Source organism: Caloranaerobacter azorensis DSM 13643, from assembly GCF_900129995.1.
GTDB classification, from domain to species: Bacteria; Bacillota; Clostridia; order Tissierellales; family Thermohalobacteraceae; genus Caloranaerobacter; species Caloranaerobacter azorensis.
Genome location: NZ_FQXO01000006.1, coordinates 1 through 57,671 on the forward strand (window position 1 = coordinate 1; position 57,671 = coordinate 57,671).

56 protein-coding genes, 2 pseudogenes, 2 riboswitches and 1 other annotated feature (1 of these 61 running past the window's edge) are annotated in these 57,671 nt (G+C 29.6%); of the genes and pseudogenes, 45 read left to right on the forward strand and 13 right to left on the reverse strand.

The window, feature by feature from the left end:
- The first annotated feature begins 478 nt into the window (after positions 1–478).
- The 12 genes from speD (at position 479) to BUB51_RS00825 (ending at position 13,073) form a co-directional block, all read left to right on the forward strand.
- Positions 479–1,297, forward strand: coding sequence for an adenosylmethionine decarboxylase (speD, locus tag BUB51_RS00770; RefSeq protein WP_073194639.1), 819 nt, complete (start codon positions 479–481; stop codon positions 1,295–1,297).
- Positions 1,298–1,424: 127 nt separating this feature from the next.
- Complete coding sequence (locus BUB51_RS00775; RefSeq protein ID WP_035161625.1) at positions 1,425–2,066, forward strand: lactate utilization protein; 642 nt, start codon at positions 1,425–1,427, stop codon at positions 2,064–2,066.
- A 108-nt stretch (positions 2,067–2,174) separates the two neighbouring features.
- Entirely contained in the window at positions 2,175–3,830 is a 1,656-nt protein-coding gene (locus BUB51_RS00780) for a glutamine--tRNA ligase/YqeY domain fusion protein (protein ID WP_073194641.1), read from the forward strand.
- A 238-nt stretch (positions 3,831–4,068) separates the two neighbouring features.
- Positions 4,069–4,461 (forward strand): PqqD family protein, encoded by a 393-nt coding sequence (locus BUB51_RS00785; protein ID WP_242945529.1) that lies wholly within the window; start codon positions 4,069–4,071, stop codon positions 4,459–4,461.
- A 9-nt stretch (positions 4,462–4,470) separates the two neighbouring features.
- On the forward strand, positions 4,471–4,815 hold the full coding sequence (locus BUB51_RS00790; RefSeq protein ID WP_143153528.1) for a hypothetical protein: 345 nt from the start codon (positions 4,471–4,473) through the stop codon (positions 4,813–4,815).
- A gap of 14 nt (positions 4,816–4,829) precedes the next feature.
- On the forward strand, positions 4,830–6,284 hold the full coding sequence (locus BUB51_RS00795; protein ID WP_073194645.1) for an aminoacyl-histidine dipeptidase: 1,455 nt from the start codon (positions 4,830–4,832) through the stop codon (positions 6,282–6,284).
- Positions 6,285–6,719: 435 nt separating this feature from the next.
- The gene (gene arcA / locus BUB51_RS00800) at positions 6,720–7,955 is read left to right on the forward strand and encodes an arginine deiminase (protein ID WP_200791866.1); all 1,236 of its coding nucleotides are present in this window, start codon (positions 6,720–6,722) and stop codon (positions 7,953–7,955) included.
- A 92-nt stretch (positions 7,956–8,047) separates the two neighbouring features.
- Positions 8,048–9,043: an ornithine carbamoyltransferase gene (gene argF / locus BUB51_RS00805; protein WP_073194648.1), complete on the forward strand. Its 996-nt coding sequence runs from the start codon at positions 8,048–8,050 to the stop codon at positions 9,041–9,043.
- Positions 9,044–9,095: 52 nt separating this feature from the next.
- Positions 9,096–10,037, forward strand: coding sequence for a carbamate kinase (gene arcC / locus BUB51_RS00810; protein WP_073194651.1), 942 nt, complete (start codon positions 9,096–9,098; stop codon positions 10,035–10,037).
- Between the two features lie 20 nt (positions 10,038–10,057).
- The gene (locus tag BUB51_RS00815) at positions 10,058–10,855 is read left to right on the forward strand and encodes a TrmB family transcriptional regulator (protein ID WP_073194654.1); all 798 of its coding nucleotides are present in this window, start codon (positions 10,058–10,060) and stop codon (positions 10,853–10,855) included.
- A 64-nt stretch (positions 10,856–10,919) separates the two neighbouring features.
- On the forward strand, positions 10,920–12,338 hold the full coding sequence (locus tag BUB51_RS00820) for a YfcC family protein (RefSeq protein ID WP_073194656.1): 1,419 nt from the start codon (positions 10,920–10,922) through the stop codon (positions 12,336–12,338).
- 252 nt (positions 12,339–12,590) lie between these two features.
- Positions 12,591–13,073 (forward strand): hypothetical protein, encoded by a 483-nt coding sequence (locus BUB51_RS00825; RefSeq protein WP_073194659.1) that lies wholly within the window; start codon positions 12,591–12,593, stop codon positions 13,071–13,073.
- Between the two features lie 152 nt (positions 13,074–13,225).
- Here BUB51_RS00825 and BUB51_RS00830 read toward each other — a convergent pair whose 3' ends face one another.
- Entirely contained in the window at positions 13,226–13,843 is a 618-nt protein-coding gene (locus BUB51_RS00830; RefSeq protein WP_073194661.1) for a VanZ family protein, read from the reverse strand.
- A gap of 184 nt (positions 13,844–14,027) precedes the next feature.
- Between BUB51_RS00830 and BUB51_RS12955 the strand changes: the two genes are divergently transcribed.
- The 5 genes from BUB51_RS12955 to BUB51_RS00850 all read left to right on the forward strand — a co-directional run bounded on the left by BUB51_RS12955 (position 14,028) and on the right by BUB51_RS00850 (position 18,882).
- The gene (locus tag BUB51_RS12955; RefSeq protein WP_159430365.1) at positions 14,028–14,189 is read left to right on the forward strand and encodes a hypothetical protein; all 162 of its coding nucleotides are present in this window, start codon (positions 14,028–14,030) and stop codon (positions 14,187–14,189) included.
- 76 nt (positions 14,190–14,265) lie between these two features.
- Positions 14,266–14,823 carry a DNA-3-methyladenine glycosylase I gene (locus BUB51_RS00835; protein WP_073194664.1) on the forward strand — a complete coding sequence of 186 codons (558 nt, stop codon included), beginning with the start codon at positions 14,266–14,268 and terminating at the stop codon, positions 14,821–14,823.
- Between the two features lie 85 nt (positions 14,824–14,908).
- A riboswitch (cobalamin riboswitch) is annotated at positions 14,909–15,105 on the forward strand.
- Between the two features lie 138 nt (positions 15,106–15,243).
- The gene (locus BUB51_RS00840; protein ID WP_073194666.1) at positions 15,244–16,479 is read left to right on the forward strand and encodes an aspartate-alanine antiporter-like transporter; all 1,236 of its coding nucleotides are present in this window, start codon (positions 15,244–15,246) and stop codon (positions 16,477–16,479) included.
- A 29-nt stretch (positions 16,480–16,508) separates the two neighbouring features.
- Positions 16,509–18,011 carry an acetyl-CoA hydrolase/transferase family protein gene (locus BUB51_RS00845; RefSeq protein ID WP_073194668.1) on the forward strand — a complete coding sequence of 501 codons (1,503 nt, stop codon included), beginning with the start codon at positions 16,509–16,511 and terminating at the stop codon, positions 18,009–18,011.
- 22 nt (positions 18,012–18,033) lie between these two features.
- Positions 18,034–18,882, forward strand: a complete 849-nt coding sequence (locus BUB51_RS00850) for a YitT family protein (RefSeq protein ID WP_035161664.1) — start codon at positions 18,034–18,036, stop codon at positions 18,880–18,882.
- Positions 18,883–18,952: 70 nt separating this feature from the next.
- Here the strand turns inward: BUB51_RS00850 and BUB51_RS00855 are convergent.
- Positions 18,953–19,054: pseudogene (locus tag BUB51_RS00855) on the reverse strand (MetQ/NlpA family ABC transporter substrate-binding protein); the annotation flags it as partial.
- 122 nt (positions 19,055–19,176) lie between these two features.
- Positions 19,177–19,282: riboswitch (SAM riboswitch) on the reverse strand.
- Positions 19,283–19,497: 215 nt separating this feature from the next.
- On the opposite strand from BUB51_RS00855, the gene BUB51_RS00860 reads away from it, so the two are divergent.
- Genes BUB51_RS00860 through BUB51_RS00870 form a run of 3 tightly spaced genes read left to right on the forward strand, consistent with a single transcriptional unit; the run spans position 19,498 to position 21,793 of the window.
- On the forward strand, positions 19,498–20,085 hold the full coding sequence (locus BUB51_RS00860) for a metal-dependent hydrolase (protein WP_073194671.1): 588 nt from the start codon (positions 19,498–19,500) through the stop codon (positions 20,083–20,085).
- 15 nt (positions 20,086–20,100) lie between these two features.
- A complete protein-coding gene (locus BUB51_RS00865) occupies positions 20,101–20,754 on the forward strand; it encodes a regulatory protein RecX (RefSeq protein ID WP_035161675.1) in 654 nt (217 codons plus the stop codon).
- Between the two features lie 4 nt (positions 20,755–20,758).
- Positions 20,759–21,793, forward strand: a complete 1,035-nt coding sequence (locus tag BUB51_RS00870) for an FAD:protein FMN transferase (RefSeq protein ID WP_278293617.1) — start codon at positions 20,759–20,761, stop codon at positions 21,791–21,793.
- Positions 21,794–22,074: 281 nt separating this feature from the next.
- Here BUB51_RS00870 and BUB51_RS00875 read toward each other — a convergent pair whose 3' ends face one another.
- Positions 22,075–23,598, reverse strand: a complete 1,524-nt coding sequence (locus BUB51_RS00875; protein WP_073194672.1) for a phosphoenolpyruvate carboxykinase (ATP) — start codon at positions 23,596–23,598, stop codon at positions 22,075–22,077.
- Between the two features lie 410 nt (positions 23,599–24,008).
- Here BUB51_RS00875 and BUB51_RS00880 point away from each other — a divergent pair, with 410 nt between their 5' ends.
- From BUB51_RS00880 to BUB51_RS00900, 5 genes are all read left to right on the forward strand, one after another.
- The gene (locus tag BUB51_RS00880; protein ID WP_073194673.1) at positions 24,009–24,869 is read left to right on the forward strand and encodes a Rossmann-like and DUF2520 domain-containing protein; all 861 of its coding nucleotides are present in this window, start codon (positions 24,009–24,011) and stop codon (positions 24,867–24,869) included.
- Positions 24,870–24,871: 2 nt separating this feature from the next.
- Positions 24,872–25,708, forward strand: coding sequence for a 3-methyl-2-oxobutanoate hydroxymethyltransferase (gene panB, locus BUB51_RS00885; protein ID WP_073194674.1), 837 nt, complete (start codon positions 24,872–24,874; stop codon positions 25,706–25,708).
- Positions 25,709–25,726: 18 nt separating this feature from the next.
- A complete protein-coding gene (gene panC / locus BUB51_RS00890; protein ID WP_073194675.1) occupies positions 25,727–26,575 on the forward strand; it encodes a pantoate--beta-alanine ligase in 849 nt (282 codons plus the stop codon).
- 2 nt (positions 26,576–26,577) lie between these two features.
- Positions 26,578–26,961 carry an aspartate 1-decarboxylase gene (panD, locus tag BUB51_RS00895; protein ID WP_073194676.1) on the forward strand — a complete coding sequence of 128 codons (384 nt, stop codon included), beginning with the start codon at positions 26,578–26,580 and terminating at the stop codon, positions 26,959–26,961.
- Positions 26,962–27,175: 214 nt separating this feature from the next.
- A complete protein-coding gene (locus tag BUB51_RS00900) occupies positions 27,176–27,697 on the forward strand; it encodes a peroxiredoxin (protein WP_073194678.1) in 522 nt (173 codons plus the stop codon).
- Positions 27,698–27,742: 45 nt separating this feature from the next.
- On the opposite strand, the gene BUB51_RS00905 is transcribed toward BUB51_RS00900, so the two are convergent.
- The 3 genes from BUB51_RS00905 to tyrS all read right to left on the reverse strand — a co-directional run bounded on the left by BUB51_RS00905 (position 27,743) and on the right by tyrS (position 30,880).
- Positions 27,743–29,092 carry an MATE family efflux transporter gene (locus BUB51_RS00905; RefSeq protein ID WP_073194681.1) on the reverse strand — a complete coding sequence of 450 codons (1,350 nt, stop codon included), beginning with the start codon at positions 29,090–29,092 and terminating at the stop codon, positions 27,743–27,745.
- A 9-nt stretch (positions 29,093–29,101) separates the two neighbouring features.
- A complete protein-coding gene (locus tag BUB51_RS00910; RefSeq protein ID WP_073194683.1) occupies positions 29,102–29,545 on the reverse strand; it encodes a MarR family winged helix-turn-helix transcriptional regulator in 444 nt (147 codons plus the stop codon).
- Positions 29,546–29,653: 108 nt separating this feature from the next.
- Positions 29,654–30,880, reverse strand: a complete 1,227-nt coding sequence (tyrS, locus tag BUB51_RS00915; protein ID WP_073194686.1) for a tyrosine--tRNA ligase — start codon at positions 30,878–30,880, stop codon at positions 29,654–29,656.
- 116 nt (positions 30,881–30,996) lie between these two features.
- Positions 30,997–31,201, reverse strand: a binding site (T-box leader).
- A gap of 283 nt (positions 31,202–31,484) precedes the next feature.
- Between tyrS and BUB51_RS00920 the strand changes: the two genes are divergently transcribed.
- Positions 31,485–32,183, forward strand: coding sequence for an arginase family protein (locus BUB51_RS00920; protein ID WP_073194688.1), 699 nt, complete (start codon positions 31,485–31,487; stop codon positions 32,181–32,183).
- Positions 32,184–32,212: 29 nt separating this feature from the next.
- Here the strand turns inward: BUB51_RS00920 and BUB51_RS00925 are convergent, their stop codons facing one another.
- Positions 32,213–32,590 (reverse strand): class II SORL domain-containing protein, encoded by a 378-nt coding sequence (locus BUB51_RS00925; protein ID WP_073194690.1) that lies wholly within the window; start codon positions 32,588–32,590, stop codon positions 32,213–32,215.
- A 134-nt stretch (positions 32,591–32,724) separates the two neighbouring features.
- Between BUB51_RS00925 and BUB51_RS00930 the strand changes: the two genes are divergently transcribed.
- The 4 genes from BUB51_RS00930 to BUB51_RS00945 all read left to right on the forward strand — a co-directional run bounded on the left by BUB51_RS00930 (position 32,725) and on the right by BUB51_RS00945 (position 35,889).
- Entirely contained in the window at positions 32,725–33,864 is a 1,140-nt protein-coding gene (locus tag BUB51_RS00930; RefSeq protein WP_073194692.1) for a THUMP domain-containing class I SAM-dependent RNA methyltransferase, read from the forward strand.
- Positions 33,865–33,896: 32 nt separating this feature from the next.
- Complete coding sequence (locus tag BUB51_RS00935) at positions 33,897–34,607, forward strand: Crp/Fnr family transcriptional regulator (RefSeq protein WP_035164773.1); 711 nt, start codon at positions 33,897–33,899, stop codon at positions 34,605–34,607.
- A 99-nt stretch (positions 34,608–34,706) separates the two neighbouring features.
- Positions 34,707–35,441, forward strand: a complete 735-nt coding sequence (locus BUB51_RS00940) for an ATP-binding protein (protein WP_073194693.1) — start codon at positions 34,707–34,709, stop codon at positions 35,439–35,441.
- A gap of 100 nt (positions 35,442–35,541) precedes the next feature.
- Positions 35,542–35,889: a cupin domain-containing protein gene (locus BUB51_RS00945; RefSeq protein ID WP_035162852.1), complete on the forward strand. Its 348-nt coding sequence runs from the start codon at positions 35,542–35,544 to the stop codon at positions 35,887–35,889.
- Between the two features lie 1,448 nt (positions 35,890–37,337).
- On the opposite strand, the gene BUB51_RS00950 is transcribed toward BUB51_RS00945, so the two are convergent.
- From BUB51_RS00950 to BUB51_RS00965, 4 genes and pseudogenes are all read right to left on the reverse strand, one after another.
- The gene (locus BUB51_RS00950) at positions 37,338–38,375 is read right to left on the reverse strand and encodes an ISL3 family transposase (protein ID WP_143153530.1); all 1,038 of its coding nucleotides are present in this window, start codon (positions 38,373–38,375) and stop codon (positions 37,338–37,340) included.
- A gap of 716 nt (positions 38,376–39,091) precedes the next feature.
- Positions 39,092–39,529, reverse strand: a pseudogene (locus tag BUB51_RS13390) (ISL3 family transposase).
- Between the two features lie 216 nt (positions 39,530–39,745).
- Positions 39,746–40,201: a helix-turn-helix domain-containing protein gene (locus tag BUB51_RS00960; protein ID WP_143153532.1), complete on the reverse strand. Its 456-nt coding sequence runs from the start codon at positions 40,199–40,201 to the stop codon at positions 39,746–39,748.
- Positions 40,202–41,132: 931 nt separating this feature from the next.
- Positions 41,133–41,900, reverse strand: coding sequence for a transposase (locus tag BUB51_RS00965; RefSeq protein WP_073194698.1), 768 nt, complete (start codon positions 41,898–41,900; stop codon positions 41,133–41,135).
- A gap of 379 nt (positions 41,901–42,279) precedes the next feature.
- On the opposite strand from BUB51_RS00965, the gene BUB51_RS00970 reads away from it, so the two are divergent.
- Genes BUB51_RS00970 through BUB51_RS00995 form a run of 6 tightly spaced genes read left to right on the forward strand, consistent with a single transcriptional unit; the run spans position 42,280 to position 47,549 of the window.
- Positions 42,280–43,476 (forward strand): radical SAM/SPASM domain-containing protein, encoded by a 1,197-nt coding sequence (locus BUB51_RS00970; protein WP_073194701.1) that lies wholly within the window; start codon positions 42,280–42,282, stop codon positions 43,474–43,476.
- Complete coding sequence (locus tag BUB51_RS00975) at positions 43,469–44,656, forward strand: radical SAM/SPASM domain-containing protein (RefSeq protein WP_073194703.1); 1,188 nt, start codon at positions 43,469–43,471, stop codon at positions 44,654–44,656. The genes BUB51_RS00970 and BUB51_RS00975 overlap by 8 nt, the downstream gene beginning before the upstream one ends.
- Complete coding sequence (locus tag BUB51_RS00980; protein WP_073194705.1) at positions 44,656–44,919, forward strand: PqqD family protein; 264 nt, start codon at positions 44,656–44,658, stop codon at positions 44,917–44,919. The genes BUB51_RS00975 and BUB51_RS00980 overlap by 1 nt, the downstream gene beginning before the upstream one ends.
- A gap of 4 nt (positions 44,920–44,923) precedes the next feature.
- Positions 44,924–46,060 carry a radical SAM protein gene (locus BUB51_RS00985; protein ID WP_073194707.1) on the forward strand — a complete coding sequence of 379 codons (1,137 nt, stop codon included), beginning with the start codon at positions 44,924–44,926 and terminating at the stop codon, positions 46,058–46,060.
- A 2-nt stretch (positions 46,061–46,062) separates the two neighbouring features.
- On the forward strand, positions 46,063–46,329 hold the full coding sequence (locus BUB51_RS00990) for a hypothetical protein (RefSeq protein WP_073194709.1): 267 nt from the start codon (positions 46,063–46,065) through the stop codon (positions 46,327–46,329).
- Complete coding sequence (locus BUB51_RS00995; RefSeq protein WP_073194711.1) at positions 46,329–47,549, forward strand: MFS transporter; 1,221 nt, start codon at positions 46,329–46,331, stop codon at positions 47,547–47,549. The genes BUB51_RS00990 and BUB51_RS00995 overlap by 1 nt, the downstream gene beginning before the upstream one ends.
- 416 nt (positions 47,550–47,965) lie before the next feature.
- Here BUB51_RS00995 and BUB51_RS01000 read toward each other — a convergent pair whose 3' ends face one another.
- Positions 47,966–48,721: a hypothetical protein gene (locus BUB51_RS01000; RefSeq protein WP_083599455.1), complete on the reverse strand. Its 756-nt coding sequence runs from the start codon at positions 48,719–48,721 to the stop codon at positions 47,966–47,968.
- 251 nt (positions 48,722–48,972) lie between these two features.
- On the opposite strand from BUB51_RS01000, the gene BUB51_RS01005 reads away from it, so the two are divergent.
- The 3 genes from BUB51_RS01005 to BUB51_RS01015 are packed head-to-tail and all read left to right on the forward strand — an operon-like array spanning position 48,973 to position 51,538.
- Positions 48,973–49,920: a metal ABC transporter substrate-binding protein gene (locus BUB51_RS01005; protein ID WP_143153533.1), complete on the forward strand. Its 948-nt coding sequence runs from the start codon at positions 48,973–48,975 to the stop codon at positions 49,918–49,920.
- Positions 49,921–49,922: 2 nt separating this feature from the next.
- Positions 49,923–50,672, forward strand: a complete 750-nt coding sequence (locus BUB51_RS01010) for a metal ABC transporter ATP-binding protein (RefSeq protein WP_073194714.1) — start codon at positions 49,923–49,925, stop codon at positions 50,670–50,672.
- A gap of 29 nt (positions 50,673–50,701) precedes the next feature.
- Positions 50,702–51,538 carry a metal ABC transporter permease gene (locus tag BUB51_RS01015; protein WP_073194716.1) on the forward strand — a complete coding sequence of 279 codons (837 nt, stop codon included), beginning with the start codon at positions 50,702–50,704 and terminating at the stop codon, positions 51,536–51,538.
- A 477-nt stretch (positions 51,539–52,015) separates the two neighbouring features.
- Here BUB51_RS01015 and BUB51_RS01020 read toward each other — a convergent pair whose 3' ends face one another.
- A complete protein-coding gene (locus tag BUB51_RS01020; RefSeq protein ID WP_035162857.1) occupies positions 52,016–52,453 on the reverse strand; it encodes a Fur family transcriptional regulator in 438 nt (145 codons plus the stop codon).
- A gap of 163 nt (positions 52,454–52,616) precedes the next feature.
- Here BUB51_RS01020 and BUB51_RS01025 point away from each other — a divergent pair, with 163 nt between their 5' ends.
- From BUB51_RS01025 to BUB51_RS01050, 6 genes are all read left to right on the forward strand, one after another.
- Positions 52,617–53,735 carry a SpoIIE family protein phosphatase gene (locus BUB51_RS01025; protein WP_073194718.1) on the forward strand — a complete coding sequence of 373 codons (1,119 nt, stop codon included), beginning with the start codon at positions 52,617–52,619 and terminating at the stop codon, positions 53,733–53,735.
- 104 nt (positions 53,736–53,839) lie between these two features.
- Positions 53,840–54,385, forward strand: coding sequence for a hypothetical protein (locus tag BUB51_RS01030; protein ID WP_073194720.1), 546 nt, complete (start codon positions 53,840–53,842; stop codon positions 54,383–54,385).
- A 61-nt stretch (positions 54,386–54,446) separates the two neighbouring features.
- Entirely contained in the window at positions 54,447–55,124 is a 678-nt protein-coding gene (locus tag BUB51_RS01035; RefSeq protein ID WP_035162860.1) for a response regulator transcription factor, read from the forward strand.
- Position 55,125: 1 nt separating this feature from the next.
- Entirely contained in the window at positions 55,126–56,481 is a 1,356-nt protein-coding gene (locus tag BUB51_RS01040) for a sensor histidine kinase (RefSeq protein WP_159430367.1), read from the forward strand.
- Entirely contained in the window at positions 56,462–57,451 is a 990-nt protein-coding gene (nadA, locus tag BUB51_RS01045; protein WP_278293641.1) for a quinolinate synthase NadA, read from the forward strand. The genes BUB51_RS01040 and nadA overlap by 20 nt, the downstream gene beginning before the upstream one ends.
- 14 nt (positions 57,452–57,465) lie before the next feature.
- Positions 57,466–57,671 carry the beginning of an L-aspartate oxidase gene (locus BUB51_RS01050; protein WP_083599456.1) on the forward strand. The gene runs 1,291 nt beyond the window's last position, so the window shows 206 of its 1,497 coding nt (coding positions 1–206); it begins with the start codon at positions 57,466–57,468; its stop codon lies off the right edge, out of view.

Genomic DNA, 57,671 nt, shown 5'->3' on the forward strand with positions numbered 1-57,671 from the left:
AGACTGTACTAATGTTTATAATAATAGCATTTAATCTTATGCAATTATATTTCTTTAGGTGTATTAGAGGATTTAGAAAGAAAAGAATGTTGCAGATAGATATTATTGAAGATATAAGAGATGAAAGATTTACTATAGAAGCTGATTGGATAAATCCAATATTTGAAAAAACATAATTTAAAATAAAACTGGAAATTGATTATTAAAATTTCTTGGGGTAGGGGGAGGTGTAACTATTTTTAAGACCTATCGGTCTACAGGCTTCCCAGTTATTCAAGTAAATGTTAAAAAATAAAATTTTAGTAAAAACAAATTTTTTACTGGAAATTTGATGCGAAATCTCTGTTAAGATGAAATGGAAATTGACTATTATATTTTATTAGTTTATAATTTATAATTAGCTTAAACTTTGGGAGACTAAATTTAACTATATAAATTTTTTATATAGTCAAGAATTTGGTAGAAAAGGGGAATTAAGTTGATAAAGACTAATGAGAACAAGTTGAAACTATATGGCTTTAATAACCTAACAAAATCATTAAGTTTTAATATTTATGATATATGTTATACTAAAACAGAAGAAGATAGAAAAAGATATATTGAGTACATTGATGAACAGTATAATTCTGAAAGGTTAACCAAAATATTAACAACTGTTACAGATATTATAGGAGCTCATGTTTTAAATATTGCGAAGCAGGATTATGATCCACAAGGTGCAAGTGTTACACTATTGATTTCTGAAGAAGAAGTACCATTATACGTACTAGACCCATCCTGCAATAGAGGGATATTGACTCCTATAAGAGAGAACATAGTAGGACATCTAGATAAGAGTCATATAACGGTTCATACTTATCCAGAAACACATCCAGAAAATAATATAAGTACATTTAGAGTTGATATTGATGTTTCTACTTGCGGCCAAATTTCTCCTTTAAAAGCTTTAAATTATTTAATCGACAGCTTTGATTCTGATATTATAACTATAGATTACAGAGTTAGAGGCTTTACTAGAGATGTAGATGGCAGAAAACATTTTATAGACCATGATATTAACTCAATCCAAAATTTTATATCAAAAGAGACAATAGCTAGATATAACCTAATAGATATGAATATTTATCAATCTAATATATTCCATACTAAAATGAAAATAAAAGATTTAAAATTAGAAAACTATCTATTTGAGATAAGTGAAGAGGATTTAACACAACAAGAAAGAGAAGAAATTATTCAAAAGTTAAGTAAAGAAATGACAGAAATATTTTATGGAATAAATGTTCCTAATGTTTAAATGTAAGAACTCAGTCGATTGGCTGAGTTTCTATTTTTATGATTAGAGATAAAGTAAATCATTTTATCAATGAATTTTATATAATATTATTATAATAAGGACAATATAATAGAAAGGAGATGAAGTTATGGATAAAAATGTATCCTTTGTCATCGAAAAAAGAGTCGAGAGAACTATTCAGAATTTAGAAAAAAATAATATGCATGGTTATTTTGTTCAAAATGAAAAGGAAGCTATTGAAAAAATTAAGGAATTAATAAAAGAGGGAGATACAGTAGCGGTTGGAGGTTCTATGACTTTATTTGAAGTAGGAGTTATAGATTTTTTAAGAAATGGGAAGTATAATTTTCTTGACAGATACAGAGAAGGATTGACTAGTGAAGATATTAAAGAATTATATAGAAAAAGTTTTTCAGCAGATGTATATTTTACTAGCAGTAATGCAATAACAGAAGAAGGAGAGCTCTATAATGTAGATGGCAGAGGGAATAGAGTAGCTGCAATGATATATGGGCCAGATAAGGTGATAGTAGTTGTTGGAGTAAATAAAATAGTAAAAAGTATAGATGAAGCAATAGAGAGAAATAGACAGTTGGCAGCGCCGGCTAATACTAAAAGATTAAACAAAAAAACTCCTTGTGCTGAAGTTGGATATTGTATGAATTGTACGAGTCCAGATAGGATTTGCAATCAGTATGTATTGATAAAAAGGCAGATGCAGAAAGGCAGAATTCACGTTATAATAGTAAACAAAAATTTAGGATATTAATTATTATTTTTAGAATAAAATCGATAGAAAGTTTAAGAAATTTATGTTATATTTATATACATATATTAATTTCTCTTGAAAAATACAATAGGAGAAAGGTCTGATAAAATGGATAAGAAAAATACATCATCAAATTTTATAAAAAATATCATTATTAAAGATTTGGAGTCAGGTAAGTACAAAGAAATAGTTACCCGATTTCCTCCAGAACCTAATGGATACCTACATATTGGTCATGCAAAGTCAATCTGTTTAAATTTCGATTTAGCCGATGAATTTAATGGTAAAACTTATCTTCGCTTTGATGATACTAACCCATTGAAAGAAGACATTGAATATGTTGAATCTATTAAAGAAGATGTCAAATGGTTAGGATATGAATGGGATGGATTGTATTTTGCGTCAGATTATTTTGAAGAAATGTACAGACGTGCAGTATTACTGATAAAAAAAGGAAAAGCATATGTTTGTGATTTATCTCCAGAAGAGATAAAAGAGTATCGTGGGACATTAACAGAGCCTGGGAAAGAAAGTCCTTATAGAAACAGATCTGTAGAGGAAAATTTAGATTTGTTTGAACGAATGAGAAAAGGTGAATTTAAAGAGGGAGAAAAAGTTTTAAGAGCAAAAATTGATATGGCTTCACCAAATTTGAACATGAGAGATCCTGTTATATATCGTATATCGCATTCTAAACATCATAATACAGGTGATAAGTGGTGTATATATCCTATGTATGATTTTGCACATCCTATCGAAGATGCAATAGAAGGAGTTACACATTCAATCTGTACTTTAGAATTTGAAGATCACAGGCCGTTATACGAATGGGTTATTAGAGAATGTGAAATGGAAAATCAGCCTAAGCAGATTGAATTTGCAAGACTTAATTTAACTAATACAGTTATGAGTAAGAGAAAATTAAAGCAATTAGTCGATGAGAAATATGTTGATGGCTGGGATGACCCACGTATGCCGACTATTTCAGGACTAAGAAGAAGAGGATATACTAAAGAAGCAATACGCAATTTTGTAAGAGCAGTTGGCGTAGCTAAAAGTAATAGTGTAGTAGATTATAGAATGTTAGAACATTTTATAAGAGAAGATTTAAAATTAAAAGCCCCGAGAACTATGGCTGTATTAAGACCGTTAAAGGTGATAATTACAAATTATCCAGAAGGGCAAGTTGAAATGCTAGAGGCGGATAATAACCCTGAAAATCCAGAAATGGGTAAAAGGCTTATCCCATTTTCTAGAGAAATATATATCGAGCAGGAAGATTTTATGGAAAATCCACCTAAAAAATATTTTAGATTATTTCCAGGAAATGAAGTTAGATTAAAACATGCTTATTTTATTAAGTGCAATGAAGTTATAAAAGACGAAAATGGGAATATAATTGAATTGCATTGTACTTATGACCCCGAAACGAAAAGTGGAACGGGATTTACAGGTAGAAAAGTAAAAGGTACAATTCATTGGGTGGATGCTAAACATGCTATACCGGCTGAATTCAGATTATATGATTATTTAATATTAGATGAAGATGAAGACGAAGGAAAATCATTCCTTGATAAAGTAAATCCTAATTCACTAGAAATTTTACAAGGATTTGTTGAGCCGAACATGAAAGATGTTAAGCCTTATGATAGATTCCAATTCTTTAGACATGGGTATTTTAGTGTAGATCCTAAATATACTACAAAAGACAAATTAGTATTTAACAGAATTGTATCTTTAAAAAGTTCATTTAAATTAAAATAGAAGGCTGTTGTTTTAAGCAACAGTCTTTTATTTATGTAGTAAATTCGGTATAGAGAATTAAAACGTTTCCAACTAGCGTATGTCAATAAAAGTGGTATCAATAGTTTTTTCAGTAGTTGTTTTAGCGAAAATTGAATCTGGGATATTGTTTGCATCAGGATTAATTGCTGGAGAGAATTTAAATCCTTATTGAAGAAAATTTGATTTAGCGGTATGATTTAGAAGAGGGGATATTTTAATGTCCTCTCTTAAACTTATTAAAGATAGAGGTGTGGCTATGTTTAAAAAAATTAAAAAAAGTGTGAATTTTTTGGAATTAGTTCCCCGAAAAAATAATACATTAAAATGGGAAGTTGATGATGAAGGGCTAGTTCAAATTATTATCCCTAGAAATGGAATATTAGACAGAATAGTGAGAGTATTTTTTAAGACGCCAGAGGTGATGAGGATAGATTTAGATCCGATTGGAAGTTGCGTTTGGAAGGCAATAGACGGGCAGAGGAATATACAGGACATAGCTAACATATTAAAGGAAGAATTTGGGGACAAAGCAGAACCTCTCTACGAAAGATTAGGGACTTATATGAATATTTTAAGAAATAATAAATTTATTACATTAGAGAAAAGGTAAGTGATTGGTATGATAAGTTTTATTTTAAAAGTATTATTACTTGCTATAGCATTTACATTTATATATGCTTGGGGATATGTTAAACAGCAGAGGAAAAATGAGGAGCTATTAAATGCTTTGTATAAAAAAGCCGAAGCTAAAATACTAAAAGAACTTAGAAAACGGGAATTTTTAACTAAAAAAGATATTGAAAATCTCATTAAAGGGACAAAAGCATCTTTATTTTGGAGCAGAAGCAAAGTGCAAGTTGTCGATGCTAAATTAGTAGCTAAAGATTTGATAACGAAAATGACAAATGAAGGGCTTATTGTAGAGATGTCTAACAGTAAGCCTAAAAAATATAAATTAAAGTAAAGGAGATGCTTGTAATGGTTAATGTTTTATCAGGATTTGAGCCTAAAGCTGTATTTAAATTTTTCGAGGAATTAACCAGAATTCCTAGAGGATCAGGCAATGAAAAACAAGTTAGTGATTACTTAGTGAAATTTGCAAAAGATAACAGACTAGAAGTTATACAAGAAGAATGTTTAAATGTAATCATTAAAAAACCAGGAACAAAAGGATACGAAAATGCACCAACTGTTATACTTCAAGGGCATATGGATATGGTTTGTGTAAAAGATGAAGATTTAGAATTTGATTTTACAAAAGATCCTATTCCATTGGTAGTAGATGGAGATATGATAAGGACAAAGGGGACAACTCTTGGAGCAGATAATGGTATTGCAGTAGCTATGATTATGGCTATTCTAGAGTCGAAAGATTTGCCACATCCACCTCTTGTTGCATTGTTTACAGTTTCAGAAGAAACTGGAATGGATGGAGTATTAAATCTAAACCCTGAGAACGTTTCTGGAGATATTTTAATAAATATTGATTCTGAAGAAGAAGGTACTATACTTGCATCATGTGCAGGTGGAGTGGACAATATTATTCATCTGCCAGTAGAATGGAATGAAGCCGATAATAGTAAAATAGGATATGAGATATCTATTAAAGGTCTAATAGGCGGACATTCAGGGATGGAAATTGATAAAAATAGAGCGAATGCAATAAAACTATTAGGAAGATTATTAGAAGCTCTTGATAGAGAAATAAATATTGATATAGCGAACGTTAGTGGTGGAGAGAAAAAGAATGCAATTGCAAAAATGTCTAAAGCAGTTGTAATGATTAATAAAGAAGATGAAGAAAGATTTAAACATATAGTAGATGAATACCAAAAAATATTCTCAAATGAATATAAAACAGCCGATCCTAATATTAGTATTAAGTTAGAAAGAGTTGATGGGATACAAAGAGTGTTTGGTTTAAAGACTAAAAAAGGGTTGATAAGTATTCTAAGATTAATACCTAATGGGGTTCAAACAATGAGTGCCGATATAAAAGGGCTAGTTGAAAGCTCTAATAATATTGGAGTTCTTACAACTAAAGAAGAAGAAATAGTATTCGACAGTGCGGTAAGAAGTTCAGTTAGAAGTTTGAAAAAGGAGATTAATGACAGGATTCAAAATATATGTGATTTAGTTGGTGCGAAAATGGAATTAGTGTCCGACTATCCTGAATGGGAGTTTAAAGCAGAATCTCCTATTAGAGATTTGATGGTTGAAGTTTATAAAGATATGTTTGGAAAAGAAGCAAAGGTAGATGCTATTCATGCTGGATTAGAATGTGGATTTTTTAAAGAAAAAATTGGTGATATAGATATGGTTTCTATTGGACCGAATATCTATGATGTTCATACTCCAAACGAACATATAAGCATTTCTTCAACAAAAAGAGTATTCGAGTTTTTGTGTGAGGTATTAAAGAGGATAAAATAATATGAAATGTTATTTTGTTTTTATACTTCGGGTATAAAGCCCGAAGTTTTTTCTGTTTATTCATATAAAATTAGTGTCTTATTAAATTGCAGATAATTTTAAATACAGTTTATACCATTTATTTTAATAAAATATCCTAAAGTTTATTAAAAAAATTTTTTTTGAAATGTATAAATATTCTTTTTCAGATGCAGTAGAAAATAAAAATATATTATGAATGCTGTAAATTAGATAAATTATTATCGTACAATGATGTATTTATTGAATACTAATAATTTAATATAATATTTATACATTTATGAATATTAAAATGAAAAAATATAAAAATATAAAAAAAGACCTTATTTGACAAAAAAATTAACAGTATATATACTTAAAGTGTAGATAGTAACCACTATTGTGGTGGAGAAATAAATGGGAGGTTATATAATGGCAATGGAAAACGTTTTACACGTATATTCAGAAATTGGCAGATTGAAGAAAGTTCTATTACACAGACCAGGGAAAGAAATAGAAAATTTAACTCCTGATTTAATGGACAGATTATTGTTTGATGATATTCCATATTTAGAAATTGCCAGACAAGAGCATGATGCTTTTGCTCAAACACTTAGGAATAATGGAGTGGAAGTAGTTTATCTTGAAGATTTAGTTGCTGAATCGCTTACAGATAATGATATTAAGACAGAATTTATAGATGAATTTATTAAAGAAGCAAATATTAAAAGTAAAAAGAAAAGAGAACTCGTAAAAGAGTATTTGTTAGGTTTTTCTACCAATAGAGAAATGGTAGACAAAATGATGGAAGGAATTAGAAAAGAGGAAATTAAAGATTATAAGAAGATTTCTTTAGTAGATATGATAGAATCTGATTATCCTTTCATAGTTGATCCAATGCCAAATCTATACTTTACTAGAGACCCATTTGCTACAATCGGTTCAGGCATTTCATTAAATCATATGCGGACAGTAACAAGAAATAGAGAAACATTGTTTTCAAAATATATTTTCAAATACCATCCAATGTTTAAAGGGGTTGAAATACCATTCTGGTATGATAGAGACGAAAATACTTCCATGGAAGGTGGAGATCAGCTCATCCTCAGTGATAAAGTACTTGCCGTAGGAATTTCCGAAAGAACAGAAGCTGCTTCAGTTGAAAAATTAGCAAGAAGAATTTTCAATAATAATGAAAAATTTGAAGTGATATTGGCTTTCGATATACCAAAGAAAAGAGCTTTCATGCACTTGGATACTGTGTTTACTATGATTGATTATGATAAGTTTACAATACATCCTGAAATAGAAGGTCCGCTCACTGTGTATTCACTAAGAAAAGGGGAAGAAAAACATAAGCTAATAATTGAAAAAGAGACAATGGAATTAAGTGATATACTAAAGAAATATTTGAATTTAGATAAAGTTACATTAATTCGATGTGGAAATGGAAATAAAATAGATGCAGGTAGAGAACAATGGAATGATGGTTCTAATACATTAGCTATTGCACCAGGGGAAGTAGTAGTTTATTCCAGAAATCATGTTACAAATAAATTGTTAGAAGAACATGGTATAAAACTTCATGTTATTCCATCTTCAGAACTTTCTCGTGGACGTGGAGGTCCAAGATGTATGTCGATGCCATTAATTAGAGAAGATATTAATTGGTAGTTAAAATAGTCAAGTTTTTAATTAAAGTTTGACTATTTAGTTAAAATATTTTTTAGAAAAAATAAAATATAAATATTAAGGGAGGAATTAAAATGCCAGTTAATTTAAGAGGAAGACATTTATTAACATTAAAGGATTTTACTCCACAAGAAATTAAATACTTATTAGACTTAGCTGTGGATTTAAAAAGGAAAAAAAGAGCAGGAATTAAGGGTAATTTACTTGAGGGGAAAAATATAGTTTTATTATTTGAAAAAACTTCAACAAGAACAAGATGTGCATTTGAAGTTGCAGCATATGATGAAGGAGCAAATGTTACATTCCTATCAAATAGTCAAATGGGTAAAAAGGAATCTATAGAAGATACAGCTAAAGTTTTAGGAAGATTTTATGACGGTATAGAATTTAGAGGGTTTAAGCAAGAAACTGTAGAAGAAATAGCTAAACATGCAGGAGTACCTGTGTGGAATGGTCTTACTGATTTATACCATCCAACTCAAATACTTGCAGATTTTATGACTATTATGGAGCATGTGAATAAGCCGCTTAATAAAGTTAAGCTTGTATTTGTTGGAGATGCAAGAAATAATATGGGTAATTCATTAATGATAGGAGCTGCTAAAATGGGAATGCATTTTGTAGCAGTTGCTCCAAAAGAATTATTCCCATCAGAAGAATTAGTAAACGAGATGAGAGAATTAGCTAAAGAAACAGGGGCAACTATCGAATTAACTGAAAATATAGATGAAGGAGTTAAAGGAGCAGATGTAATCTACACAGATGTTTGGGTATCAATGGGTGAAGAAGACAAATTTGAAGAGAGAATTAATTTATTAAAACCATATCAAGTTAACATGGAAATGATTAATAAAACAGGAAATCCAGATGTAATTTTCATGCACTGTCTGCCTTCATTCCACGATACAAATACAACTATTGGTAAAGATATATATGAAAAATTTGGATTAAAAGAGATGGAAGTAACAGATGAAGTTTTCAGAAGTAAACATTCGGTAGTATTTGATGAAGCAGAAAATAGAATGCATACAATTAAAGCAGTAATGGTTGCAACTATTGGAAATCTTTAAAAATAACAGGGGCTAGTCCCCTGTTAACTAAACTAGAAGAGGAGGAGTAAGTATGAAGAGAAAAATTGTTGTTGCTTTAGGAGGAAATGCTCTTGGGAAAACACCAAAAGAACAATTAGAATTAGTAAAAAATACAGCAAAACCTATAGTTGATTTAATAGAAAGTGGAAATGAAGTTATTATTGCTCATGGTAATGGACCACAGGTTGGTATGATAAATTTAGCTATGGAAAACGCTTCCAAGATGGAAGGCAGTACTACTCCAGAAATGCCTTTCCCAGAATGTGGAGCAATGAGTCAGGGATATATAGGATATCATCTTCAAAATGCAATAAGAGAGGAACTTTTAAATAGAGGACTAAATATTCCGGTAGCTACAGTTATAACACAGGTTATTGTAGACAAGGACGACCCTGCATTTGATAATCCAACAAAGCCAATAGGTGCATTTTATACTGAAGAAGAGGCTAAAAAATTAGCAGAAGAAAAGGGATATATAATGAAAGAAGATGCAGGCAGAGGGTTCAGAAGAGTGGTGCCATCTCCAATTCCAGTAGATGTTGCTGAAAAAGAAGTAGTTAAAACTCTAGTTGATAATGGGCATGTTGTAATAACAGTTGGAGGCGGTGGAATACCAGTTGTAAAAGAAGGAAATAGCCTAATTGGGGTTCCAGCAGTTATAGATAAAGACTTTGCGAGTGAAAAAATAGCAGAAATATTAGATGCTGATTATTTAATAATCCTTACAGCAGTAGAAAAGGTTGCAATAAACTTTGGTAAGGAAAACGAAGAATGGCTCGACAAGTTAACAGTTAAACAGGCTGAAAAATATATCGAAGAAGGCCATTTTGCACCGGGTTCAATGTTGCCAAAAGTACAGGCGGCAATAAAGTTTGCTAAATCTAAAGAAGGGAGAAAAGCTCTAATTACTTCTCTAGAAAAGGCTAATGAAGGAATAGAAGGAAAAACTGGTACATTGATAATTAATGAGTAGTGTAGAAGGGATTATATTAAATGGATAAGGAAAAGATAATAGAGAAATTGATGGAGATAGGCATAAATAAATATGAAGCCAAAGCCTATATAGCACTTTTAAATAAACCCGATATAACGGCTTATGAATTAAGCAAGTTATCTGGTGTTCCGCAGGCTAAAATTTATGAAACTATGTCTAAACTTTTAGATAAAAATCTTGTAAATATTATTAGTGATAATCCTATCAAGTATGTAGCTGTAGATTTAGAGGGTTTTCTAGATTCATATAAGAGAAAAGTTAATAGTACGGTGAAATATCTAAAAAATAGCTTAAAGAAAATGGATTCTAAAAATAAGATTTCGTATATGCTGCATTTAGAAGGAATAGAAAACATAAAAAATAAGATTAAAAGAGTTTTAGCTAAAACAAATGAATTTTTATACTTGGAAATATGGAATGTGGACTATGAGTATTTTAAAGATGAATTAAAACTTCTAGAGCAAAGGGGTGTAGAGATAGTAACTGTACTTTATGGTAATGTTAGTGAAGAAATAGGTGAAATTTATTATCATGAAATGGAAGAAATGGAATCTTATGCGCTTAAACATGGCCGATGGTTTACATTAGTATCAGATGGGGAAGAATCTTTATTTGCCATGTTTAATGAGGATAAATCACAGGCTATATGGACAGCAAACAAGGCTTTTATGCTGATGGCAGAGTCGTTTATAGTTCATGATATTTACCTTGCAGAAATATATAAAGAATATAGAGAGGAATTAGATAAAAAGTTTGGACCTAATTTAAAAAGGATAAGACAAAAAATGCACATATAATTCTGAATTTTAGATATTTTGAAAATATGCGCAAGAAAAATTTCAGAAACGAGGAGGAATACAAATGAAAAAATTTAGAATGCCAACAGCATATACCATTTTATTTGCAATTATAATAGCTGTAGCAATATTAACATGGATTGTACCAGCAGGACAGTATGATTATGTCAATCCTAATGCTGCAAAGAAAGAGCCGATTCCTGGCACTTATCATACTGTCGATAGAAATCCACAAGGCTTCAAAGAAGTAGTAATGGCTCCTATTGAAGGATTTTATGATGCAGTTGATGTAGCTTTATTTGTTATAGTAATAGGTGGATTTTTAGGAGTTGTTATGAAAACAGGTGCTGTAGATGCAGGAATAGCTAAAATAACAAGAGACTTAAAAGGTAAGGAAAAATGGATGATTCCAATTCTAATGATATTTTTTGGATTAGGTGGAACAAGTTATGGTATGGCAGAGGAAACTATAGCCTTCTATCCATTACTGCTCCCTGTATTTATAGCAGCAGGATACGATTCTGTAACGGCTATATCAGTTATAATGTTGGGAGCAGGTGTAGGAGTACTTGGTTCTACTGTAAACCCATTTGCGACAGGAATAGCATCAGGATTTGCAGGAATTTCGTTAGGAGAAGGTATTGGGTTAAGATTATTAATATTAATAGTAGGTGAGTTGGCAACAATTTTATTTGTTATGAGATATGCAGAAAAAGTAAAAAAAGACCCGACAAAATCTATTGTATATGATATGTGGGAAGATAATAAAAAGTATTTTTTATCAAAGAGTTCGGAAAACGAATTCCCAGAATTAACTGGCAAGAGAAAGTTTATATTAGGTTTATTTGCTTTAAGCTTTATAATTATGGTATTTGGAGTTATTCCTTTTGAAGATATGGGAATTACGGCTATTCCGACTTTGGGATGGTGGTTTGGTGAATTAACTGCACTATTTTTAGTATCCGCAATTATTATCGGATTAGTTGCTGGTATGGGTGAAAAAGAACTTGTATCTGCATTCGTAGAAGGTGCACGTGATTTATTAAGTGTTGCATTAATAATTGGGGTATCTCGCGGTATTACTGTTATAATGAATGCAGGAAATATTACAGATACTGTGCTTAATCTAGGAGAAAAGACTCTATCACAAACAGGTTCTGTACCATTTGCTATTTTGACATATTTATTCTATATACCATTGTCCTTCTTAATTCCATCGACATCAGGGTTAGCAACATTATCAATGCCTATTATGGCACCGTTGGGAGATTTTGCAGGAGTTGCAAGACATATAGTGATAACTGCTTACCAATCTGCATCTGGTATTGTTAATTTAATTACTCCTACTAGTGCTGTTGTTATGGGTGGTTTAGCTATAGGTAGATTATCTTATGACAAATGGCTAAAATTCACATGGAAACTTTTGGTTATATTAATGATAATAATTATTGCTGCATTAAGTTTAGGAGTAGTAATGAGTTAATTTATATTTGAGTAATATGCCTTCTGGATAAAACGATCCAGAAGGTATTTTTTTCGTAAAACAATTGCAAACAATAAAATAATCAATACAAAGCTAATTTATCCAGTGATGAAAAATGTAGAAAAATGTCGGTAAAAAATAACATCAATGGTATTGAAGACCTTATTATATTTTATTATAATAATAACATATAATTAGACCTTTTGATTATGATTGTAAGTATTATGAGAGGTTTTCAATAGGAGGATTATTATGTTGAAGAACAATTTAAAAGCATTGTTATATCATTTTTTAATAATAATAATAAATTTTTGTTTAACAATACCTCTTTTCATCATAGCAAAGCATATTAAAGAAGTATATTTTTTAATATTATTCGGTTTATTGGGGTTATTTTCTGTATTTTTATATATTTTTGCAGGTTCAAAGTTAAATATAGAAAATCATCCCAAATATGATTTTTTATCTGTATCTATTCTAGTTATTATAAATGTAGTATTAATGCTGACTATATATGTAGTTTCAGACGGTAAGGTACTTCTGGAAGATGAAAGATATGATTTTTATTGGGGGCCTATTGGCTTTTTTAATTATCCGTTCCAATTTTCGCTTTTACAGATATATTTGCCGTATTTGATTAAAAACCTATTAATTAGATTTTTAATAATGATATTGCTACCGTCTTTATTTATGTTTATTGGAATTAAGCTAAAAAGAAGGCGTAGTTTGGTTTAATTTTTGTAATATAAATAAACCTCTCATATGTAAGCATATGAGAGGTTTTTGAGTGTGCTGGGCATGCGTAACAACTAGGTGGTGAAAGTTTACTTAGAGGGTTGACCGTGCCAACTACTAGCCAGACGATAGAAGAAATTTCTTCTATCGTTTTAAAAAAAGAGGGGATTAAGTTCTAAGAGATAATTAATTATTAAATTTATAACTTTAGGAGGTTTCTTAGTGCTATGTTTATATATATCTGATACGTTTTTAAAAAATAAAATGAATATTTTATATCCTAGATAAACTCCAATAAAATTTGCTATAGCATCATTTATATTTATATTTCTGAAAGTAAAACCTTGTACAAAAGTTAATAATGCTTGACAAGCTTCTATTCCTAAACCAGTAATTAATCCTATAATAAGGATTTTTTTTGTATTAAGTTTTTTTACTAAGCAAGGTAATAAGACCCCTAAAGGTATTGTCATTATTATATTTAATATAAAATCTATTTTATCTAGTTTATTAAATGGTATTAAATTTGTATTATTTTTCAAACTTTCAAATATAGTAAATTCTTCTTGTGTAATAGTTGCAATAGAACTATTAATATGTATTGGAAATATAGTATAATTTAATAAATTTATAAAATATATGAAGAAAATTGTTAAGAAGAAATATTTTATATATTTTCTGTTTTTTATATACATTATGTCATAAATAATGTAAATAATAAATGGAATTATTAAAATTAATACGGTATATAAATCAATATCAATTACCATTAAAAAAACCTCCTCAAGTTATATGGTATTGTCAGAGATTTTAATATAATCCTTGACTTAATTGATTAATTCTACTTAAAAAGTATATCAAATTTTTACCATTTATTAAAGTACGTACTTCAATTGTCATATAGTAGGTGTAATATAAACATAGAAGGGAGATAGCATAAATGGGAAAAGACTATTGCCTTATATGTGGCATTATCTTATAAATGAGTATTATTTTTCCATATGCGGATGTGGATTAGGAGAACCATTAGAAGATTTTAAAGCTGCAAAGATAAGCAAAGACGAATTAGTAAGGAAAGGAATAGATCCAATTTTTATAGAAATAGCATTAATTTGAACCTCTCATATGTAAGCATATGAGAGGTTTTTTGATATAATATCAATTAGAGATTAACTAAATAGGGGAGATTAGGATGAAAAAGAGATGCGGTTGGGTAAATGATGATCCAATATATATAAAATATCATGATGAAGAATGGGGAATACCTATCCATGACGATAAAAAGCTGTTTGAATTTTTAGTACTAGAAATATTTCAAGCAGGTCTTAGTTGGATTACAATACTCAAAAAAAGAGAGAATTTTAGGAAGGCGTTTGATAATTTTGACCCTGTAAAAATATCAAAATATGATGAAGATAAAATTAAAGAGCTAATGGAGAATAAGGGAATTATTAGGAATAGAAAGAAAATTGAAGCTGTGATTAATAATGCTAAGGCTTTTCTAGAGATTCAGCAAGAATTTGGAAGTTTTGATAAATATTTATGGCAGTTTGTTGATAATAGACCGATAGTGAATTCATGGGCAGATGATTCATTAGTGCCTTCTAAAACAAAATTGTCTGATAAGATAAGCACGGACATGAAGAAAAGAGGTTTTATCTTTTTCGGTCCTACAATTTGTTATGCTTATATGCAAGCAGTGGGAATGGTAAATGACCATATTATAGGTTGTTTTAAATATAAGTCGTAATAAATTTATAAAAAGTTTAAAAATTTTTTATTTTTTAACATATTCATTGACAATTTTAAATTAGTTTAATAAAATGTGAGTGGAATGGAATACGGAGCTCTATGGTGCTTATGGGGAAGGCATAAGCTTAAAAGGGAAGTTCGGTGAAAGTCCGACGCGGTCCCGCCACTGTAACGGGGAACACAGTTACAAGAATGCCACTGTTTCTTTTGACAGAAATGGGAAGGCGGTAACTGTGTAATGACTCGAAGCCAGGAGACCTGCCATAGGGAACAATACCGTTTTTACCCACGAGGATGGGGAGGTATTATGAGTAGTATAGGCCGGTTTATGCTATTTTAGGGGCGGTTGTTTATTGCCATAATACACCTTATTCCCAAGTGGGAATAGGGTGTTTTTTCATTTGAAAGGGGAGATAAAATGAATTTAGATGTTGCAAAGTTTATAACTAATCCTTTTGTGTTAATGTTTGCTTCAGTATTTTTAGGGCAATTATTAGGCAGAATCAATTTTGGGAGATTTAAACTCGGCAGTTCTGGAGGATTGTTTACTGGGCTTATAATAGGATGGGTTATATACAAAAATTATGCACTGCCGTATAAAGGTTTGGAACAAATGCCGGCATATGCCAAAACAATATTAAAACAAGGAGTGATTTCAAGAGATTTTTTCTTGTTTACTCTTATATTGTTTGTAGCGGCCGTGGGGCTTTTGGCTTCAAAAGATTTGGACAAGGTATTGAAGAAATATGGGATTAAGTTTATAATTTTAGGAATTATTATTACGTTTACAGGTGCATTTGTTACTTATATTATGACTCTGATAAGTAAAGGACAAAATCTATTTGCCATCTCTGGGGTCTATACAGGTGCTTTAACAAGTTCTCCAGGGTTGGCTGCTGCGCTTGAATCTGTTTCTATTTATGGCAAGGAAGCAGAAAGTATGGTTGGATTTGGATATGCAATCGGCTATATACCAGGAGTTCTCATCGTTATTTTGGCTATGCAATTTATGCCATTAATCTTTGGAATAGATATAAACAAAGAAAAAGAGGAATTCTTTAAAGAAATGTATTCATCTAAAGAGGATAATGTTAAATACGAAGAAGTACAATTCGATTTAATAGCATTTGTCTTTGTATGTCTATTTGGTATATTCATTGGGAAATTAAAAATATATTTAGGGCCTACAATAAACTATTTTAGTTTAGGTACGACAGGAGGAGTTCTAATATCGTCTCTATTGCTTGGATATATAGGCAGAATAGGTTTTTTAAATTTTAGAATGAATAGTAAGGTATTGGGTGTAATACGTGAATTAGCACTTTCTTTTTTCCTAACTATAGTTGGGTTAAGATACGGATATTCTGCTTTAACATCACTTACAGGATCAGGGCTGTATTTAGCATTAGTAGCATTAATTTGTGGTTTTTCTTCAATATTTGTAGGCTTTATTATAGGAAGATATGTATTCAAAATAAATTGGATTGTTCTAGCAGGAGCTCTTTGTGGAGGGATGACGAGTACTCCGGGATTAGGAGCTGCTATAGATGCTACAGATTGTGATGATGTAGCTGCAGGATATGGAGCAACTTATCCATTTGCGCTTTTAGGCATGATTGTCTTTACTATCATGCTATATAAACTTCCAATATAATTTTAGGAATAAAGTAAGGAGGAGTGGCTATGCTTGAGGACAGAATTAGAAACAAAGAATTATTAAGTAGGGTAATGTCTGCAGAAGAGGCTGCTATGTTAATAAAAGATGGAATGAACATTGGTACAAGTGGTTTTACTCCATCTGGGTACCCTAAAGCAGTTCCATTAGCACTGGCAAAAAGGGTTAGAGAAACGGGTGAGAGAATTAGGATAGGATTGTTTACAGGGGCTTCTGTAGGAGATGAATTAGATGGAGAACTCTCTAGAACTGGAATTATTGCAAAGAGATTACCATATCAAACTAATGAAAGTATTAGAGATTATACAAATAATGGCGGTTGTGAATTTTTAGATATGCATTTAAGTCATGTGCCTCAATATGCGAAATATGGATTTTTAGGGAAAATAGACATTGCAATAATCGAAGCTGTTGCAATAACGGAAGAAGGACATATAATACCTTCTACATCTATTGGTTGTTCACCTACATTTGTGCAAATGGCTGAAAAAGTGATTGTTGAGATTAATACAAGCCAGCCTCTTGATTTAGAGGGAATGGCCGATATATATATTCCTGACAATCCGCCAAACAGAAAACCGATACCTATTGAGCGTGTAGATCAGAGAATAGGCAAGCCATATATTACATGCGGAGTAGATAAAATAGCGGCGATTGTAGTAACAGATATTATTGATAATGTTAGGCCTTTAGCTCCGATAGATGATATTTCAGAGAGAATATCGGGACATCTTATAGACTTTTTAGAACACGAGGTAAAAAAGGGCAGACTTCCTCAAAATCTATTGCCTTTACAATCGGGTGTTGGAAGTGTAGCAAATGCAGTTTTAGCTGGGCTTTTAAAGTCGAAATTTGAGAATCTAGTATGTTATACCGAAGTAATTCAGGATTCAATGCTTGATCTTCTTGACTCTGGGAAAGCGTTATTTGCTTCTGGAACTTCTATAACTCCTTCTCAAGAGGGACTTGTGAGATTTAAAGAAAATATTAAGAAATATAAAGAAAAGATAATCTTGAGGCCTCAAGAAATAAGCAATAATCCAGAAGTAATAAGAAGATTAGGCGTAATAGCAATGAATACAGCAATAGAGGCTGACATCTATGGGAATATTAATTCTACAAATATATTCGGCTCGAGAATGATGAACGGTATAGGCGGTTCGGGTGATTTCACTAGAAATGCATATATTTCTATCTTTACAACTCCTTCTACTGCTAAAAATGGAGATATATCATCAATAGTTCCTATGGTTTCTCATCATGATCATACAGAGCATGATGTAATGGTAATAATTACAGAACAAGGGGTGGCCGATTTAAGAGGTTTAAGTCCAAAGGAGCGTGCTAAAGTTATAATAGAAAATTGTGCACATCCTGATTTTAAACCGATGCTTAAAGATTACTTTAAAAGGGCACAATCCGGCAAATATAAGCATATTCCACATATATTAAGTGAAGCATTATCATGGCATCATAGATTTTTGAAGACAGGAACAATGAAAATATGGTAATATTGAAAATGGAGGTGATGTTGTGAAAAATATAGTAAAAGATTATGTAATAATAAGTATAGGAATCATTATTGTAGCTTTTGCATTGAGTTTCTTTCTTGTTCCGGCAGACTTGGCTGTTGGTGGAATTACAGGACTTGCAATGGTAATTAAAAGTGTAATTCCTTCAGTATCTATTGGAGTTTTAATGTTTATTATGAACCTAATATTATTCGTTGTGGCATTCTTATTGATAGGGACTCAATTTGGAGCGAAGACGATATATGCTAGTTTTGGATTATCGGGGGCTATGTGGGTTTTTGAAAAATTCTTTACTATAAAAGGACCGGTAACAGATGATATACTGTTGAACTTATTTTATGGTATTCTTATTCAGGGTATAGGAATGGCAATAATATTTTATCAAAACGCTTCGACAGGCGGTACTGATATTATAGCTAAAATATTGAATAAATTTTTCTCGATAGATATAGGTAAGTCCCTATTAATGGCCGATTTTGTAGTTACACTTCTAGCTGTACTTACTTTTGGAGCTAAATTAGGATTATATGCATTACTAGGAGTAATAATGAATGGATTTGTTATAGATAATGTGATAGAAGGACTCAATGTTAAAATGAATGTTATGGTAATAAGTTCAGTTCCCGACAAAATAAAGATGTTTATAACAGAGGAACTTGAAAGAGGAGCTACAATATATTATGCGGAAGGTGCTTATACTAATCAAACTAGACCTGTTATAATGGCTGTTATGAACAAAAAGGAATTCATTAGATTGAAGAGCTATATAAAGAAGATTGATAAGAAGGCATTTGTTACGGTATCTACTGTACATGAAGTATTAGGTGAAGGATTTAATATGTTTGAATAAGGGAAACCTCCTCTTAAAATAACAAATTAAGAGGAGGTTTTATAATATTAGTTAGCAACTTTAAAGAGTATTAAAATGCTGGTATAACTCCTCCATTATACTCTTTTTCAATAAACTTCTTAACTTCTTCTGATTGAAGAGCTTTAATTAGTGCTTTTAATTTTGGATTGTTTTCTTCTCCTTTAACAAGTTAGTATGCTAAATCATAATGATTATAATAATACCCCTTATGTGAAGAGGAAGGATATTAAAAAAGCCTCTTTCAGATGAAAGAGGCATAAAAAACTTATTTCTCTCTCATCTCTCGGTATATCTTATACCGCAGGAATTGGCACCTTGTGTTTAAAACACAGGTTGCCGGGTTTCATAGGGCCAGTCCCTCCACCTCTCTAGATAAGAGCGTATTATTCATTTTTGTTATTATAGTTTAAAATTCTAAATCATCTTATAGAGTTTGTCAATACTTTTTTATGAGTAAATAGTTTTATTAAAATAGCGCTATAAAACAAAGTCATTTAAATAGCTTTGTTTCAGCTATTTAATTAAGTTATTATCTATGCTATACTAGAACTAGCGTTCTAGATAACTTAATAGAGTTAGTCGGAGGTACAAAAGATGAAGGGGAAAACACATGTTATGCTAGGAGTTGCAGCAGGAATTACTGCTATTTCGAATTATTCTTTAGAGAAAGGCATTATTTTTATTTCTTCAACAGTTTTGGGTTCTTTGATGCCTGATATAGATCACCCAAAGAGTAAATTAAACCAAAAACTGCTTTTTAAGAAAAATAGGATATTTAAATTTGTGTTCTATATAATTTTAAGTCTTGGATGTATTTATTTTGGCATAAGTTTAAATAATAAGCTTTTGAAAATACTATCTATAACTTTAGCCTTTACAGGATTATCTCATCATAGAGGTTTTACTCACAGCTTGTTAGGACTTTTATTATTTTCGATGGTTGTTAAAATTTTAGCAATAAGATATAATTTAATTGGGGCATATAAGGGGTTTGTTATAGGCTATATCAGCCATTTAATTGCTGATTCTTTTACTAAAGGCGGAATAGAATTATTCTATCCATGTAGTATTAAAATTACGTTTCCTTTTACTATAAAAAGTGGCGGAAATGAAGAAGAATTAATATTAAAAGGTTTATATTTTTACTTGATTTATGTTTTACTTAAATTCATAGGGGTTTAGAAAGAAGGAATGATTATGGGAGTTGTTACTAAAATAGTTGAACAGAAAAACAATAAAGAAAAAGTTAACATATATATTGATCATGAATTTTTTGCTGGAGTTCATAAAGAAGTTATTTATAAACTTAAAATTGAAGAAGGAATACAAATAGATAAAGAAAAATTGGAACTTTTAATATTTGATGAAAACCTTAAAAGAGCTAAAAATAAGGCTTTTAATATATTGGCGAAAACAATGCAGAGTGAAATGCTGCTTAGAGATAAGTTATCGAAAGAAGGATATCAAGATGAGATTGTAGATAGCGTTATAGAAATCCTAAGAGACTATAAAATGATTGATGATGAAGAATATGCAAAAAGTTATGTTAGGAATAAATTAAATAGCAACAAATATGGGAAAAAACGTATCGTATTTGAATTGACAAAGAGAAAAATAAGTGAAGATATAATAAATAGAGTTATTTCAGAAATAGAAGATGAAAAAATTTATGAAAATGCAGTTTATTTAGCTAAAAAAAAATTAAAAAGTATGAAGGATAAGAATAAAGATAAAATATACCAAAAATTATATCAGCATTTAGCTTATAAAGGGTATGATTATGAAATTATTAGAAAAGTTGTAAATGATGTGTTGAATGGAGAGTTAAAATTTAAGTCTTTGGAGGATTGAAAAAGTGAGAGTAAGAAGAGTAATTTGTCTATTTTTAATTGCTATAATGATTTTTAGTTTAGCAGGATGTTCAAAAGAAGTGAGAAACGAACCATTAACAAAAACTGAATTTTTATTAGGTACTATAGTAACATTGAACATATATCAAAATGTCGATTCAAAAATTTTTGATAAGGCATTTGAAAGAATTAAAGATATAGAAAATAAAATGAGTAGAAATATCAAAAATAGTGATATATATAAAGTCAATATTAATTCAGGGAATGGCTATATCAAAGTTTCAGAAGATGTATTTGATGTAATCAAAAAAGGAATATTTTATTCTAATTTATCTAATGGGAAGTTTGATATTACTATAGGTCCTTTAGTAGAATTATGGGGGATAGGTACAGATAGGGCTAGAGTACCGAGTAAAGAAGAAATAAGTAGTGCAGTGAAATTAATCGATTATAAAAAGATAAAATTAGATGAAAAAGAAAGAAAAGTAAAGCTCATGGAAAAAGGTATGGAAATAGATCTTGGAGGGATAGCTAAAGGCTATGCTGCTGATGAAGTAGTTGATATTTTAAAAAAAGAAAATGTAAGGCATGCCATTATAAATTTAGGCGGAAATATTTTTGCTTTAGGCAGTAAACCTGATGGCTCTCCTTGGAACATAGGAGTTCAGAATCCTTTTACTAAAAGAGGAGAGTATATTGGAATAGTTAAGGTTGTAGATAAAACTGTTGTTACATCCGGTATATATGAAAGATATTTTGAGCAGAATGGGAAAAGATATCATCATATATTAGATCCTTATACAGGGTATCCGGTAGAAAATTCGTTAGTAAGTGTTTCGATAATAACAGACAGGTCAATTGATGCAGATGCGCTTTCAACGATTGCTTTTTCTTTGGGGCTTTCGGAAGGGAAAAGGCTAATAGAAAGTTTAGATGGAGTAGAAGCTATATTTATTACTAAAGATAAACGTGTTTTTATTACAGATGGACTTAATAGCACTTTCAAACTAACTAATCCGGAATTTCATATGCAAAAATAAAAATGAGCTTGTTGACAAAGTAAAATATTTTATGAAAATGACGCTCATGCGGACGAATTTAGAAAAAACTAAAGGTTCAAATTTTTAGAAAATCCTAACGCACCTAATCAAGACATCCTGTCTTGTAGGATGCTGGTTTGACCTCCTGTCAAACCTACGGATTTTCTAAAAAATTTTCGCCTAGTTTTTTTTACTAAATTCTTTCAAGCATTCGCTTTCATTTTCATAAATATAAAAAATATAAGTTTGTCAACAGTCTAAATGCGGCCAGATAGCCGCATTTATGCTATACTATTTACTAATTGTATATCTAAATTTTCAAATCTCGATAACCATTCAATTCTTTCATCCTTTAACTTATTTACTAATGCTTTGTATTCTATTTCTGTATAATATTTTCTTGGATTATATTTATCCATATCTAAACCGTTTACTGATTTTGGAACTAGATAGCCCCAATCCTTATCAACTTCCCATTTTATTGTATCTCTTGCAATTTCACGCATAATAGTTGTTGAAACTTCTATAGTGATTTTTTCTCCTTCAAAGCTATTGCTTTTACCAACTCTTCCTGTATTTAAAATATAGCATTCCATATCAGGATTTTGTTTTAATATTCTATACAGTCTGTGCCCTTCTTCTGCTTCAGGTCCTATAATAAAAGGATTAGTACCAACACATCTTTTTGATTGTCCTGCTTTAGTAGGGTCTCCTGCAGAAGTTTCGATGGATTCTCCTAACATAAAGAATGTCGCTGCTTGAGAAGCAGTTAATTTGGCAACTGGCGGTATAATATCATTTCTCCTAGTTATAAATATAAGTTTATGGGCTTTTTCAAGATCAATACTGTCATCTGTATTATCGATTTCTTCTCTAAGCACTATCCCTCTTCCATTTGAAGTCAATTCTGTATTTAAAAAGTCAACTTTACCATTTTCATAAACTTTAACGTTTTCAAAAATGGCATTTGGACTTGTTGCAGCCTTATATAAAACTGTTTGACTTTCATTTAATCCTTCAGTTTTAATAAAGAAGCCGTTTTCACTTCCAGCACAATATCCATTTATATCCATGAATATTACGTCATCTTGTCTAATGATAGCCTTCTCTTCCCCTTTCAGATTGTGATCATGGATTGTTAATGTTGTTTTTCCAGTACCACTTAATCCAAACATAATAAAACCTACATCTTTTAATATTCCATCTTTATCTTTTACTCTCAACACTTTACTGCCGGCATGAAGTCCTAAACCGCCCATTTTTTTAACTTTATACATAGCCATTCTCAAGAAGGATTTTTTAGCTTCACCAAAATAATCAGTTCCTAATATATAAGTTATTCCCTCTTCTGGATATATTAATATAATCCTTTCAGGCCATTCAGGGACATATACGCTTACAATATCAGGATGATTAATATTATCGGGAGCAAACAGAGAATTATTCCACATATATGCAATCCTGCTATATTCTTTAGTTATATAAAGTCTACAGTTAAATGAGAATTTACTATGCATTCCCATCTTTTTATCTAATCTAATTAATTCTTTATTCATTAAATAATTATTTACTTGATTAACGATTTTATCTGCTTCTTTTCTAGAAATTCCCTGCTGATCTACACCTAAAGGTATATCGTCTACAACAAAGGTATTTTTAGCACTTCTACTTCTTACATTAGTTATGAAACAAAGACTATCAAATTCTGTAACTATTCCTCTGTCTTTACTTAAAATCTCTAATTCTTTTTTAGTTGGGTTTATTAACATATTATTGAAAGCGTTATCGTTAAATAAATGTAGCATAATAACAGTCCTCCCATGAAAATATAGAATTAATATAGTCTAACACATAAATAGTATAACATATTAAACTGAATTATGCATCATTAAATTATAAATTTATTGAAATGTATTATATCAATAGATAAAATTACATAACAAAGTTATTAAATAAATGTAATATTTAGATATATTTTTATTGTGAGTTAAGATTGTAATAGAAGTTTTAGTGTGATAAAATTATTTTTGGATAGTATCCTTAATGGAGCTATACCATTTTAGTATATTTGACAAAAATGTAGATAATCGGGAACTGCTCTGAGCCTATGTGGACGGAGACAGGAGGAGATGATTTTGAAAAGGAGTATGTTCGATATACCCTTCTTGTGTCTTTTTGCCCACAAGAGGGGTTTTTTGTTAGAGGAGGGGGATAAATGAAGATAGGTTTTATAGGGGCGGGGAAGGTAGGTTGTACTTTCGGAAAGTATTTAAAAAAGAATGGCTTTGATGTTGTAGGGTATTATAGTAGAAGTTTTGAATCTGCACAAAAAGGGGCTAAAGAGATTGAAGGAATTGCTTTTGAAAGCTTGCAGGAACTATTAGATTTAACACAATTGATATTTATAACAACTCCTGATGATGCAATTAAAAAAGTAGCTGATGAAATATCCGAATATTACAATATAAAAAAAGGCCAGATTTTCGTCCACATGAGCGGAGCTTTATCCTCAAAAGAACTTGTTTCTCTAAAGCAAAAAGGAGCTTATATATACAGTTTGCATCCATTACAATCATTTGCAGATATAAAGTCTGCTCTAGAAAGTCTCTGTTTTACTGTATTTACTATAGAAGGGGATAAAGAAAAAATAGATATACTAAAAAATATATTAGAAAAATGCGGCAATAGATTTTTCACAATAACAGAGGAATTAAAAGGCCTTTATCATGCTTCAGCATGTGTAGTATCAAATTATTTAGTTACTTTAATCGATTATGGTTTAAAATTCTATGAGATTATGGGAGTAGATAAAGATTTAGCGATAGAAGCCGTATATCCATTGATTAAGGGAACTATTGAAAATATAAAGGAGCTTGGGACTAAAAGAGCTTTAACAGGGCCTATAAAGAGAGGAGATGTAGGAACAATAGTTAAGCATATTGAGAGTTTGCAAAATTTCGCTCCAGAATTACTAAACTTATACAAAATTTTAGGTTATGAGACTGTTAAATTGACTCAAGAAGATTGTGAAAATAAATCTATTTTAGAGTTAAAAAAAATATTAAAAGAGGTGTAAATATGAAAGAAAAATTTACAACTGCTAGTTTTTTAAAGGCTAAAGCCGAGGGAAGAAAAATTACTATGCTTACCGCTTATGATTATTCAACTGCAAAACTATTAGATGAGGCAGGAGTAGATAGTATACTTGTAGGAGATTCTTTAGGAATGGTAATGTTAGGATATGAAAATACTATTAAGGTAACTATTGAAGATATTATACATCATACTAAAGCCGTATCTAGAGGAGTAAATAGAGCATTGATAATAGCAGATATGCCATTTTTATCTTATCATGTCAGTGTAGAAGATACTATTAGAAATGCTGGCAGATTGATAAAAGAAGGCGGAGCTCATGCTGTTAAATTAGAAGGTGGAGAAAATATAATAGAAAAGGTTAAAGCGTTAATTGATGCACAGATACCAGTATGCGGACATTTAGGATTGACGCCTCAGTCGGTAAATATGTTAGGAGGGTTTAAAGTCCAAGGGAAAAGTGTAGAAAAGGCTAAAAAGATTATAGAAGATGCAATTTTATTAGAAAAGGCTGGAGTTTTTGCTATAGTTTTAGAGGCAGTACCGGAACCGCTTGCCAAGATAATAACAGAAAAAGTTTCAGTACCAACTATTGGAATAGGTGCTGGAAGGTATTGTGACGGACAGGTTTTAGTGTCGCAAGATATGTTAGGTATGTTTAGCGATTTTACCCCTAAATTTGTGAAAAGATTCCGAGATTTGGGTAAAGAGATAAGAGAAGGGGTTAAAGAATATATAAAAGAGGTTCAAGAAGGTAAGTTCCCAGAAGAAAAACATACTTTCAAAATGAGTCAGGAGATTATTGATAAACTTAAAGCCTAAGTCGAAAGGAGAACTGTGATGAAGATAATAAAGAGTATTGAGGAAATGAAAAGTATAATCTCAGATGAAAAATCTAAAGGAAAATCAATAGGATTGGTTCCGACTATGGGATATTTACATGATGGACATCTTTCATTAATGAGAAGGGCAAGAAAAGAGAATGATGTAGTAGTGGCGAGTATATTTGTTAATCCTAAGCAGTTTGGACAAGGAGAAGATTATGAAGTTTATCCAAGAGACATTGAAAGAGATAGTAAACTAGCAGATAGTGTTGGTGTAGATTATATATTTGCTCCAGAAGTTAAAGAAATGTATCCAGAAGGCTATAATACTTATGTTGAAGTGTTGGGTGTTACAGATAAATTATGTGGAGCTTCAAGACCAGGACACTTTAGAGGAGTTACTACAGTTGTTACGAAATTATTTAATATTGTAACTCCTGACAAGGCATATTTTGGGCAAAAAGATGCCCAGCAAGTGTATGTTGTAAGACAAATGGTTAGAGATTTGAACATGGATGTAAATATAATATCATGTCCGATAGTTAGAGAACATGACGGGCTGGCAATGAGTTCAAGAAACACGTATTTATCAGAAGAAGAGAGAAGACAGGCTTTAGTTTTATCAAAGAGTTTGTTTTGGGCAGAGGATATGATAAATAAAGGCGAGAGAGATGCAAAAACTTTAATTGAAGGTATAAAATCTATGATAAATGAAATGCCATTAGCAGATATTGATTATGTTGAGATAATAGATTACGATACGTTTAGAGAGGTAGAAAAACTTAAAGGCAATATTCTGATTGCATTAGCAGTAAGAATTGGGAAAACAAGGTTAATAGATAATATATTAGTGGAGGTAGAATAGTAATGATGATTAATTTATTTAAAAGTAAAATACACAGAGCAACTGTAACAGAAGCTAATTTAAACTATGTAGGAAGTATTACGATAGACGAAGCTTTGATGGAAGCTGCTGGCATTATTGAGAATGAGCGCGTACAGGTTGTTAACATTAATAATGGAGCAAGACTTGAGACGTATGTAATAAAAGGAGAGAGAAATAGTGGAGTAATATGTTTAAATGGAGCAGCAGCTAGATTAGTACAGCCAGGAGATAAGGTAATAATTATGGCATATTGTTGGGTAGATAAAGATGAAGCGGAAAAGTTAAAACCAAAAGTAGTTTTTGTTGATGAAAATAATAAAATAATAGATGTTACTAACAAAGAAGAACATGGAGATATAAGATAAATTTATCTAGGTAAAGGGGGGAGGAGCTGGGGCCATGTTAAAATTAATTAGAGCTGGTGAATGTGTAGGCCTTCAAGTGGGTAAAGTTACATCTTTATTTATAGAGTCGTAAAAGTAAAAGGTACATTTGAAAAATAAAATGATTGTTTAGAATAAATATGATTGGGAATAAATAATAACGGAAGCAGAAAAAAATAAAAGGGAGGATATTTATATGGAAAGATTAGTAGGAAAACCTGCTCCGTTATTCAAGATGAAAACAGCGTTAGGAAATGGTGAGGGGTTTGGAGAAGTAAGCCTTGAAGATTATAAAGGAAAATGGTTAGTTATGTTTTTTTATCCTTTAGATTTTACATTTGTTTGCCCAACAGAGATAACAGGTTATAGTGATAGATATGAAGAATTTAAAGCAGAAGGAGCTGAAATATTAGCTGTAAGTACAGATAGTGAACATTCACATAAAGCATGGATAAATAGAGATTTAGGAAAGATTAAATTTCCATTAGCTTCTGACTTTACTAAAAAGGTTTCAAAAGATTATGGAGTTTTAGTAGAAGAAGAAGGTGTTGCATTAAGAGGCTTATTTATAATAGATCCAGAAGGTATTGTAAGGTATTCAGTTATACATGATTTAAATATAGGTAGAAGTGTAGATGAAACGCTACGTGTATTAAAAGCTCTAAAAACTGGCGGACTTTGTCCTGTTAACTGGAAACCTGGAGATGAATTATTATAAAATTTAGTAAGATTTAAAAAACCTCGCATTTTGCGAGGTTTTAAACTATACCTTATGTTTTTCTTTCAGCTTTTTAAGTTCTAAAAATAAAAATGTTCCAGTTAAGATTGAAGATATAAAATCTGAAACTGGCCCGGCCATCCAAATACCTTTTAATTTAAAGAATTTTGGAAGTATTATTAATGACGGTATTAAAACTAAAACCTGTCTAGATAAACTTAGAAACATGGCTTGTTTTGGTTTGCCTACAGCTTGGAAGTAATTTGAGCTAACTATTTGGAATCCAATAATAGGAAGCATTGATAAAAATATTTTCATTCCTTGTGCTCCAACTTTAATAAGTTCTTTGTCTTTTTTGTCAAATAGAGATATGAGTTGTTCTGGGAATACTCTTGTTGCAGTGAAACCTATAACCACTATAGTAGTTGCTGCCAATATAGCAAGTTTTAAAGCCTTTGTTACCCTATCGAATTTCTTAGCACCATAGTTATATCCTATTATAGGTTGGGCACCTTGATTTATTCCAAAAATAGGCATAAGTATTAACATTACGATGCTGTTTATTATACCCATTGCAGAAATTGCTATATCTCCACCATAGTAGGATAACTGATTATTGAAAAGAGCAGATACACAACTTGCGGCTACTTGCATAGAAAATGGTGCAGAACCGATTGCCAATATTTTACCTACTATCGGAGCTTGTAGTTTTATATTAGCTATATGGATTTTAAGATGACTTTTATCACTAAAAAAGTATGAAAGAACCCAAATTGTAGATATTATTTGTGATAATACTGTGGCGATTGCTGCTCCTTTAACGCCTAGTTTAAAGCCAAATATAAAAATTGGATCTAATATTATATTTGATATAGCACCTATAAGCATAGTCATCATAGCAGTTTTAGGATTACCTTCTGCACGGATAAAATTATTCATGCCGAAGCCAACAGTTTGAAAAATAGTTCCCATTAAAATTATAGTAAGGTACTGCTTTGCATATGGTAGAGTATTATTGCTTGCTCCAAATAGTTTTAATAGAGGATTTAAGAAAGTAAAGCCTAATATAGATACTATAATAGATATTAAAATTAATAAAACCATTCCATTTGCTAGGATTATTTCTGCTTCATCTCTTTTTTGTTCGCCTAATCTTATTGAGATTAACGATGTAGCCCCTACACCAACTAACATACCAAATGCCATTATTATAATCATAATTGGATAACATATTGTTAGGCCTGCTATTCCGAGCGAACCAACACTTCTACCTATATATATTCTATCTACAATGTTATATAGTGCACTAACCATCATACCGACTATGGCTGGTATCGAAAATTTTAAAAGTAGCTTTTCTATTTTTTCTTCTCCTAATAATTTTGAACGCTCCATTGTATCACCTCAAATCTTTTTAAATATATCAACGATTTCTCTTATGTTCTTAAGGAACAAGTCGATTTCTTCATTATTAAGTTTGCTAAATTGGCTTATAACTGCTTTTTCAATTTCTTTTTTCTTATTTTCTAAATAAGACTTACCTTCATCGGTTAGATGTAGCCATGTTTTTCTTCTATCTTCTTTATCAACTTTTCTGACTACAAGATTTAGTTTTTCCAAAGAGTCTACAAGAGATGTTAAGCTGCCTTTTCTCATATCTAAAAATTTACCTAAATCAGTTGGAGTTATTTTACCATGCTTTCCTATAATCATTATTGCTCTGTTTTGGTTTTTCTTGCAATTATATTTGTCAGTCCCATGTCTGAATGATGCTCCGAATTTTCTATGAAAAAGAGAAACAAATTCAAAGAGATTACTATATATCTCTTTAATTTTCTCCTCATTCATAAATATCTCCCCTTCAAATAGTTAGAATTCGTACTATTAGAATTTTAACTATTTTTTATTCATATGTCAATATTTTTTTCTAATAAAAAAGCCCCCTGACACCGGGGGTTATACTAACTTAACCATATGATATACTTTTTTTCCTTTTCTAATAATCAGTTTATTATCTTTAAAATTACTTTCATTTATTATAAGATTAGAATCGGTAACTCTTTCGTTTTCTATATATATACCGCCTTGTTTAATTAATCTTCTGCCTTCTCCTCTCGAAGAAGTAAGCCCAGTTTCAATTAATAAGTTTAGAATGTCCATGCCTTCAGCGATTTTATCTTTACTGATTTCGGTTGTAGGCATGTTTTCTAAATCGCCTTTTCCTCCAAAAAGTGCTTTTGCTGCTTTTTCAGCTTTTTTAGCCTCTTCTTCACCATGAACTAATTTAGTAACTTCATATGCAAGAACTTCTTTTGCTTTATTTATTTCTGCCCCTTCAAGAGAGCCTAACCTTCTTACTTCATCCATTGGTAAGAAAGTCAATAGAGCAAGGCATTTTTCTACATCTCTATCGTCTACATTTCTCCAATATTGATAGAAGTCATAAGGCGAAGTTTTGTTAGGATCTAGCCAAACTGCTCCTGATTCTGTTTTACCCATTTTCTTACCTTCACTAGTTGTTAGAAGTTTAAATGTTAAACCATATACAGAAGCACCTTCAACTCTTCTTACTAAGTCGATGCCACCTAATATATTAGACCATTGATCGCTGCCACCAAGTTGTAATTTACAGTTATATTTTCTATAAAGCTCTAAAAAGTCATAAGATTGCATTAACATATAGTTAAATTCCAAAAATGAAAGACCTCTTTCCAATCTAGTTTTGAAACATTCAGCTGTGAGCATTCTGTTTACAGAAAAATGTCTTCCAATTTCTCGTAAGAAATCTATATAATTTAAATTTGTCAACCAATCAGCGTTATTTAAAAGTAGTGCTTTGCCTTCGCTAAAATCGATAAATTTTGAGAATTGTTCTTTAAAAGATTCTGCATTTTTATCAATATGTTCTCTTGTAAGCATTTTTCTCATTTCAGTTTTACCTGTTGGATCGCCAACTAGGGCAGTTCCTCCACCGATTACAGCAATCGGCCTATGTCCGGCTCTTTGCATATGCATCATAACCATTACTTGAATAAAGTGGCCTACATGAAGGCTATCTGCTGTTGGATCAAATCCAATATAAAATGTTACAGATTCTTTTCCTAAAAGCTGCCTTATTTCGTCTTCATGGGTAGCCTGTTCAATAAAGCCTCTTTCTTTTAAAATATCATAAACATTTGTCATCAAAATCCCTCCTTATCATCTTTAAGTTAACAGTGAATAGCTAATTTTACATTTTACATTTTTTAGGCTAGCCTATTTTCTATAAACTAGTAAAATAACAAAAGGCCTTCTATCCGTATAAGGACGGAGGAAGACCCGTGGTACCACCTTACTTCGCATCAAAGATGCCTCTTAACTGCTGTAACGTGCAGCCTACGCAATGCTTTTACATTGAAACTCCAGAGTGTAATTCGCCTCTTTATGTACTGCAGACTTTTCACCGGCCAGTCTGCTCTCTGAATTGTAACCATAAAGGGCTACTGTCTCCTTCATAGTTAAAATCATATATATTTGGCATCAAAAATATAAATAAATTCAAATATAATTTCTGTAATGGATGTGAGCAAAATCTACCTTATATCTATCTGAATATTTTGTTTTATACTAATACATTTATACTAAATTTGTCAAGTGTATTACCATTAAATTGCTCATATTTTTATAAAAATATTCAATTTCTATCAGCTATTGAACTACAAAAGTCAATATTATACAATAAAAATATAGAGTTTCAAAAAGCCATGTCTGTATAAACCTAAATGAAGGTTTAATGGAGGTGGTTTATTTGAAACATAAATTCCAATATATAGACTTTAGACAAGCCATGAAAGGGAATAATTTACCACGCAAATATTATCCTTTAAGCAATAAAGTCAATATTGAAAAAATAATTAAATTATTTCCTAAACCTTGGATTGCTTTTCTAGATTCAGGAGATTATCATTATTTGACTTACTTTTTGCTTAAAAATCTTTCAAACAAGCCATACCTTATCTTATTTGATAATCATTTCGATATGAATTATGCTCCAGATGGAATGCTTTCTTGCGGTTCGTGGGCTCGACAGGCTTTAATAGACGATTTAATAAAGGGAGTTTTAGTTATAGGAGCATCTTCTATATCAAAACCTACGGATTTTTGGCATCCCGGAATAATTCATATTGAAAATCCTAACGATGTAATCAACTTAAATAAGTACAAAAATCTGTTTAAATATGATTTATATATTAGCATTGATAAAGACGTATTAGATTCATCTATATTAAGGACTGACTGGGATCAAGGCATAATGAAAGAGGATTCTTTACTAAAATGGCTGTCAGTATTTAATTCAAAAGGGAAAGTGATAGGAGTAGATTTTTGTGGTGATTTTAAACGAGATCCTGTATTAGAGCTAGTAGATATAAAGAATAAAAAAGCCCATGAGAGAATTAATAGAAAAATAATTAATTTATTCACAGAAAACTATTCAAAAACTGCATAAAAATTGGAGGACTTTATGTCCCCCAGATGTTATTCTTGTACTTTTATTTCTTTGCTATTTTCCCATAAACCATGTAAATTGCAGTAGCTTAATGCATAGATAGTACCAGATTTATCTAATTTGACATGAGTTACTACAATAGGTTCATTTAAAATACTGTTTTCACCATGAGCAGTAAAATTGAAAGTTCCTAATTCAACAGGAAATTTACTGCCTTCAGGTAAATAGAAAACTTTAATCCAAGAAATATGATGTTCTAGTGTATTTGGATGTTTTATTTCTTCTCCAACTGAAACTTTTATTTCGATTTCCTCATTTGATTTGATGTTTTCAGGAATTTGAATTACAGGAACGTGTTTTTCACCTTTCCAATCTCCACTTTGTAATAATTGTCCTAATGACTTCATACAAAACCCTCCTTGATTAATTAGCCTAATATTTTTATACCCAAATATTCAAAAATAACTCATTTTAAATAAGAATATCTGATAAAATATTATTATCTAGTAAAATGTAGAATAAGTGTAATGGGAGAGATGTTATGTCAAAAATAGAACTAATAGCTACGACAACATTTGGACTTGAATCAGTCGTTAAAAGAGAAGTACAAAATTTAGGTTATACAGATATAAAGGTTGAAAATGGTAAAGTTATGTTTACAGCAGATGAATCTGCTATACCTAAAGCTAATCTTTGGATTAGATCAGCCGATAGAATATTATTGAAAATGGGTGAATTTAAAGCCTTAACTTTTGAGGAATTGTTTGAAAAGACTAAAGCATTACCTTGGGAAGAATGGATAACAGAGGACGGTGAATTTACTGTAACAGGAAAATCAGTAAAATCCAAATTGTTTAGTGTATCTGACTGCCAAGCGATAGTAAAAAAAGCGGTAGTAGAGAAATTGAAAACTAAATATAAAACTGAATGGTTTAAAGAAACTGGGCCGAAATTTACCATTCAAGTTTCACTTTTAAAAGATATAGCTGCATTAACAATAGATACGAGTGGAGATGGGCTGCATAAGAGGGGATATAGAGTAAATCAAGTCGAAGCTCCTCTTAAAGAGACTTTAGCTGCGGCTCTAATACAGTTAAGTTATTGGAATTATGATAGAATTTTATTAGACCCATTTTGTGGCTCTGGTACAATACCGATTGAGGCGGCTATGATTGGTAAAAACATAGCACCAGGTCTGCAAAGGAGTTTCGTTTCTGAACAGTGGCCTAGAATAGGCAAAAAATTATGGAAAGATGCAAGAGTAGAGGCATTAAAATCGATTAAACAAGATGTAAAGCTGAATATTTTAGCTTCGGATATTAACAGAAAAGCTATTGAGATAGCTAAAGAGAATGCTTTTGAAGCTGGTGTTGATGATTGTATAAGTTTTAATGTTATAAATGCTACAGAAATTAATATTAAGGATAGATATGGAGTTATTATCTGTAATCCTCCATATGGCGAAAGACTTGGAGAAGAAAATGAGGTAAATAAATTATATAGGAAATTGGGTAAAACTTTTTCAAAACTCGATACATGGTCTATATATGTTTTAACTTCTAATGAAAAATTTGAAAAATTGTTTGGCAGGAAAGCCGATAAAAAAAGAAAATTATATAATGGAAGAATTAAAGTTGATTATTATCAATTTTACGGACCTAAACCACCAAAAAATGAATAAAATATTGGGATTTATGTTTGAGGTGATTGTATATGGATATAACTAAAGATGTGTGTAGGAGATGTAAAGGGCGGTATTGCACAACTAAAGTATCTATTTTTTCTATACTTCAAGAGGATCAATTAAAAGAAATAACAGATGTTATTATAAGAAAAGAATATAAAAAGGGAACAATGATTTTTTTAGAAGGAGATATATCGGATAAACTTTATTTGATTACAAAAGGTAAAATTAAGATATTTAGATATACAAAAGAAGGTAAAGAACAAATATTATATATAATGTCAGAAGGTGATTTTGTAGGCGATTTGAGTTTACTTAAAAAGGAAAGATTTAAATTTAATGCAGAAACTTTGGAAGATACGAGGCTATGTATTTTAACTAAAGAAGATTTCGATAGAATATTAAAAAAGAATCCAGAAATAGCATTAAAAATTATGGAAGTTTTATATGATAGGATTGTTTCATTGGAAAATTCAGTTCAGAGATTAGGAACGAAAGATGCTGAATCTAGACTTGCGGGATTATTGATTAGTTTAATAAAAGATTTTGGTAAACCTACAGATAAAGGGGTAGAGTTGGATATTCCTCTTAATAGAGAAGATATGGCCAATTATATAGGGGTTACTAGAGAAACGATAAGCAGGAAATTAAGTAATCTTCAGGAAGAAGGGATTATAGAGATTGTAGGTAATAAGAAGATTATAATTAAAAATTTAGAGAGATTAGAATATTTATCATAAACTCCACTTTTTAGTGGGGTTTTTTGATTTATATCACATACATGTAATCTATCGTTTTATATAATTAAAATACAAAATAAAAAGAAGGGAGTTTTAAATATGGCGATTAGAAAAATAGTTCAAATAGATGAAGAAAAATGCAATGGTTGTGGATTGTGTGTACCGGGTTGTGCGGAAGGAGCAATTAAGATAGTTAATGGGAAGGCTAAATTAGTAGCTGATAACTTATGTGATGGATTAGGCAATTGTATAGGACATTGTCCGCAGGGGGCCATAAAAATAATTGAAAGAGAAGCAGATGAGTTTGACGAAGAAGCAGTAGAAAAACATCTTTCAAATATAAAAGCAGAAGGGGTCCATGTTCATCATGGTGGTGGATGCCCAGGAAGTAGAGCAATGACAATCAATAGAAAAGAAGAGGTCGATGATAAGGTAATTGCGGCATCTCAAGATATTGAGATTAAGATAAAACCTCAATTAAGTCAATGGCCTGTGCAGCTAATGCTTGTTCCTGAAAGGGCTTCATATTGGGATGGTAAAGAGCTTTTAGTTACAGCCGATTGTGTACCATTTGCATATCCAAATTATCATTTGGATTTACTCAAAGGCAAGTCCGTAGTTGTTGGATGTCCAAAACTCGATAATATTGGATATTATATAGAGAAGCTGACTAACATAATAAAATATAATGATATAAAAGGGATTCAAGTTGCGTATATGGAAGTACCATGTTGCAGAGGAATGGTTATGGCTGTTGATGAAGCAGTAAGAAAATCAGGGAAAAATATAGAGGTGAAAAAGATAGAAATAAGCATAGATGGAAGGAAGAAATAAGAAAGGTCCATTTTAGTGGGCCTTTTTTTCTAATTTTTTTTGGTTTTTTTTCCAAAATATAATATAATATTAATTAGATTGTATATGGGGAGGGATTAATATGATAGTTTCTCATGAAAAAAGTGTTGAGGGTGTAAAAATAGAAAATCCTCAAGTAAAAGATGCAGTAATGAAAGTGCTAATTTCACCAAAAGAAGGTTGGGAAGGATATGTAATGCGAATATTTGAGCTTGGGAAAGGAGGGTATACTCCAAGACATTCACATGACTGGCCTCATATTAATTACATAATAAGGGGAAAGGGAATGTTACATCTAGATGGAAAGGATTATGAACTTGAGCCGGGTTCATTTGCATATGTACCAGCTGGCAAAATTCATCAATTTAAAAATATTGGGCAAGAGGAATTTGCTTTTATTTGTATAGTACCTGAAAAGGGACATCAATAAAATATGGAGCGATTATTTGTTACATTTTTAAATATATCAAAAAAGTAATAAAAAGGCATTTTAAAATAAAGATATATGTACTTATTTCATGCGAGAATATTATATATTAGAATTTAATTATTTCTAATTATCCAATGTTTATGGTATTTCTATAAACTCTAATGAGTATAGAGTATACATTCCAGAAAAAGAAGGTTATTAGTAGTTTGAGTATTGAATTTAGTAATTTGAAATAGATAATATAAGAAACTGAATTACCAATTATAGATAAATAAAGGCAAATATCTATATTTATCTATGTTAAAAATTAAAAATCCTCTTCAACTTCATAGCAAATAAGAACAATTGTATTTTCAATATTTACAGCAGAACCTTTATAGGTATAAACTTTACAAATTTCACCTTTGATGGAACGACATTTAATGTATCGGGATTAATATATTTTTTAAACTGTGAAAGTTGAAGTCTAATTCATTCTGGGGCTATTTTTCTATTTGATTTTATCCTCCTATAAAATGATAGCCTTTGTTTAAGCATTTACCTATTGTGTGATTACTAGTATATCAGGAATCTATAAGTATATATATTTTTTACAATTAGATGGTTTTTCTATAGTTTTTTAAGTTTTTTTGCTAATTGTATTTTACTTTTAAACTGTCTTTTAATATCTTCAAAATATTTTTTTATAATAAGATTTATATAGAAATATTTCTTTATGCAAAATTAGAAGCAACAAAACAAAGAGACCATGTACATTTGCCTTCGGCATGAAAAAATGAAAACTTAATCCTTTTATTTTTTAGTCGCGGGCTTTGGATTTACAGTATTATCAATAACTAAAAAGTTTACTGAATTTGGTTTTACGTGCATTTGTAAAAACAAATTTAAATAAGTAATTTGATTTATATTAAGCAATTTATCATTCCAGCATGATTTACTTAAAAACTTATGTATAGAGTTTCTATCTGATGTAGACAAAATACTTTTGGCAATAGAAAAAATTGATTTTATTGCAATGTACAGCTATTAATCCTTGTATTAAACTAGATAAATGATTTAACTGTGATTCAGATATTCCATCATTTATATTTTCAATATAGTTGTAAATTTCTTTATTAGATTAAACTATTTATAGTTGTATATGGCATAGTTCTTACCTTTGTGTTATTTATTTTGTTTGTTTGATAATTTTTATCTAACACAGAGTAAGAATTTATGCCATTTTTATTTTTGGTAATGTTATCAATTAAACTTATAACTAAAGTTTATAAAATTTGGTTCTTTGTCAATAGTTGGGGTGGGTGTTTACGAGAGTGCCCACCTTTTTCTTATTTGTAGACAATTTTATTATATGTATAAACAATAGCATGAAATAGCAAAATCTGGACACAACAAAAACACCTAAAGGTCATTTAGGTTTTAGCTGTATATTATTTTTTAACTATCAACTAACGGCAACAATGAAGAATTCTATTTCTAAATCTTTCAAAGTTTCTAAAGCCGAAGGCATTGCGTTTAAGTACCTTAATTTTGTTATTAAAACCTTCAGTACAGCCATTAGTATAAGTGACATCAAAGGAGTTTAGGATCTCATTAAACCAGTTAGAATATGTATTGGCAATAGAGATATATTCTTTAAGTCCAGAGGACTTTGCAATGTCGATCCACTTTTTTAATAAAGGTCTAGCTTCATTAGATGACTTAGCTTCAGTAACTTTATAAAAAAGTTCTTTTAAATAATGGACCTGTCTAAGATCTTCACTATAAAGAAGCTTAACTTCAAGCTGTTGTTTGGATTCTTCATTGAGATTATCTTTTCTAGCTAGTATCAGCTTTCGGCTTCTTTTATAGTATTTTCTTAAGTGAATAGGCATATTTTTTTGTACTCTTTTTCTCACATTTTCAATTGCCCAATTGTTATATCTGACAAAATGGTATTTATCAATTACTATCTTGGCATTTTTAAAATATGTTTTGGCAATATCAACAAAGGGTCTATACATATCACAAATAAAGTATTTAACCTTATCTCTATTGTTAAAGGCTTTAAAATAAGCAGATAGGCAACTAAACTTTCTATCTTTGACAATATCCAAGACTTTATGATTTATTGGATCAACAATAGAACAATGATATTTAACACCATCTGAATTACCTTTAAACTCATCAATACTTATAGCTTCAGGTAAATTGTTTAGTGAGTAAGAAACATAGTCAAAGACTCTTTGAACAGTATTTGTAGAAACGTTAAGTCTTTTAGCTACAGATTTCATACTGTAATTTTGTTCAAGCTCCTTAATAATTGAACATACAAGCCTTGAAGTCATTCTATGATAACGTGGAAGAAAGTCTAGCTTTTCATAAAATCTCTTACCACAATCACAAACATATCTACGTTTTCTAATAATAAGAAAAGTATTTTTCATTTGAATTGGAACATCCTTAATACGCTGAGCCCTATAGTCATGTATTTTTTTTTGTAACATTACCACACACTGGGCAAGTATGTGATTTTACCTTGGTAGATATATAAATTTCAATATGATCATCAAAATGTTTTATATTTTTTATAATTACCCCTTTTAAATTTAATAATTTATTGATATTATATTTATGCACTTGTTGTGATGCCTCCTTTAAAATATTAGTCTCAACAATTATATTTTAGCAGGCATTCTCAACGAGTGCATTTATTTTTTTGAAAAACAAAATGTTGAAGTATTAATCACCCCAACATTTATTATAGAACCATAAATTTAAAAACCTACAAGTTAGTAAAAGATTGATTTCGGAAAGAATTCTAAAGGGATTAATTCTTAATAGTTTTGTGTATTCACTCGAAAATAGCAAATTTTATAGTTTTTAACTAATTTGCATCTGGGGAAGAATGTTTTTTAGTTAGAACTTGTAAAGTGATGTATAATTGATAACTCAACTTTTCAAATTGCCTATTTAAAATTTCATAAGAAATAAATCTATGTTTTTATATAAGAAATTAGAAAGTTGAAATCCTTGAATACTAAATATAGTCCTTGAAATATCTAGAATATGCTGTTTATACTTCTATATGTTCAAAAACTTACAAGGTAAATATTAAAGTAATATTTGCTCAAGTCGAACAATTTTTTTGTTTATGTTAATCGAAAAGTGGTTCTTTCCCACTTTTGGTGAAAGTATCCTTATTAAAGTAAGAATAAAGAATTTATATTTTAAAAATTAATTCATATAAAACTCTTTTTCTAAGCAAATCAAAACTAGCCCTACCATACATTTGCCTTTTTATCATTTTGAGTCTATTAATTTGACCTTCTAAAAGTCCATTGCTATATTCATACTTAAATGAGTTAATAATAGCATCAAAGTTTTCAATTATGCCATTAGCGAATTTTTCAAGTTCTTTAATTCCACTTTCTGGAGCTTTCTTAATCTAATTTTCAAAATTAGAGATATCTTTATTTGTCAAAATATCTCTAAATTCTTGAATATAACTATATATCTTTTCAATTACAGGTTTATTTTTAAAAACTAGTTTCAACTCATTCAATTGGCATTCTTCTAACTTATGATTATTTTTCAATATATAATTGGTTATATTATATTTAGATATTGATTTTTGTTTTTGTGTGTTATTAGTAGATATAACACCTTTTTCTTTTTTTTACTGTCCTTATATAATTAGTAACGGTACTATACGATCCTGTATATCCATTAGCTTTAAGTTCTTCGAATATTTCTATACCATTATTATTTTTACTAATACATTTATTTATAAATATTTTATATTTATCTAGAATACTTAGCCTTTTAGGTCTGACATAAGCTACTATTTTATCTTCATCTTCTTCTATATATTTTTTTACAGATATTTTTTTACAGTTTTTCTGGATAACCCTGTAATCTTCGATATTTCTCTTCCTGAATAACCTTGTGCGTGAAGGTTTTTTACCTCTTTGATTAGTTCTTTTTTTATATTATGTCTTTCAATTTTTTCTTTATTTGCTTTAGTTATTTCATTCTTAGATTTTTCTTCAGAAGTTTTATTATTCTTTTCTGTAGATATTTCTTCTGCTTCAGTTTTAATTATCATTTTACTTGATATTATTCTTTTTAAAAAATCTTTAATTCCTTCTAATAAATTGTGACAGAGATGAAGTATGTCAGCTATCTGAATGATATTTTCATTTGCATCCTTTATTCCTTTTGTATAAGCTACAGACCTGTCACGGCTAACTATCTCAACAATTAGGATGTTTAATAAGCCAATTTTTAAGTGTTCCAGCTTCCCTTGAATTTTTTCCAGTGTTTTAGACATAGAGTTTGCAATGAAAACAAGTTCTTTAAAAAATTCATGTAATCTATCAGTTCTTCTTCTATACGGTTTAATAAAATTCGAAAATCTTCCGGTAAAAATTTTTCGATGACAAGAAAGATTATTGCAGAAAAAATTTCTACAGATTACCTTTATTTCTGAAGAATATCCTAAAATAGGCAAATCATTTAAAGTACGATAGTATTTACTATACTTGATATTCTATAGCTTGAATGATTACAAACAGGATATGATTATGTCTTTTTTAGTAGAGATTGTATATATGTTTATATTTTTAGAAACTATTTCAATATTAAATATTTATAAATCTTTCATAAGAAGTATTTAGGTCCAACATCTTTCCACATCCTTTTTTATGAATATACTTCCTAAAACATCTTTATTTTATTAGATAGATTTCATTTTCACAAAAAGTGGGAAAGAACCATTTTTCAGTTGACAAATACATCAAGAAATAACGAAACTTATTTCAAATTTTTTATAACTTTAAAACTTTTAATTCGATTAGTTCTACGAATTGATATATTTAAGATATTGATTTATTTAGATAGGATTTATCTTAAAAATATTTGCAAAAAATTCAGAAAAATAATTATTGACACATAGACAAAATCGAGGTATCATATATAAAAAGAAGTAATGAATGAAATAAATATAAATAGACTTAAATATTACAAGTTAAGAAATATATTTACATATAAATATATTAAAAAAATTAGACATGAGCATAATTAATAAATTTGCCGGAATTTGCCGGAGGCAAAAAACAAAATAAAAGTATAGATAAAATAAACACGCTTTAAAATGCAAAAAGAACAATACAAACCATATTATTACATCGAAGAAATAGAAAAGACATGCGAGTAGCGTGAAAATAAAACATGTAAAGATAAAAAAAGTTGAAGAATTTAAATTAAGCTAATTTTTTATATCTCATTAGGGATTTGATTTTATCAATATAACTATCTTTAATAGTGGCTAGAGCTAAAGCAAGTAAACAAATATGCCCTGAAGTATTTAAATTACTAACTGATTTAATATTTTTAACAAAGGCTTTTTCAAGATTTAAATTTTTCCATTTTGAATTATATTTTTTAGATTTAGTTCTAAAGGTATAAATTTTTTTATTATAAGAGTTACTAGCAGTATAAACACCTAACTTACAATCTTTATCAGACTTTAGAGGATTAGCTTTATCAAATTTGTTTTTAGCAAAAGATTTAATAGGATTATTAAGTTTAGTATTAGCAAACACTGGCATAACATCTGCTGAAACAAAAGAATTATCAATAAAACTCAAATCTTTAAGACGTAAAACCAGATTTTTTATGATATTAGAAAAGTATTTGTTATCTATGTTTTTAATAAAATTTTTAATAAATCTTTCAAAAGTCCAATAAGAATGTAAAGGTTTCATAATATCAAAGCCATAAAGATAAGCAATATAAAGATTATTATTGAGATAAATTATTAGTTGAGTAATATGAGAAAACTTTTCACATTTCATTACAACAAAGACTCTAAAAAGAGTATGCCTTGGATATCTTTTAGGACTATATTTTGAAGAAGGATATTCATGGAAATCAGATAAATTAATAACATCAAACAATTTAGGATAGAAGTTTGATTTATGTGTAGAAGTAAAGAATTTAATGCATTCAAAAACAAGATACCTATTCATAAAGGTTTCGCTTTCTTTAGAATTAAATATCTGGTGGTAAATATAATATTCGATAAAAGTGATGCGAAATCTTTTTTGAAACAGAAAAATTTTACAGAGTGATTAAAAATTGTTTTGTAAAACATAGCAATTTCAAGTGTTTAGAATTACACTAAATTATATAAGTTATGAAAGGGGGTGAAATGTAATATGAGCAAGAAAATTGAGAAGAATTACAAGATACAACTTGAAAAAGTTTATGTTGAGGGGAAAGAGGAACCATCTATGGTTGCAAGAAGTTGTACTAAGTCGCATGCTGGGTAATTCAATTTTAAAACCCTCCTATTGATATTATAGGAGGGTTCTTTAAAATAGAATATTTGTTTTAAGGAGGAGCAATATGTCAATAGATCCAATTACGTGTAGTGAGGAAGAATTAGCTTTGTTTTGTTTTAATAGAATAAATTTAGAAAAGAATAATCCGGATAGTGATAGAAAGGCTAGTAATTTTTCTGTAGAAAAACTATTAGCCCAACAATCTAAACTTAAAATCACATTAGATAGTCCTTTAAGAATTTTATGGAAAATAACAGGAATTTGTAATTCAGATTGTGTGCATTGCTGGGCGAGTTTAGGTACTGAACCTACTACTTCTCAACTAATGTCTGTTGCTGAACAAATAGGCGAGAATAATGTTTTAATGGTGTCTCTTTCAGGTGGCGAAGTTTTTTTAAGAAAAGATTTATTTAAAGTGTTAAAAAAATTGAAATCGTATAATATTATTGTAGAAATTTTAACTAATGGATCTTTAATTGATATGGAAACAGCAAAAAAATTAGCAAAAATTTTAAATTTAGAAACAGATGTTGTACAAGTTAGTCTTGATGGGTCTAAAGCATCAATTCATGATAAACAGAGAAATAGCAAAATCTTTGGCAAAGCAGTTCAGGGAATTAAGAACTTGAGGAAATGTGGTATTAAAGTACGTATTGTTTTTACAGCAACAACAATAAATCAATATGACATATATAATACGTATAAGTTAGCGGTAGAATTGGATGTTCAAACCTTTGCGCCAACCCCTGTTTTTCCATTAAGAAGAGGTAAAAAATTTAAAAATAACTTAGACAGTATGGGATATATAAGACAAATTGCAGCATGTAAAAACATAGAAGACAAAGTTAGTACTAAATTACGTATACAAGTTGACCAACAATATCAATTTTTAATGTATAAATATTTTGATTTGCTAGATTTTGGAGATATAGTTTTAAATCAAGATAGAATAGTATTTCCTATGGAAACGAATGCTACAATGCAAATAGATGCAGCTGGAGAGGTGATTCCTGGGCCAGAGTGGGAAACGAATTTGTCAGCAGGAAATATATATGAAGAAGATCTAATGAGCATTTGGAAAAAAGGCAAAAACTGGTCAGAGTTTAGAAAAGGACGTAATTTAATAGGTACTAGTTGTGAAAGATGCAAAGTATTCCCACTATGTGAAGGAGGTAATGCAAAGTTAGCGTATGAAAAATATGGTACGATTAATATGCCAGATGGCTCTTGTCTGGTAAATAGGAGGAATTTAAATGTTTGATAATATTACTCGACGTGAGGCAGAGTTATTTGCTAAGTTTAAAACTAGCTACGAGTTTGGTTCAGAGCCAGGATTTAGATTTGTACTTGATGAATATAACGATATGTTTTTAGACAAAGGAATTATACCAGAAACTCCTATTCAAGTTGGTTTAAATATAACTTCAGCTTGCAATCTAAGGTGTAAACACTGCTCAAGAATTGATAAGTTAAATTCAGACGTGAAAGAATCTAGTTTATTTATGCATGACTGGGAAAATATAATTGAAAAGCTATATGATGGTGATGTTCTACAAGTTTTTATTACAGGCGGAGAACCTTTTATGCATCCTGATATAAAGAGTATTATAAAAAGTATTAAAGAAAGAAATATGTTAATAGGATTGTTAACTAATGGATTACTTATAGATGAAAGTATAGCTGAGTTTTTAAAGACATTTTTTACTAGTAAATTTGATTACATTCAACTTAGTATGGATAGTGTATATGAGAATTATAATAATTTTAGAAATGGCGGTGATTTTAATAGGCTTATAAAGACTATAGATTTATTAGTAAAAAAAGATATAAGAACTCATGTAACAATGGTAGTTACTGATAGTAATTATAAACAGATGTTTGATGTTTATAGATTTTGTATTGAACACAATGTCAGATATATTAAATTTATGAGTCTATTTGAGCATCCAAGTACTAATTTAAAGTTCCCTAGAGATGATGTTGTGTTAAAAGAATTTTGCAAAATACTAGAACATTATGAGAAGTATAAACCAAACATAAAAATATTAAGTGAGCCTGTAGCTCTTATTTATCCTTTTGCAATTTGGTTACGCAAAAAATATCCTGAAATTAAATTTACTACAGGTAAACATGTTTGTCCTGCAGCAAATTCATCTTGTGAAATATCGATTGATGGGAATGTTTATCCATGTGCATATCTAGAAAATTCAAAATTCTATGCAGGTAATATTTTATATGGAGAGCTAAGAGAAATATGGAGTAAGGGTGTAAATTGGGAAAAACTTCGTGATAGAACCATAGAAAGATATGAGTGCATAAATTGTGATGAAAAAGAGAAATGTTATGGAGCTTGTCCAGCTATGTCATATTATAAATATAGTAATTTTAATAATGGAGATAGTAGGTGTATAATTCTTAGAGAATCTAAGGAGGTAGTGTAATGAAGATTGCCCCAAATATAATCTTTAGATATGAGAGTAAAATTGATGGTGGTACATTATTTTTGTTTGATTTGAAAAACTATAAGACTTTTAGAGGTTCAATAGTAGAATATAAAATTTTAAAATATATACAAGATAATAAGGATAAAGAAGAAATAATAAATAGAATTGAAAATGAATTTGGAATAGAAGATTGCAAAAATAAGATAATAAGTTTTTTAAAATATCTTGAAGAGAATAAATTTGTTATAAAAGAAGGGTGATAAAATGATTATAAAATGGGCATTAACCAATAAATGCAATTTAAACTGTAAGCATTGCTATAATGCAGATTTAAGAAAGAGTAATGATGATATTACCCTTTATGATGCAAAGAAAGCAATAGATGATATGAAAGATAATAATGTTACTAATATACAATTTTTAGGAGGTGAGCCTTTATTATATTCAAATATCACTGATATTATAAAGAAATGTACAGATAATGGAATTACTTCATGGATTAATACTAATGGAACGTTGATTGATAATGGGTATGCAAAAAGCTTAGTAGAAGCAGGTGTACGTACATTTATTTTTAGTATTGATGGACCAAACAAAAGTATAAATGATGAAATAAGAGGAGAAGGTAGTTTTAATAAAGCTATAAAGGGACTTGAAGCTATACTCCGAAATAAAAAAGAAAATATGTTAGTAACTATAAACACCATTGTGAGTAAAAAAGCGGTTTTAAAGATAGATGACATGATAGATTTTATTTCTTATTATAATAAAATTGATGGAATAACCATTAGTCTTCCTGATATGGTAGGAAATGCGAGTAATCAGGATAAAAAATTATGGTCTGATTATGAAACATATTATAATAGTCTTACTATATTTGCTCAAAAGCTTGTGAAAATTAAAAGTAAAATTAATGTTGATATTGGTGCTCCACCTTTAGTTAAATGGTATTTTGATAAAAAATATGATACAAATTTTTTTAAATCCACAAAAGAATATTGTATGGGAGGAAGTTCGGTATTTTTTTTAGATGCAGATGGAATATTATATCCTTGTAATCTTCCATCAGGAATAAAGTATTTTCGGAAAATAAATACCTATAAAGAATTATTGAAGAATTGCAATATTAAATATAAAAGGTTTCAAGACATATTTACTAGAAATGAGTACTTAAAATTTTTTCAATACGTAAGAAGTAGAGATTTGACTGCTCGAGAAAGGTTTTCAAACTTTATTTGCAATGAGTGTCCTTTTGCTAAATATAATTTATGTGGTATTTCTTGTCCATTAGAAACAAAAAGGTATCCTCATAGCGCTTTATGTGAATTATTAGTAAAAAATGAAACAAAGAAGATATTTAAAAATTTTGATAAAGAGTATAAACGTATAAATGAGGTGTAATTATGTACCTAATAGATAAAGCTACAAAATGGTTCATAAAAAAAGATTATCTTGAATTATATCATCCAGAGAATGATGATATAGTAAAAATTGAATGCGAAAAAATTGATCAATTATGGAAAATAATTTTAATATCTAAGAGTTACAAAGAAATTATATTTAAAGTAAAGCAACAGAATATTGATAATATATTTAATGAGAAAGTCATAAATTCTTTGTTAAATCAATTAGAACAAAAAAAATATATAGTATCAAAGGTGGGGGAATAATGGGGGCTTATGAACTAAAATTTTTCAAGTCATATAAATCAGTTTTAAAACGTAATTATCTTCTAGTATATTTAATATATTTTAGCTTTTTTCTTTTTAATGGTCCTTTAGAGCAAATAATACCAATTTTATTTGAGCAAAAAGGAATTGGAGAAGAAGTATATGGAATCTTTTTATCTTTGAACAATGTAATACATATAGTATTACCAGGTGTTGTCGCATATATGGCTCACAGATTTGATTCTTTTAAAATTGGAATTATAGCAATGTTAATTAGCTTAATTGGTGGTTGTTCTGTAGCTTTTATAGATCAAAATTATTTTTTAGTTTTATTCTTTTTACTATTATTAATAAGTGGAAGGACTATTTTTAACTTTTCTCTTGGAAATTCAATTAATTATACATTTGCAAGAGAAAATAGAGGGAAGTATTTTGCTTTAAGAGATGTATTTCTTTTTGGTTCAATCTCAATTGGACTATTTTTAGGAGGATTATATACAGCTAAATATAGTGTTAATTCATTTTATATGGTTTTTAGTATAGGTTTTATAGTGCCTTTGTTTATAATTGCATATTTAAGTAGAGAAATCAAATTGAAAAAAGCTGAAGTAGAAGTTGATAAAGATACTGAAAATAGTAATGAAGAGAAAAGTAAAATTAAAATAATAAAAGATATATATAAAGATAAAAAAGTTTGGGCATTTACGTTAATTCAAATAGGAACTGCATTTTATGCAACTTCGATGAATTTTTTACCTCTTTTAGGTACATCTTTAGGAATTTCTGTTTCATCGATAATGGGAATGTTTGGAGCTATAACTATCGTCAACTCCTTGTTAGCTTTAATTCTTGGTCATTTTTCAGATATGTCAGGTAGAAAATGGCTTTATGTAATAGATCTTGCATTTGACATAATACCAGCAATAGTTTTTGCTTTTACTCAAAATATTACATTATTTTTTATAGGTGTAGTATTAACTATGGTAAAAGATTCACTTGCTCCTATTTCATTTGCATATTTTTATGATTGTTTTTCAGAGGAAAAAGGAGTTATTGTTATGGGGGCACTTTCTTCAATAGGAAACTTATTAAGTTTCTTAGCACCTATTTTAATAGGAATTTTATGGAGTATTTCTACTAAATATGTATTTTTGATAGGTGCTATGGGGAATGGATTGGCAGCCTTAGTAGCTGTGTTTATGTTGCCAGATGTTAAATAAAGCCGAAAAAAGAAAGCAAACAGTTCATCTACCAAGCCTTTGGCTAGTGATTGGTACGTACAACCAGTAAATTTACATCACCTGATTATTATGCATGCTTGTGCAGGGTAAGAAAATTTTCTTACCCTTTATAATATTTTTATTTGTAAGGCTTTCTTTGTTGACCAACATTTTTGCCTTACACTATATAAGAACGAATAAGTTATAAAAAAATCAACCATTTTATAAAAAAATAAAAATTATTTTTGATAAAATAACTGAAAGCACAGACTGTTGACAAACTTATATTTTTAAATATTTATGAAAATGAAAGCGAATGCTTGAAAGAATTTAGTTTTCGTCCGCATGAGCGTCATTTTCATAAAACATTTTACTTTGTCAACAAGCTCGCTGAAAGTATTTATCTAATAAGATACCTATGTCTTTTCATTAGCATTACTATAATAATTAATTTTACATTTAGATAATATATTTCTATCACAATTTTCGATAGTATCTATATTAGGTGCAACTATATATAGTATAATAGTCATTTTATAATCATCAAAATATTTTGCATAAATTCTTCCCTTTAAAATTACTAATGGAAAGTCATCTCCAGAATAATTATCGGGCGGTTTTCCGTATTGTATATATCCTAAATGTTTCTTTCTATATTTATGATTTGGACCATTGGTTACTACTGTTGAATCGATTTTAACCCAGTCATTTATACCTAAATATTCTATATTATATTCTATTTTATCAATTTTGCTTTTAAAATAAATTTTATGTTCAGGGCATCCTAAAGAGGGTAAAACTAATCTAGTTTGATCATATCTTGGGATAGATTCTAATTCTTTTATTCTAATTTTTCCATCAATGTCAAAACCGTAAGGATCATCTGCATCTTTGCTGTTATATATAACATATCCTCCATAAAAACTACTGTAATAACGAGAATTTTGATCATAATAACTTGAGAATCCATTTCTAAAATGTCCAAAATTATAAAAAATAGTTAAAGATAGCTTTCTGCCGGCATACCTTGAAAATCCTTCATTATCGTTAAAAGTTAGTACAAATGGATACCAATCTTTTTCTTTTGTGATAGTGCCACCGGGAATATAAAATCTAATATTTCTTTTATAAGGTATACTATTTAATTTATTGTAGTAGCTATATGGATACATAACAATATAACTCCTTAAGGTATAATAAATATTTGTTTTAAGGAAAAATAAGATAAATAATATTATTGTAAATAAAAATAGTTTTTTTCTCATATTCTCTCCTTGAATATATGTTTTTTAATATATAGTATATTTCGGAAATCGATTTTAAAACATATTTTCTAAATGCAAATAGGAATTACTTGCATTTAGATTGTTTTAGTGATATATTTTTTTCTAGAAATATTTAAATTCTAAAAGGAGGGGTCATTTTGGCTAAAAAGATTATAAGTTTAACACTAATATTTATGCTTATTTTTACTGTTGGATGTGCAAAAAAGGAAGTAGAAAATGAAAAACAGAATTCAGAAGGTAAGTTAAGAGTATATGCGAGTATTTATCCTATGTATGATTTTGCAAAAAATATAGGGAAGGATAAAATAGATTTACATCTGATGATTCCTCCGGGGGCCCAGCCGCATGATTGGGAACCAACTGCAAAACTTATGACTGAATTGGAGAATGCAGATGTATTTATATATAATGGGGTTATGATGGAACCGTGGGTTGATAAGCTTTTAGATACAATAGATAATAAAAAGCTTATTGTCGTAAAAGCTTCTGAAAATGTAGAGCTTTTAAAAGTTCAAGATTACATTACTCATGGGCATGAAGAAAAAAATCATCATCACGGAGAATATGATCCGCATGTATGGTTAGATCCTATTAGAGCTATGAAGCAGGCAGAAAATATAAAGAATGCATTTATAAAAGCAGATTACAAAAATAAGGATTTCTATGAAAAAAATTTCAAAGAGTTTGCTGAAGAATTGAAGGCATTAGATGAAGAATATAGACATAAGTTGAGTAAAGTTAAAAATAGAGAAATTGTAGTGTCGCATGCAGCTTTTGGATATATGGCGAAAAGATATGGTCTTATACAAATTCCGATTAGAGGACTCAATCCGAAGGAAGAACCTAGTGCCGCTAAACTATCAGAAATTGCTGACATTATGAAAGATAAAAAGATAAAGTATATATATTTTGAAACTCTGACAAATCCTAAAGTAGCCGAAGTTTTAGCTACAGAGGTTGGTGCAAAAACTGCTGTGTTAAATCCAATCGGAGGGTTAACAAAAGAGGAAATGGATTCAGGTAAAGATTATTTGAAGGCTATGAAAGAAAATCTTGAAACATTAATAAGGACTTTGGGTGAATAATTATGGAGACTATAATTAGTATTAAAAACCTATTTTTTGGATATAGAGACAAAATGATATTAGAGGATATAAATTTAGATATTTATGAAGGGGATTATATAGGTATAGTAGGGCCAAATGGTTCTGGAAAAAGTACACTGATAAAGCTTATGCTGAACATTTTAAAGCCTGTAGAGGGTGAAATTAAATTATTTGGGCAGGACATAAATAGGTTCAATGAGTGGGATAAAATAGGTTATGTCGCCCAAAAATCAAACTTATTTAATAAGAGGTTTCCTGCTACTGTGGAGGAAGTTGTTGCAATGAATTTGTACCCTAAAGTTGGACTCTTTAGGGCGATTAAGCGGAGTCATTTAGAGCTAGTTCATAATGCCCTTAAAATAGTTAATATGGAAAAGTATAAAGACAGGTTGATTGGAGACTTATCTGGAGGGCAGCAGCAAAGAGTTTTTATTGCTAGAGCTTTAGTTAATTTTCCTAAAGTAATTTTTTTAGATGAGCCAACTGTTGGTATAGACATAAAATCACAAGAAGAATTTTATAAATTGTTAGATAAATTAAATAAAGAGATGAAAATTACAATAGTCATGGTTACTCATGACATTGGTGTTATTAGTGATAGAATAAAGAAAATTGTATGTATGGGAAATGGGAAGTTGATTATACATGATGAAAATTCTAAAATGCCATTTGAAAAAACTATACAGAAAATATATGGTGATAGTGCCAAAATCTTATTTCATGAGCACTAGGATTTGAAAATGAAAGAAGGAGTATGAGTATGTTTGATTTACTGCAATATGGCTTTATGCAGAGAGCCTTAATCGCTGGGATCATTATAGGAATATTATGTCCTCTCATTGGGATTTTTGTTGTATTGAGAAGGATGTCTCTAATTGGAGATAGTTTAGCGCATGTAGCTTTATCGGGAGTAGCAGCAGGATTATTAGCGGGAGTTTATCCATTAAGTACAGCTCTATTGTTTTCCGTATCGGCAGCTCTGGCTATAGAGAAGTTAAGAAAGAGTTATGAAGATTTCGCAGAATTGGCGATAGCGATTATATTATCTTTAGGAATAAGCATTGCAGTCGTTTTAATCAGTTTTGCAAAGTCGCTTAATGTAGATTTGATGAGTTATTTGTTCGGGAGTATTATAACTGTCAGTAAGACGGATGTATATATGGTAATAGGATTAGGATTAGTCATAGTTATATTTGTAAAACTATTTTATAAAGAACTTCTCTTTATAACTTTTGATGAAGAAGCAGCAAAAATTGCTGGAATTCCAATAAAAACAATCAATTTTCTTTTTATTGTTTTAGTCGCTATGACGATAACAGTTTCAATGAGAATTGTTGGAATACTATTAGTATCTTCTATGATGGTAATGCCGGTGGCAACAAGTCTTCAAATAGCTAGGAGCTTTAAACAGGCTATTTTCTTATCTGTAATATTTGCAGAAATATCGGTTGTATTGGGGATTTTTATTTCATACTATCTTGAAATAGCTTCAGGCGGGACTATCGTGTTATTTTCTGTATTAATGTTAATTTTAACAATTGTATTAAAAAATTTAATTCTTAAAATAAAATTAAAGAAAAATTTAAACAGGACTTGAGATACATTAATACGATATCTTTAAATTTCAGCTTTGTCTATTTCTTTTACTTCATTTTTTTTATAATATATATTTTGTCCGAATAAATTGCGCTAATATTATAATTTTATATCATTAAACTTAACTTTGTTTAATATTTATTTCTAAATCTTTTACTGCATAACTACTAAATATAAGAGATAGTACTCCTAACAATTTTTCATTGTTTGTTAATGATATCTTCTTTAGACTCTATAAATCATTATTTACCATTTTAACCTTTAAGGATTAAATTCGATATTTTATTTCGCTCAAAAAAGAAGAAGTATTGTTTTAACTTAAACTTATAGATATAGGAGAAATGGTATATTCATATGATTCGACTATTTTCTTAAATCCTGTCATAATATATTTTATTTTTCAATTTCCCAGGAAATATTGTCGACATCAAAAAACCCCACGATTAAAAAACGTGGGGTTTCTATTAAGCTGAAACAATTAACGGTTATCCTTTTTTTTACATTTATCACAATATCCGTACAGTTCAAATTTATGATCTGTTAGAGTAAAATTTTTCTTATCTACCTCTGATAGAATCTTATCTAATGGACAAAAATCTATAAATTCTGTTCTGCCGCATTTTTTACAAATGATGTGGTGATGGTGAGAGTCATTTTGCACTAGTTCGAACATAGAAGTATTGTTTTCTATATTAGTTTTATGAATTATATTGAGATTAGTAAGAATTTCTAAATTACGATAGATTGTAGAAAAATTAGTTTGAGGACATTTTTCTCTAGATTTTAAGAAAATTTCTTCTGCAGTTAAAAAATTATCTTTGTTTTCGACTAGAACTTCTATGATTGCTTTTCTCTGATTAGTTAACTTTAAGCCTTTTTCTTTTAATTTTTTTTGTACTGATTCTATTGTAATCATACATTTCAACTCCTATAGATTATCCTGTTAAGAATATTTTATAATAATTTATATCAAATTGTAACCCTAATAAATAGAAACTTATGTTCTTATGGTATAATAGAATAAATATGACATTTTTTTAGCAATTAGATGTATAAAATTGTTATAAGGAGTGGGGGTTATGTTGAAAGAAGGTTTGAGGCAAGATGAGAAAACGGAAATCTATCAAAGATTACCTTATGATATATTAGATGGTATGATTGACTGGGTTAGAGTAATTGATAAAAATGAAATAATAATATATGCCAATAAGACTATGAGGAAGGAACTAGGAGAAGATATAGTAGGGAATAAGTGTTATTTAGCACTTAAAAAACCTTGCCATTGTGAAACTTGTATTACACAGTCAACAATAAAAACTGGCGAAATATTGGAAAAGGAAGAAATTATAGATGACAGGATTTTTGCTGTAAAGACTTCTCCTGTCCGGGATAATAAAGGCAATATTTATGCAGCAGTTGAAGTCTTTAGAGATGTTACAAAAGAGAGAAAACTTGAGTATGAATTAGTTGAGAAAAACGAAAAAATGCGCAGTGAATTAGCATTTGCACGTAAATTACAGGAAAAAATATTACCCAAGAAAGGAATGTATGGGAATCTGCTTATAGACTATGTATATAATCCTTCAGAAATGTTAAGCGGAGATATGTTTGATATATTCAATATTGATGATAATAATATTGGTGTATATATTAGTGATGTTGTTGGACATGGAGTATCTGCTTCTATGATAACTATGTTTGTAAAACAGAGTATGAGAGATATAAAGGACCATATATTGAGTCCTAGAGAAACTTTAATAAAACTTCATAAGGGATTTCTTGAACTTGGATTAGATGATGATAAGTATTTTACTATATTTTATGGAGTTATAAATACAAAAGAGAATACTTTTACCTTTGTAAATGGCGGTCACAATTGCAGTCCTATTTTAATAAGAGACAATAGAGTTAAATTATTAGAAGCAAAGGGATATCCGATAACATATCTGTTTGATAAAGTAGATTATGATGAACATAAAATAAAACTTATTGAAGATGACAAATTGATATTTTATACGGACGGAATTGTTGAAGCTATAAATGAAAAAGGTGAACAGTTTGGAATAGACAGGCTGCTAAATATGATGAAATATAAAGGCGATCAATTTATGGGATATATAGAGGATGAGATAGACGATTTTAGACAGAGTGTTAAACAAGACGATTTTGCTGTTTTAATGATGAGAGTTTTGAAATAGTATAGATAATATTTTACACACTTTTTCCACAATTATAATATTTTTATTCCAAAGTCTCCTCTTATAATAAAAGTGTAAAAAAAATTAAGAGAGGAGAGATGGGTATGAAAAAATTCTTGACATTCTTATTAGTAGGTGTGATGCTTTTTACAATTACAGGAGGTGTTTTTGCAGAGGGATTAAATAATTCCGCAAAAGATTTTTCAGAAAAATCTTTTAAATTAGGTAAAGCACAGTTTAAGATTAAAGAAAGAAAAAATATGAGATTTGAAGCAATGAAAGAATTCAAGGACGAAATGCATAAAATAAATGAACTTAGAGTAGAGAGACTTAGTTTAAGAATGCAAATAATAGAAAAACATGATGCTATATTAGATTTATATATTGAAGCTAGAGAGAACGGGAATATTGAAGAACTTAAAGAAGCAAGAGAAGTGAGAAAACAAATTGGAGAAATAAATAATGAGATTAAGGATTTATTAGAGCAAATAAAGATTGAAAGGAAAGCATTTAGAGAAGATGCAAAAAATAATGATTTTGATTCAGCAAGAGAACATATTAATAAAATTATAGAATTAAAAATAAATGTAAATGATAAAATTTCTAAAAAAATTGGATTATTAGATGAAATAATAGATATTCTTTCATAAAGAGATAGGGTTTATCCTATCTCTTTTATATGTGTTATAATCTATCTAAGGAGGGTAGATTATGCCGCATATTTTTGTTGTTGATGATGAAAAAAATATCAGAGACCTTATAAAAAAATATCTTCAAAAGGAGGGTTATAGAGTTACTTTATTTGAAGAAGGAACAAATCTTTTAAAAGAAATTGATAGATTAAAGCCTGATTTAATAGTGTTAGATATTATGATGCCCGGTATTGATGGATTAGAACTATGTAAAGAGATTAGAAAAAATAATGATATTCCTATAATATTTGTTTCGGCAAAGGACGAAGAAGTCGATAGAATAGTAGGTTTAGAACTTGGAGGAGATGACTACTTATCTAAACCATTTAGCCCTAGAGAGTTGGTTGTTAGAATTAAAAATATTCTAAGAAGAATAGAAAAGGCTAAAAATATTAACGAGACTATAATCGAAATTAAAGATGTTAAAATACATACTGAAAGAAGATTTGTAGAAATAAATGGTAAAGAACTTAAGCTTACTACTAAAGAATATGATTTATTTGAATATCTTGCAAAAAATAAAAATAGACCTTTTACTAGAGACGAACTTATTGATAAAATATGGGGGTACGATTATATACCGGATAATAGAATGATAGATGATTTAGTTAAGAGAATCAGGAAAAAACTTAAAGAGATGAATTCGGAATTAGGAATAATAACTGTTTGGGGTTATGGATATAGAATGGATGGTTAATATGAAAAAGATAGGGAACAAAATTATATTATCGTATTTTTTAATATTGCTTATAGTTTTTCTAGTTACTAGTATAACTTTCAATTATTTATCTAAAAAATATTTAGTAATGGAAACTCGAATACAATTAAGGGAAGAAGGTCAGAAGATTGCAGAAATATTAAGAAATGTGAATCTTCAAAAAGGCGATTTTAAAAATATCAATTTGAGTAGGAGGCAGTTAAGACTTGCCGGTAAGTTTATAGATTCTGAAGTATTAGTGATTAATAGAGAAGGCAAAATAGTATATAGGGATTTAAAAGATTTAAATCAAAATGTATTATATAAGCTATTAAAGTTTAAACAGTCGACTTTAAACGGTTATATAGTTGAAAGAGTTGTAATAAAGGATAAAAATCAACGTATTAATGGTTATGTTTTTTTATTCGCTAGAATAAAGAATATACATGCATTGAATAGATTGATGAGGCAAACTCAAAGTTTAAGTTTTATTATAGCTTCGATAATAGCATTATTTATTGGTATAATTTTTCAAAAAAATATTTCAAAACCTATTAAAATGCTAAAGGAGAAAATGATAAATTTTTCTATAGATAACTTCCATGAATATCCAGACATTAATACAGGAGACGAAATAGAGGAATTAGATAAAAGTTTTAAAGAGATGGCGGAAAGAATAAAAAGATATAATAAGCAGCAGAAAATATTTTTACAAAATACTTCTCATGAATTAAAAACCCCGTTAATGTCGATTCAAGGATATGCAGAAGCTATAAAAGATGGAGTTGTAGAAGGTAAAGAGTTAGAAGAAAGTCTCAATATAATTATAGAAGAAAGTCAACGGCTTAAGAAGACAGTTGATGAAATAATATATTTAGTTAAGATTGAAAATGTAGAAGAAAACTTTAATTTTGAAGAAGTTGATTTATCAGAAATTATATTTAAATCAATAAAAACTATTAAATCTTTGGCAGATGAGAAAAATATAAATATAGATGTACAAATAGAAAAAGAATGTATCGTTAAAATAGATTCAGAAAAAATGATGAGGGCATTAGTTAATATTTTGGGGAATTGTATAAGATATGCCGAAAATAAAATAAGTATTAATGCAAGATACAAATATGAAAAAACAGAAATAATTATTAAAGATGATGGAGAAGGTTTCAAAGATGGAGAGGAGAATAAAATATTTGAAAGATTTTATAAAGGAAGAAATGGCAGTACAGGCATTGGATTAGCTATTACAAAAGCAATAATAGAAAGGCATAATGGAAATGTTTATGCATATAATGGAACACCCAAAGGGGCTGTTTTTAAAATAGAATTACCTAAAGTTGATTGTAGTAAATATTAGTGCTATACTTGTTATAGATTTAAAGACAGATGCAAATATAATAGAAGGGGTAATATATATGGATAAGCAGAAGATTATTGATGAGATTATAAAACTCAAGAGAGAGAAAGATGCTATTATATTGGCTCACAATTATCAGATACCAGAAGTACAGGAAATTGCAGATGTTGTTGGAGATTCATTAGCACTTAGTAGAGCTGCAAGTAATGTTGATAATAAAATGATTGTTTTTTGTGGAGTACATTTTATGGCTGAAAGTGCCAAAATACTTTCTCCAGATAAGAAAGTATTACTGCCAGCAAAAGATGCCGGATGTCCTATGGCAGATATGGTAACAGCAGAAAAGTTAAGAGAATATAAAGAAAAAAATCCAGACACTTATATCGTTTGTTATGTAAATTCTTCTGCAGCTGTCAAAGCTGAATGTGATATATGTTGTACTTCATCGAATGCTTTGAAAGTTGTAAGCAGCGTAGATGCAGAAAAAATATTATTTGTGCCTGATAGAAATTTGGGTAATTATGTAAAAAACAAGGTTAAAGATAAACAAATCGATTTGTGGCCCGGATTTTGTATAACTCACCATAGAGTCAAAGAAAGTGAAGTAATAAAAGCCAAAGAGGCACATCCTGATGCTTTAGTTTTAGTTCATCCAGAATGTAATGAAAATGTTGTTAAAATGGCAGATTTTGTTGGAAGTACTTCACAGATTATTGAATTTGCGACAAAGTCAAGTAGTAAGAAATTTATTATAGGGACAGAAATGGGTATACTACATCAGCTTAGAAAACTTAATCCAGATAAGAGATTTTATCTTCTATCACCAGGGTTTATATGTGCTAATATGAAAAAAACAGGGTTAAATGATGTATTGAATGCACTTAAATATGAAAGATTTGAAATTACTGTCCCAGAAGATATAAGGGCAAAGGCACTTACATCCTTGCAGAGGATGATGGATATAAAATAAAGAGGTGAAATTTGGTGGGGTTTAAAAATACTGCGGATGTTATTATAGTGGGTTCGGGTTTAGCTGGAGTCTATACCGCTCTCAATATAGATAGTAGATTAAATGTTAAGATACTGTCAAAGGGCGAGATGTCTGAAAACAATTCTTCACTCGCCCAAGGAGGTATTGCGGCAAGTTTAGAAACAGACGATTTAGACGATCATATTAGAGATACTTTAAA

Coding starts and splice junctions, on each gene's coding strand:
- BUB51_RS00775 (WP_035161625.1), top strand. CDS start 1,425: ATGGATAAAAATGTATCCTTTGTCATCGAAAAAAGAGTCGAGAGAACT.
- BUB51_RS00780 (WP_073194641.1), top strand. CDS start 2,175: ATGGATAAGAAAAATACATCATCAAATTTTATAAAAAATATCATTATT.
- BUB51_RS00785 (WP_242945529.1), top strand. CDS start 4,069: ATGTCCTCTCTTAAACTTATTAAAGATAGAGGTGTGGCTATGTTTAAA.
- BUB51_RS00790 (WP_143153528.1), top strand. CDS start 4,471: ATGATAAGTTTTATTTTAAAAGTATTATTACTTGCTATAGCATTTACA.
- BUB51_RS00795 (WP_073194645.1), top strand. CDS start 4,830: ATGGTTAATGTTTTATCAGGATTTGAGCCTAAAGCTGTATTTAAATTT.
- arcA (WP_200791866.1), top strand. CDS start 6,720: ATGGAAAACGTTTTACACGTATATTCAGAAATTGGCAGATTGAAGAAA.
- argF (WP_073194648.1), top strand. CDS start 8,048: ATGCCAGTTAATTTAAGAGGAAGACATTTATTAACATTAAAGGATTTT.
- arcC (WP_073194651.1), top strand. CDS start 9,096: ATGAAGAGAAAAATTGTTGTTGCTTTAGGAGGAAATGCTCTTGGGAAA.
- BUB51_RS00815 (WP_073194654.1), top strand. CDS start 10,058: ATGGATAAGGAAAAGATAATAGAGAAATTGATGGAGATAGGCATAAAT.
- BUB51_RS00820 (WP_073194656.1), top strand. CDS start 10,920: ATGAAAAAATTTAGAATGCCAACAGCATATACCATTTTATTTGCAATT.
- BUB51_RS00825 (WP_073194659.1), top strand. CDS start 12,591: ATGTTGAAGAACAATTTAAAAGCATTGTTATATCATTTTTTAATAATA.
- BUB51_RS00830 (WP_073194661.1), bottom strand. CDS start 13,843: ATGGTAATTGATATTGATTTATATACCGTATTAATTTTAATAATTCCA.
- BUB51_RS00835 (WP_073194664.1), top strand. CDS start 14,266: ATGAAAAAGAGATGCGGTTGGGTAAATGATGATCCAATATATATAAAA.
- BUB51_RS00840 (WP_073194666.1), top strand. CDS start 15,244: ATGAATTTAGATGTTGCAAAGTTTATAACTAATCCTTTTGTGTTAATG.
- BUB51_RS00845 (WP_073194668.1), top strand. CDS start 16,509: ATGCTTGAGGACAGAATTAGAAACAAAGAATTATTAAGTAGGGTAATG.
- BUB51_RS00860 (WP_073194671.1), top strand. CDS start 19,498: ATGAAGGGGAAAACACATGTTATGCTAGGAGTTGCAGCAGGAATTACT.
- BUB51_RS00865 (WP_035161675.1), top strand. CDS start 20,101: ATGGGAGTTGTTACTAAAATAGTTGAACAGAAAAACAATAAAGAAAAA.
- BUB51_RS00875 (WP_073194672.1), bottom strand. CDS start 23,598: ATGCTACATTTATTTAACGATAACGCTTTCAATAATATGTTAATAAAC.
- BUB51_RS00880 (WP_073194673.1), top strand. CDS start 24,009: ATGAAGATAGGTTTTATAGGGGCGGGGAAGGTAGGTTGTACTTTCGGA.
- panB (WP_073194674.1), top strand. CDS start 24,872: ATGAAAGAAAAATTTACAACTGCTAGTTTTTTAAAGGCTAAAGCCGAG.
- panC (WP_073194675.1), top strand. CDS start 25,727: ATGAAGATAATAAAGAGTATTGAGGAAATGAAAAGTATAATCTCAGAT.
- panD (WP_073194676.1), top strand. CDS start 26,578: ATGATGATTAATTTATTTAAAAGTAAAATACACAGAGCAACTGTAACA.
- BUB51_RS00900 (WP_073194678.1), top strand. CDS start 27,176: ATGGAAAGATTAGTAGGAAAACCTGCTCCGTTATTCAAGATGAAAACA.
- BUB51_RS00905 (WP_073194681.1), bottom strand. CDS start 29,092: ATGGAGCGTTCAAAATTATTAGGAGAAGAAAAAATAGAAAAGCTACTT.
- BUB51_RS00910 (WP_073194683.1), bottom strand. CDS start 29,545: ATGAATGAGGAGAAAATTAAAGAGATATATAGTAATCTCTTTGAATTT.
- tyrS (WP_073194686.1), bottom strand. CDS start 30,880: ATGACAAATGTTTATGATATTTTAAAAGAAAGAGGCTTTATTGAACAG.
- BUB51_RS00925 (WP_073194690.1), bottom strand. CDS start 32,590: ATGAAGTCATTAGGACAATTATTACAAAGTGGAGATTGGAAAGGTGAA.
- BUB51_RS00930 (WP_073194692.1), top strand. CDS start 32,725: ATGTCAAAAATAGAACTAATAGCTACGACAACATTTGGACTTGAATCA.
- BUB51_RS00935 (WP_035164773.1), top strand. CDS start 33,897: ATGGATATAACTAAAGATGTGTGTAGGAGATGTAAAGGGCGGTATTGC.
- BUB51_RS00940 (WP_073194693.1), top strand. CDS start 34,707: ATGGCGATTAGAAAAATAGTTCAAATAGATGAAGAAAAATGCAATGGT.
- BUB51_RS00945 (WP_035162852.1), top strand. CDS start 35,542: ATGATAGTTTCTCATGAAAAAAGTGTTGAGGGTGTAAAAATAGAAAAT.
- BUB51_RS00950 (WP_143153530.1), bottom strand. CDS start 38,375: ATGTTACAAAAAAAAATACATGACTATAGGGCTCAGCGTATTAAGGAT.
- BUB51_RS00960 (WP_143153532.1), bottom strand. CDS start 40,201: ATGTCTAAAACACTGGAAAAAATTCAAGGGAAGCTGGAACACTTAAAA.
- BUB51_RS00965 (WP_073194698.1), bottom strand. CDS start 41,900: ATGAATAGGTATCTTGTTTTTGAATGCATTAAATTCTTTACTTCTACA.
- BUB51_RS00970 (WP_073194701.1), top strand. CDS start 42,280: ATGTCAATAGATCCAATTACGTGTAGTGAGGAAGAATTAGCTTTGTTT.
- BUB51_RS00975 (WP_073194703.1), top strand. CDS start 43,469: ATGTTTGATAATATTACTCGACGTGAGGCAGAGTTATTTGCTAAGTTT.
- BUB51_RS00980 (WP_073194705.1), top strand. CDS start 44,656: ATGAAGATTGCCCCAAATATAATCTTTAGATATGAGAGTAAAATTGAT.
- BUB51_RS00985 (WP_073194707.1), top strand. CDS start 44,924: ATGATTATAAAATGGGCATTAACCAATAAATGCAATTTAAACTGTAAG.
- BUB51_RS00990 (WP_073194709.1), top strand. CDS start 46,063: ATGTACCTAATAGATAAAGCTACAAAATGGTTCATAAAAAAAGATTAT.
- BUB51_RS00995 (WP_073194711.1), top strand. CDS start 46,329: ATGGGGGCTTATGAACTAAAATTTTTCAAGTCATATAAATCAGTTTTA.
- BUB51_RS01000 (WP_083599455.1), bottom strand. CDS start 48,721: ATGTATCCATATAGCTACTACAATAAATTAAATAGTATACCTTATAAA.
- BUB51_RS01010 (WP_073194714.1), top strand. CDS start 49,923: ATGGAGACTATAATTAGTATTAAAAACCTATTTTTTGGATATAGAGAC.
- BUB51_RS01015 (WP_073194716.1), top strand. CDS start 50,702: ATGTTTGATTTACTGCAATATGGCTTTATGCAGAGAGCCTTAATCGCT.
- BUB51_RS01020 (WP_035162857.1), bottom strand. CDS start 52,453: ATGATTACAATAGAATCAGTACAAAAAAAATTAAAAGAAAAAGGCTTA.
- BUB51_RS01025 (WP_073194718.1), top strand. CDS start 52,617: ATGTTGAAAGAAGGTTTGAGGCAAGATGAGAAAACGGAAATCTATCAA.
- BUB51_RS01030 (WP_073194720.1), top strand. CDS start 53,840: ATGAAAAAATTCTTGACATTCTTATTAGTAGGTGTGATGCTTTTTACA.
- BUB51_RS01035 (WP_035162860.1), top strand. CDS start 54,447: ATGCCGCATATTTTTGTTGTTGATGATGAAAAAAATATCAGAGACCTT.
- BUB51_RS01040 (WP_159430367.1), top strand. CDS start 55,126: ATGAAAAAGATAGGGAACAAAATTATATTATCGTATTTTTTAATATTG.